The organism is Brasilonema octagenarum UFV-OR1, from assembly GCF_963888615.1.
Classification (GTDB): domain Bacteria; phylum Cyanobacteriota; class Cyanobacteriia; order Cyanobacteriales; family Nostocaceae; genus Brasilonema; species Brasilonema sennae.
Genome location: NZ_CAWPKW010000209.1, coordinates 1 through 57,671, shown reverse-complemented (window position 1 = coordinate 57,671; position 57,671 = coordinate 1). Strand labels below are relative to the sequence as shown.

Sequence of the window (57,671 nt, the reverse complement as noted above, 5' to 3'; positions counted from 1 at the left end):
GCGGCGCGTCTATCATCTAACTGAGACTGGTCGAACCGAGTTGGAGGCCCACGCGCAGGAAGTGAATGCTTTTTGGGCGCGATTTACTGAACCCGATACATCTGCCGCCATTCGAGCCGAAATCGGTTTTCTGGAGGACGAATTACAACACTTGATGCGGACAGTATGGGGCGGCTTACGAAATGCCCTTAACCGAGATGATCAAAACACAATCCGTCGTGTCCGCGAGGCGATTGAACACTCCCAAAATGAGGTGCGGCGCATCCTTACAGAACCCGACAGCTTAAGAGACAATCAGGAATAACCATATTTTGTTGGTTGTTTTTGGTTAACTGATATTGGGTTTGGTGAAAAGGAGAGTCAATTTTGGCATTTGTTAGAGTCCGTCAACACGTTAATCCGCTTGCGCAAAAGTATCAAACACTGATCGATCCCCTAGACTGGGAAAAAGTGTACGCCAAGCCAAAAGCGCCCTTACATCTGGATATTGGAGCTGCACGAGGACGCTTTTTGTTAAGTATGGCGAAAATTGAACCAGACTGGAATTTCTTGGGTTTAGAAATTCGGGAACCTCTGGTGGTGGAGGCGAACAAGTGGCGGGATGAGTTGGGACTAACAAATCTCCACTATGTGTTTTGCAATGTGAATAACTCATTGCGATCGCTTTTCTCTTCCCTACCTAAAGCAAGTCTACAACGCGTCACAATTCAATTTCCCGATCCCTGGTTTAAAAACCGCCATGCAAAACGGCGAGTCGTGCAACCAGAATTAGTTACAGAACTAGCAGAATTTCTCATACCTGGGGGTATTGTATTTTTGCAATCGGATATTGAGTTTGTGGCGTTGGAGATGTGCGATCGCTTTGCAAATCATCCCGCTTTTCAAAGACTTGGTACAGGCGAGTGGCTAGCCCAAAATCCGCTACCAGTTTCCACAGAACGGGAGATAGGAACAATCAACAAAGGTGAACCTGTTTATCGTGCTTTATTTGAAACACTCAGATGAACGGCGAGAATCCTCATCCATACTCGAAGAGTTGGATGGGGTGTGTTGAATGTAGAATTCTTTCCCAGGGGCTGACTAATCTGGAGAAAGACCTTTAGATTCTAACCATTCATGGTTGAAGATGCGCGACTGGTAACGGGAACCGCTGTCACATAAGATAGTAACAATGGTGTGTCCTGGTCGGATTTGTTTTGCTAAAGCAACAGCAGCAGCAACATTTATACCTGTAGAACCACCCATAAATAAGCCATCCTTCCGTAGTAACTGATAAACAACCTTTATGGCTTCCCTGTCATCAATCTGGACAGCATCATCACTAGGCGCGCCTTCCATATTGGCGGTAATACGACTATTACCAATGCCTTCAGTAATAGAATTACCTTCAATATTAATTTCGCCTGTTTTAATGTAGCTGTAAAGTCCGCTACCTTTTGGGTCAGCTACAACACATTTAATTGCTGGATTTTTTTCTTTCAAATACATTGCTACACCAGCAAAAGTTCCACCAGTCCCTGTTGAAGCGACCCAAGCGTCAACTTTACCATCTGTCTGTGCCCAAATTTCTGGTCCTGTTGTTTGGTAATGGGCCTGGCGGTTTGCTAAGTTATCAAACTGATTTGCCCAAATAGCATTTTCCATTTCGCCAGCTACTCTACCAGAGAGTTTGACGTAATTATTAGGGTCTTTATAGGGTACAGCAGGTACAGGGCGAACTTCTGCACCTAATGCCCTCAAAGCATCCATCTTCTCTTGGGATTGAGTGTCAGGAATTATAATCAGGCATTTATAACCTTTGGCGTTGCATATATGTGCCAATCCAATACCAGTATTACCAGCTGTTCCTTCTACGACTGTGCCACCAGGTTTTAGTAAACCTTTTTCTTCGGCATCTTGAATAATATAAAGTGCTGCCCGATCTTTAACAGAACCACCAGGGTTGAGAAATTCTGCTTTACCAAGAATTTCACACCCAGTTTCGTCACTAAAGCTGTTTAAACGAATAAGTGGTGTATGACCTACAGTATCTACAAAGCCGTTTCTAATATCCATGTTTGAACTTCTTGGTGGAGACTATGCTTTTGGTCATCAGGCGTGAGGCCTTGTTGACCCTATACTGATTTTAGAGAGGTCTTTGTTCTAAGATTCAGACTTTAGCCCTACACACTCAAAAATTTTCAAACGTCAACCAGTCAGTGCAGTCTAGTGTTAATCCTAAAGTGCAGCAGCAGTATAGTGCTGAAATTTTGATAAACATTGTTCTCACCAATTTGTCCCATTTGTCACCATTTAGAAAACAATAGTGCCATCTTTATACGTGTAATTACTGACAAAAAAATTGTTGATATCTTCAATATTAGCTGAGAGTTCTAGATATTTTACAGGAGATGATATAAAAGGTGTGAGACCTCACTAGTCAACTAAAATTTACACTTAATTTTCTAAGTTAAGTCTTATGGATAGCAAATATCATGCTTCGCATACTCCTAATCGATAACAACTTTGATGTGCACTTGTCGATAACACCGCAACTCAAGCAAGAGTTTTCTTCTATAGAAGTTACCTCAATTATTCATGCTAAGAGTTTTGAGGAAGCGCTAGCAGTAGGTGATTTTGATATTGCAATTACTGACTACTCTCTACAGTGGACTAATGGCTTAGAGGTTTTAAAAACCATTAAAATTAAATATCCAAACAGTCCTGTGATTATGTACACTGATAGCGGCAACGAAGAAATTGCTGTCTTAGGGATGAAGTCTGGGCTAAGTGATTATGTCTTAAAGGGAAGGCTAGAGCTGCTTGTCATTGCTGTTAAAGAAAGTTTAGAAAAGCAGACATCACTTGACGAGTATGCTGTTGCTGTTGAGCAATTACGAATCAGTGAAGAGCGTTTAGACCTGGCAATGGAAGCTGCTCATCTGGGCACTTGGGACTGGAACGTACCAAAAAATCAAGTAATTTGGTCTAAAAATCATGAACAATTATTTGGTTTACCACCAGGAAGCTTTCTAGGAAGTTATGAAGGATTTCTTTCCTGCGTTCATCCAGAAGACAGAGAACAAGTTTCTGAAGCTATTACTTCTGCCATAAATACAAAAACTGACTACAGCAATGAATTTCGCGTTCTTTGGTCTGATGGAAGCGTTCATTGGATCTTAGGTAAAGGTAATTTTTTTTATGATGATACAGGTCAGCTTGTGCGCATGATTGGAGTGGTGTTGGACATCACTGAGCGCAAGCAGCGGGAAGAAGAACTGGAGCGAGCAAATCGCTTAAAAGATGAATTTCTTGCGATTGTCTCCCACGAACTTCGCACTCCTTTAAACGCAATTTTGGGTTGGGCACAGTTACTGCGTAGCCGTAACTTTGATGAAGCAGCTAGAAATCATAGTTTAGAAATTATTGAACGCAGTGCCCTTCAACAGAACCAGTTAATAGATGATATTCTTGATACATCTCGCTTAATGCGAGGGCAAATGCAGCTATCTATATCTCCTATCAATTTAGTCAGTGTGATTGAGAACGCGCTCAATACAATAAAGTTATCAGCACAAGAAAAATCAATTACTTTGGAATCCGTACTAGAGTGCTCAGTCGCGGTAGTGATGGGAGATGAAAATCGCTTGTATCAAATTGCTTGGAATTTACTTTCCAATGCAATAAAGTTCACCCCAGTGGAAGGACGAGTGCAAGTGAGGCTGTCAATTAGCGCTGAGTCAAACTCTTGTGACTCACTACTCAAAACTCAACAACACGAATCCTATGCTACTTACGACAACCCAGAGCTTGGAGCTTCCTATGGAAGAGGCAGCCTGGATGAATTGCGCGACTTGAACCGACTAAAGTCGGAGTTAAAAGACTTGGGGCTTTCCATTCCCAAGGGTTGGGGGGAAACGGAAGAGTGCCTACTTCCAAGCTCCCTTGGGATTTCCTCCAAATACCCTACGCGAACACAGTCCCCAAGGGGGGGAAATCCACCTGCAGGGCTGCTTCACTCCAACGCATTGGCTCCTCAAGGCTCAGAACCTCCTGAATTTATAAACGGAGGAAACTTCGGTTCAGACAACTTTTGGCAACGCCCTGGGTTCTGGGCAGTCATTCAAGTCAGCGATACTGGTGAGGGCATCAATTCTGAGTTTCTACCTTATGTGTTTGAACACTTTCGTCAAGCTGATAGCACAATGACACGTTCCAATAATGGACTTGGTTTGGGATTAGCGATTGTTCGGCATCTCGTGGAATTGCAAGGTGGCACAGTGACAGCAGAAAGTCAAGGAAAAGGGAAAGGAGCAACCTTTACTGTCAAGCTGCCACTTATAGAAGTGAATACACAACAGCCAAAAGTTCGTCCCGAAAAAACTTATCATCACTCACAGCTAAATGACGTACAAATCCTTGTGGTCGATGATGATACTGATAATTTGGAACTACTGGAAGAAATTTTGCAAGGCGCAGGCGCAAAAGTGACCGCTGTTCAATCCACCAATGCAGCTTTACAAGTTTTGGAAGAATTCAAATGTGATGTACTCATTAGTGACATTGGAATGCCACAAGCGAGTGGTCATGCTTTGATTCGTCAAGTCAGGCTTAAGGAGGTGGGGCAAACCCAGAAGATTCCCGCAGTTGCACTCACTGCTTATAGCAGAGAAGAAGACAAACTTGAAGCACTGGAGGCAGGATTTCACATTTTCTTGCCCAAGCCAGTTAACCCTGTAGATTTAATGGGTGCAATATCTAGTCTTTTGGAATAAGAACAGAAAACTCAACAACTTCATAGCAATTTGCGTACATCAAGCGAACCCAACGCCTAATACCGTTTCACTTTAACGTTGATACATATGGGCAAGTAGGGGGAGTAGGGGGAGTACGGGGAATAGGTGAGACAGCGCTCTTGGTAGGGTTTCCCGACAGCCAGGCGACTGCGTAAGCGCAAGCGCACGAATCGAGCCTAAGCGCAAGCGTGTCCCTTTGGGACTTACAAAGCAGCGTCTGTGCAGGAGATACGCGTAAGCGTGTCCCTTTGGGACTTACAAAGTAGCGTAGGCGTGCAGGAGATACCCGAAGGGACTTTGTCTGTATAGCCGCGACTTCCAGTCGCCAGGATAAAAAGGGGGTTATAAAAGCTGATGTAGTATGAAGTGCTACAAACGTGCATTGACCGTGACTTGAATGCAGCCATAAATTTGAGCCACTGCGTTGGAGAGCCAGCGCTGCAGGAGGTGAGACCAGTGCTGCGGGAGGGTCTCCCGCAGCAGGCATCTGGCGAACCCGAAGGGGTCTCCCGACCTAGGCGTCTGGCGTCCGGGTTCCCCGGCTTGTTCGCATGATTGCGTCTCCCCTTGGGAGATAGCATGTGGCGTATCGCGTCTGGCTAAGACGTGAATGCTTTCTGAGGGATAGCCGCTCCCATGCTCCCGTTGAAGAAAGAAGTCATGTCTAGGTTTGTTTAGGATTTACATAGCAGATAGTACCCACCAACATACTCGCTACTGCACCATTGGTGGTGAAGCGTCGCCACAGCATTGATAAAAGCAAGGCGGGGAAGTTTGCACTGGCGGCGATCGCAAATGCTAAACCCACCATATAAGCAACGTTTTGCCCCTTAAACAAAATACCTAACAGTATCGCCAATGCTCCCAACATCATAGAGATACGCGGGATGTGGCATATGTTACAGAACTTCGCGCTGACTTTGCATCAGGCACTGTGTAGAACCGCATCAGGATGTGGGGTAATCCTGCTGTCCCGAACATCAACGACATTCCCAAAGAGATCGCATCGAAGGGATCACAAACTTGTTTGCCAGGAGCCAACACACCTGGATATTTAGCAGCTGCGCTACTAAAAAGTGCCATTGGGTTAAAGCCAAATTTTGCTAATACCAAAATTGCCAACAAGACAGTTCCACCCAGCAACAGAATAGTCCATGTCTTTTGAAATTGAAAAGAATAGGTTTGATTGTCTCACTCAATTCCTAAATTGCAAAACATTTTAAAGTTTATTAGTATTGTTATTGAGATTTTTCGTGATAAAACATACTAAAAAATATTAAGTTTTAATTTTTAACTACTCCCAACCCGCCAGAAGAATACCTATAGCGGTTCTCATTTGAATCACATACACCACTACGAATAATGTAGAGCACGTAAATGTAACGTCTCTACAGTTGTGTATTGCACGCAACCGAGAAGCGCTATATTTTTGAACCGCACAAGGCGCGAATTTGTGGTGTGGATGTTCCTGGGCACTCGTTCGCGGTGGGCGCAGAGGAGCCAGCGCCGGGGTGAGGCAGCGCGGACGCCACATGCCTCTGTCGGGAAACAAGGACTGCAGCAGTGGCTCGTCTTGGGGAGCATCTGCCGACAGCATGTGGCGTGGTTTCCACGCGCTTGTGCTACAACGGGACGGTAGGTGCTACAAGCGCGTGGCACAGAGACAGGAGTAAATTATTATAGGTAATCTTAGATCCCGAAGGGAGTAAGTGCGATTCGGTTTTCTAGCTTTTATCCCAAACTAATAGACAAGATTGCAAAAATGAGATTTTACGAGTTCTGTTTTCTGTTAAGCGTTCCCTACAACTGCCACTAAGTCTAATTTGCTAATATCAAAAACATTATAGGACTAAACTGATATGCGTTCCAGAGCAGAGCAAGTTGCCAGTATAATTGAACACCGTTCCCGTTATCTTCCCAATAAGATAGCAACAGTTGAAAAAGAGCTTCAGGCACGAGCATCTGCCTTATATAATCTGGAAACTCATCAACAAGTGTTACTACAAGAAAATGCCAATACCCAAGCGAGTGAGTATTTAAAAGCAATCAATTTTGCTGATATTCAAAAACGCATTACATCTGAACTGTTTGTATTGTCTAAACTCAAAAGCCGCTTTTCCAGAAATACGCTGAATATTGGCGTTGTTGGGTTGATGGGACAAGGAAAGAGTACCTTGCTCAAGAGTTTAAGTGGACTTAGCGATCAAGAAATTCCAGCTTATGAAGGAGCAGCTTGTACAGCTGTTCGTAGCCTGGTTTGTAACAAGGAGGGTTCTGTTGAAGTTAGAGTCATTCTGCATTCAGAAAAAACCTTTTTAGAGGAAGTGATTCTTCCTTACTACAAATCGCTGAAACTCAAGCCTGAACCGGGCACCCTGGATGAATTTGCACGAGCATCTTTACCTGCCCAAATGCCTGTTGGAGCAACCGATGAAGCAGTTTATAAGCACCTGCGGTATGACTATTTTCAGAACTTAGAATACTATCGGCATTTGATTGTTACTGGAGCAGAACCAGCAGAGGTGGCGATCGCCCCAGAGGAGGTGGCTGAATATGTCAGACAAAAGCGAAACCCTCAAGGAGAATTAATTTCGTACAAACACTTAGCTGTACGCGAAGTTAATATATTCTGTCCCTTTGAGAATCCTGATGTTGGTAGGATTGCTCTAGTTGATATTCCTGGTTTGGGAGACTCTAAGCTGGGCGATGAAAAAGTCATGCTGGATACTCTCGGTAGAGCAGTGGATGTAGTGCTTTTTATAACACGTCCAGACCCGCAACGTTACCAATGGCGCAAGGTTGACACCGATCTTTACGATATTGCGGCTCAAGAATTGAATAACCTTGCAGGCAGAGCGTTTATGGTTGTCAATCACAGCCAAAGAACACAAAATCTAAATGCATGTATTGCTCTCAAAGATACTTTGCAGATGCAAGTTGTTAGTTGCGAAATTGCTGACTGCTCAAACCCAGAGGATGCTAACCAAGTTTTTGATCGCATTCTCAACTACCTGGCAGAGCATATTCTGGAAATTGATCAAGAATATGCTCGGCAAAGTCAAGAGCGGCTAATGAAAATTCAGCAAGATATCGATCTGATTATACAGGCTGCCCAGAAAGTTTTTAGCGCAACTGATAGTGACTTGTCCACACTTATTGACGATCAGTATGACGATTTGTTTGGTACCGATCAGGATGGATGGTGGCGAGAGATTACCATCGCCTTCCAAGAATTGAGATTTGAATTTGCCAAAGGCTGTCAATTACCGTCTAAGAGTCTGGAATCGAGTGTTGAGAAAGTCTACAAAACTTGTAAGGCAAATGCTGGAATTTTAACTGCTAACAATCCAGAAGCCGAAATTGAGAAGCAGATTAAAGCCAGCAATCCAATGAAAGCCTATGCTGACTACCGTGATTTGTTGCGAACTTTATTGTCCGATCACTTTAGTCATTTAGATGAAGGACTAAAAGAATCAACTCAAGAAGTGAAAGCGCGAGTAGCAGAGATTTTAATCACAGTTGGACAATTAGGTGTCTTGGGTAATTCCCTTGAAGACTGGGAATTTATTCAAGCTTTTAGAGAATTGCTAGAGCGAGAACATTCAGATCTTAAAAGACTTCAGCAAGGCTTCCGAATTATTTCTAATTTTGAACTTTCATACAGTGGCTTAATTGAACCACAGATATATCAAAATTTGGTTGAACTTAGCAATATTCAACTTACTGATGAAGACTCGAAAGATGTTACCTTAAAAGTTGGACAAAGTACAACTGCTGACTTAATTCTTAACGCACTACAGATTGACTATGATCGCACAGTTGCTAGAATTAAGGCGGCTCTAGAAGAGCTACTTTATCAGCCCAGCATTGCTGCTTACGCGCTAATTGAGAAGTTTATTGACAATATAATCTACCACAAAGAGGCTCAAAAAGACTGGAAAAAATTTCTCAGGCGAGTCAGGGCTAAAGTCTGGGCTGAGGAAATTGGTAAACTTGAACAAGAACAACAGCGGCAACAGGACTGGTTAAATAGTGTTAAGCGATTAAAAGAGGTTAATCGTGTAGAAACCATTCAATTTTTGACTTGAATTTTCGACCTACTGATTGACTCAGAAAAATATCAGCACAGACTAAACTTGATTTTTAACCAGGATTTGTTTTGATGAATAACCTGCAAGAACTAAATATTATCATGCTTGCGCCTAGAGGAGTTGGCAAAACCAGTTTGTTAGCCGCCATGCACGAAGAATTTCACAAAACATTTGAGAATGCAGGGCTAACAACATGGGCAAGTGACACTAAAACATTGGATGCGATCGAAGATTGTAAACGCCTCCTACGAAATATGGACTACCGTTTACAAAAGCTAGTTGAACCAACTCCACCCCAACTTGATCCTTGGGAAGATCAAGGATTTATGTTTGAAGTGGGAAGTGGCGGCAAAAAGTTCATAAAAATTCGCTTTACCGATCCTTCTGGAGAATATTTCAAACCTACTGCGACTCCTGATCAAAAGGAGTATGTCAAACAACAGTTAAATCAATGTGATGCAGTGATTATTCCCATTGATTCAACTGCTTTAATGGAAAAGAAAACAGGCAGAACGAAAACTACAGAAATTGGACTTTGGCATGAACCCAAAAATGACCCTGCTCGTATTACCAAGCTTTTAAAAGACGCCTACGCAAGTATAACAAAACCTAGGCTGGTTGTTCTAGCACCATTAAAGTGTGAAAGTTACATGAAAACAAATAAAGATGCTAATGACTTGCTGGATCACATCAAAATTGGCTATCGACAATTACTGGATTTCTTCAAAGAAGACGAGATTTATCACAAATTGGCAGTAGTCGTAACACCTGTACAAACCATTGGACACATTGCTTTTTCTCATGCTGAAACTACTGATGGTTATACGCGGTTCTTTTACAACAAAGCACCGCTAGATGCGCCTTATGATCCTAAAGATGGAGATCAACCACTCCGCTATGTATTGCGATTTTTGTTGAATGTATACAATGAAAGCAGCCAGTTAGAATTGGAACGAGCTAAAGAAGACTTTTATAAACTTGAAAAAGAAGTTGGTGTCAAAGACGATCAATTGAATAGCGCCCAACGCAAGTTAAATCTAGCAGAACAGCGTGTGAATCAGCGTAATCAACTTTGGCTACCCTTCAGACTAATTGCTAACCTTTTCGATGACGTTAATACATCCTACGATGAAGCTAATAACAGTTATACGGAAAAAGCGTTTGATCTCAAGGAGACAGAAGCTCAAAAATTTGCGGTTCAAGACAAAGCAGACGCCACACAAGCTCAACTCCAAGCTTTTAACACAGCTATTTCCAAATTTGCAATTGATTGTAAGCAAGAGCGTGGCTTTGCCATTTTGCAAGGTAGAGCCAAATGGTTACCAGTTCCTAAATAATTAAGATGAGGCTTCTATGAGTTACAATCAAGTAGAAATTTACGTTAGAAGTTCTCCATTAGGCGAAGTTGGTATTCATTGGCGCAATATCAGCAAACCCGAACAGCCTAAGGAAGAGCCAGTTGTGCTTAAGCAACGAGTTATTGCTAGAGATGATGGTAAACAGGTAACAATTAATTCCTTAATTAACGATACTAAACCGTCCCTCATTTTAGCTCGATATGAAAATAAGGTGCTTGTAGAAGTCACAGGGCTAGATGCAGCAGAAGATCGATCAAAAAGAATGGGGCGGAGAATCTCTGAAGTTGTTTTGTGGGTTGGGGATGCAACGCCCGAAATAGAATCTCAACTAAGAAAACTCGCTGCTTGTATTTTGCTAAGTTTTTGGGAAAAAGAGTCAACTTTTCTAAGCAAGATTCGCAGTGCTATTGACTTTGATGGACTGAATGACTTTAAAGCTAATGCCCAACAAATTCAGCAGTTATATACTGATGCTGGCACACATTTAGATGACTTCCTGTCAAAAATATCTCCCAGCGTCGTTGAACTTGGTGAGTCAGTTTGGTTAACCCCGAAAACAATTGATATTGAGAGCCAGTTATATACTTTAGTAAAGCAAATCAGTCAAACTTCCTTTGGGGAAACTGAGCAACCTGTAGTGGTTGTTGCTGAGTTCAAAAAAGAGGGCGATACGCCTCCCTTGCGCGTGTCCGTTGGCGCAGCCTCTGGGATAGGAGAAGGACTCAGCGTCAAGCCTCCGGCTTATCCCCAACAGATTGTTTACAAGGGCAATGTTTGGAAAGCACCTGAAACTAAAACTGAAAAAAAAACACCAGTACCGTCACCAGAAGCAGTACCGTCAGCACAACCAATACTACCTCAAAAAGCAGTACCACGTCGAACAACTCGCATAGTAATCGTTGGGATGATCCTGCTGATTCTAATTCTGCTCACAACCTGGGTAATAGCTCAACCCAAAATATTACCACCAACCCCAACGCTAACTCCAACCCCAATACCCAAACACAAGCCATCCAGCAAGACAACCAACCCTCAAAGTTTTCTTCAGCCAGCCAACAGTCCGGTGTTACCCGACGACAATCAGCCCCAGTCTTCCCAAAGTCGATCGCCAGACGCTTAATTGGAAATGATCTGACTGATGTGCATAATGCAATCAGCTTTTTGTCTGAGAAAGATGTTTATAAATTTTCTCTTTTAATTGAAGCTTTGGAACGAATTAGCAAAAATCATAGCTCACGTATTACGACTAAAATACTCAACGAGGTCGAGAAATATCTTAACCGATGCTTGACAGATTTAAACACGGATGATTCAGAATATTTAGAAGAAGAACCTGTCGAATGGTTGCAAAAATCCTATAAGTGGTTGCAACGCCGATTTGACATTCATACAAAGATAAATTCTCTTAACTTGAACCGAAAAAAGGAACTGCTAGCACTAGGTTACTTTTTACAAGGGGAGTTATCAACACAAGAAGAGTTTGAGTATATAAGAAAGGTTTTACGTTCTTATTTAACAAGAATTGAGCAATTCCGAAATTCTCCACCTTCTGAGTAATGATGCCCGTCTTCCATCTTTAGTAACTGAGTGCTTATAACAACCTGCAAAGGTTAGTCTGGCAGTCCCGTCTTTCTTGCTGGTCAGGGGAGTAAATGAGCGTTTAAAAGTTTGTTCTGGTAGTATATGACAAAATTCACTTACTTTTAACTTGTTCCGAATCGGCAGTTCCCGTGTAAAGTTATAGTAGAAATAGTCCGAGAATCCGCCGTTGTCGGGGAGGACACTTTCAAGCCCTAGCAACAATCGTTGGCATCAGTGATTGAACGGCACAAATATAAAGATTAATTTTATAGAAAAAAGAAGGGAAATAGTTTTGAAATCTATCCATTTTCTGTTAAACCGTACAACTTTAATTGTAATTGCGCTGGCAGCCACGTTGGTTGTAGTGCTTGGGGGTACGTTTGAGGTAACTAGCGCAGCGCAACCTAATGCTGAATTAGAAATTCAAAAATTAACAGTCTGTCATGCGCTGGGAATTGACGCCATTGGTGGAGGAAACCTGCAAGAGGGAAAGAATATTTTACGGGATTGTTCTACTCAAGACGCAGAATTCACTAATAATTTAGCTGGAGGAATAACTAAAAAACAAACTGGGACAGATGCTTTGGCGGATTACATATATTCGGTATACCAAGCAAACGGATATCAAGCTACCCAACATTTAATCGGTTCGATAAACGTCTCAGTTCGTAATACTAATGAGGCAATAATGTCCTCATACGTCCACGGAACACACAAACGTTCGGAAACTAGCATTGATGTCGCTAATGGCACTTATGAAGATGAAGTCGTCAAAGTGAGTGGGCATTGGAAAATCCGTCGTCGTACGTTCAATCAGATCAATTTTTTAAACCTCAGATCCCCAACCGATTCAACCAGAGTAAATCTAGAATAAACAGATAATTTTTTTGCGCTACAGTAGCACCCTTTCCTGAAAAACACCGAGGATATCACCAATTTTTCTTTCAAAGAAACAATTTGTAAGTAGTAGGGCACGAAAGGTCAGTCAAATTTTATCCTTTGAAATAATCTAAAAGGCGATCGCCTGAATCAGCACGAATTAATGCGACAACGACGTCGGGTAAAGCGGTTAAACTGGGGAAAACCAGATAACGTGATTCCCAACGAGGGTGAAATTTGTCTTTGTATGCGTGCAAGCCTTGGAAATTGTAAAATCGCTCCAAATGCTTATAAAGATAGTACAAAACTTTCTCTAAACGAGCCGACTCTTGAGTTTTACCTACTCCAGCAAGGGCAGAAAGACCAATATTAAAACTATCGTAATTTCGCTCCTTGTAGTGCTGGAACATAGATAGAAACAAAAAGTCCATTGTTCCATTCTCAATCGACTTTCGGTGTCGCATCATGTCGTTAGTCACTTCGTTGAGCTGGTACTCTAATACAATATTGGTGAAGGCAATAATTTCACCCTGGGAGGACTGCACCGTTACGATCTCAGACTCTCGCAAATAAGCTTCATCAAACCAACCTAGAGAAAACTTTTTTTCGGAACCTTGCACCAATTGCAGCCATTCGTCACTAACAGGTTTGATTTGATGCAACAATGTATCAGCAATTGGTGGTTGGTAAAATTTGACTTCATACCCCAGCTTAGTCATGCGATTGATTGCTGTTCTGAGGTTTTTACCTGCTTTTCCTTGTAAGGTGAAGCTTTCGAGATCGACTATTGCTTCTTCACCAATTTGACTACCTGAAATCCCAGCGACTTGTAGAGATCAATATCATTAGGTAAAGTTTGGTAAAATGCTGGATACCAGTCGTTACGTTGGCAAAACAACTGAAAACTCACAATCACTTCTTTACGGTCTTCATCTGGTCCAATGGGATCACCTAAGGCGATCGCACCCCGTCCTTTAGGGACATAACCAATCACACTGCGACCAGAAGGACTAAAAAAGTAACTTTTATCACTTAACAATGTAAATGCTGCTAACGAAGAGCATCCATACTTTTCTACGATATCTTTTGCCTGCTGCCGTTCTTTAACAGTGGCGGTATCACGTAGAAAAACTGGTCTTAGTAGCATGAACAATGCATAAGCGATCGTACTTGCTGCAATAATATAAATAGAATTAGCAAAAAAGTCCCCAAATCGGGTTTTTGGTTTCAGTCCGTCATTATTATCTGTGAAGAACATAGCAAAAGTTTGGGCTATGGCATCACTCCAACTGAAATTTTCCGTAAATTTGCCATCTAACAAGTAAAACCCAATTGTTCCATATGCCAAAGTAAACAGCAAAGCTGCAATTAACACCCGCACTCCCTGCGCAACCGAAGGACGATCTGACTTTGCTGTAAAAACATGGCGCATCAAGAGTAATTGCATCAGCAAAACACCAGACAACAGACTTTCTTCATAGTCCAGTCCCTTAATCAAGTGGCTGACAACAGAAAGAATCAAGAATCCAATAGTGAGTAACCAAGCAATTCGTTTTCGACGCAACAAGTTGGTTGCAAGCGTCAGTAACACAAACCCAGTCAGTGCTGCAAATAAATGACCGCTAACGCGAATATCAAAAGGTAAAAAGTGCTTCAACCAGTGATTTCGCTCATTTAGGTTAGGCGTCACTGCTGACACCAAGTTTACCACTCCGACTAAACCAGTGAGGAAAGCTGCACTCCAAAGCCCAATCCGAGTTCTAAAATCAAGAGTCATTGGTCACTTTGTTCTTTTGCGAATTTTCAAACTGTTTTCCTACATAAGATAGCGAATCTTTGAGATGTTTGTGAAAGTAATTCCACCCAACATCTGGACCTGACAAACCATGTCCTCCAGGAAAGGCATAAAACACGTTTTCTATACCTAATTTGTCTAAGGTTTCATGGAATTTTTGGGTAGAGGCAAGTAAATTAGAGTCATGTTCTCCAGCATCAAGATATACCCGTAGTTCCTGTCTTTCCTGAGGTGACAATTGTTGGACAATTTGTTGGGGGCTATTTTGTGGGCCACTGTTATCGGTAAAATAGCCGCTATGGCTGAACAGAATATTAAAGTTTTTCAAATTGCGTAAGCCAATATTAAATGCACCCCATCCTCCAGAAGATAAACCTACCAACGCCCAAAACTTTGGATTTTCTAATGTACGATAGCGTGACTTGACAACTTGTACTAACTCCGAACCGATCAACGTTCCTACTTTACCATTAGGCCCATCATAATAATCAGGGTCGAATAAGGGACTTGAACCCCGGTTATCATTTCCATCTGGTGTAATCACAATCGAAGGCGGTAGTTTGTTATTTTTATAAAGTTCATGTAGAACTTTTAAGATTGCATATTTATCAACATAAGCACGGGCATCATCATGACCGCCATGTAGTAAAAATATGACAGGATAGCGTTTGAGAAAATTTTTATTGTAGTATGGGGGCAAAATAACACCATATTGTCGTTGTGTCCCCATTGCTTGACTGTTAAAAGTTTCTAGCTGAAACTTCAACCCACTATTCGTCACCTCTTGAGGCGGATCTAGCTGCGGCGCACCTAAGATAAAGACATACCAGTAACCAGCAGCACTCAGGATTGTAATTGCACCTGCAACGCCCATTAAAACTTTAGATAATTTCATGGCTTGTTGAAACCCAAATTATCACTAGCGTGTAGAATAGCCGAGATTTTAAATTGTCTTCCGACAAATGTTAGCGAATCTGCCAGATGTTCATGCCAGTAGTCCCAAGTGTGACCTCCGGGAAAAGCATTAAATATATTATAAATTTTCTCACTACTGAGTACTTGATTAAACTTTTTGGATTCGTCAACTCCGACTTCAGTATCTGCTATACCTGCATCAAGGTATATCCGTAAGCGTTTTTTAGTTTGAGGTGAAATGGTCTTGATATAGGTGATTGGGCTATTTTGCGATCCACTCTTGTCTTGAAAGTAACCGCTATGACTAAATAATATTGAAAAGTTATTTAAATTATGCAATCCCACATTCATTGCACCCCAACCTCCTGAAGATAATCCCCCCATTGCCCAAAAATCAGGACTGGCGAGTGTACGGTAGCGGTTTTGCACAACTTTCACCAGTTCATCCCCAATGGCTGTGGAAACTTTACCATTTGGACCATCAATATAATCAGGATCCCAGTAGCGGCTAGAACCACGTTTGTCATTTCCATCTGGTGTGATAATAATACTGGGCGGCAACTTGCCTGTTGCATAAAGCTGTTGCACAACTGTTAAGGCATCTCCTTTTGTAAACCAATGGTCAGCATTTCCATGTCCACCGTGAAGGAGAAAGATAACTGGATAGCGTTGATTTTGGTTTTGATCATAGCCCGGAGGTAAAGCAACGCAGTAAATGCGATTTCCTCCCATAACTTTGCTATTGTAAGTTTCGGTTTTATATCTTAATTGGGTAGTTAAATCCCTAGCAGTCGGTTGTGGTGGTAACACAGAAGTTAGAGTTGGCGGACGCATCTGTGCTTGTGCAGATTTTATATCACTACAGTTACAGAAGGCTAACACCGAAAGTAGCAGCACAATTTTAGATTTGAAGCAGTTCATCAAAAATATTGATTGATAGCAATTGAATCAAAACTATAAAAAATCATAAAATTTATAGAGATGAAATTTGTGAAGACAAAGGTGTTTGTGTATTAATCCCAATAAGATATTTCAATATAGTACTGTTGATTAACTCTGGACACTCTGCCATAACTAAATGTCCGGCATTAGTAACATGTAAATGAGTACCATTGACGAAATGTCTTGCTAAATCGTTCCCCATCTGGTGTGTAAACATGGGGTCAAGACTCGCAGTTATAATCAAAGCAGGAATATGCAAATTCTGCGGCAAAAGGTGACGCGTAAAAAAGTTATAACCCCAAAAGATTTCTAAAGCTTTGTAGGATTGGAAATCCGTTGGTGTTGGACATTCGGCAAAAAACCGTTCCATAACGCTGTGGCGGTAAGAAGTCGAGAAAAAGTTTGAGATTGCTTGTACACCAGGTAAAGAGTATAAATATCTGCCGCCCCAAGCCATCAACTTCATCAGCGGAATTTCCCACCAAGGTGCTAAGTTATGAGTTCCGCCGGCGATCGCAATAAAACCACTCACACAATTGTGCTGGGCAAACTCTAAACCAATAGGAACTCCGTAGCTATGACAACACAGCACTGGTGAGGAAATGCCCAATTTGTACAACAATCGCTGTAAATCCCGACAATGTCGCCCGATGGAGTAGCGAGGGTAGGGACTCGACTGTCCGTGTCCTGCCAAATCATACACCAGAACTTCCCAACCTTGACTTTGAGCAAACTCATACTGAGAACGAAAGTTAAAGCGGTTTCCCGTTCCTCCATGCAGAAAAACTATAGCTGGAGTTCTCCCCGAATTGTGGCAAACTTGTAAATTGACCCCTCGTCGCAGATGAATTGTTGAACCAGCTAAGGCATCTTGAAAAGAGTCATTAGTCATTAGTCATTAGTTAATGGTCATTAGTCATTAGTTAATGGTCAACTATAGGACTCCTGTGCAGATTTTTGTGAAACTAGTACACCTTTATCAGTTATCAGTTATCTATTGTTCACTGGTAACTGATAACTGTTCACTGTTAAGCGTTCCCTACAACTGCCACGAAGTCTAATAAATTAACTTGCTTTGTTGTCTGAATCCTATAGTCAAAAGCTTACGCTAGTGATGTGTCAATTTTATGTCAACATAATGAAACTTTTGTGAATGTCGAGTTATTAGTCGTTTTCTGCTTCTACTCTCTCCACCTCTGTAGTCTCCCCCCTTGCCTAGTTGTACTATGCTTCAAAAACTCCGACTCAACTTCAGTTCGTTGTTTGGCTTGCTACTTCTGGTACTTTCTTTTTGGGCAATTAGCCACGAACTACGTGAGTATCGTTACCAAGATATTTTGAACTCTTTAGGAACAATTCCTAAAAGGCACTTAAGTTTGTCAATTATATTGTCAAATATAGGCTATCTAGTGATGGCGTCGTATGATATGCTAGGCTTTAGCTATATTGGTCGTTCTCTGGCTCTGCGAAAAATTGCTTTCACTGGGTTTATTAGCTCTGTACTCGGTAATACCATCGGTTTTGCTTTGGTAACTGGTAGTGCTATTCGTTATCGTTATTATTCTGGTTGGGGAGTATCACCACTGGCGATCGCCCAAGTTATTGCTTTTGCCAATTTCACTTTTTGGTTAGGAGTGTTTGCCGCGTCAGGGGTAATATTTCTCTTTAACCCCTTGGAAATCCCCACCCAAATACATTTACCTTTTACAAACACACGTCCTCTGGGTGTTATTTTCCTAGTAATAGTTATTTGTTATTTATTAGGAAGTATTTTTATTAAAACACCGTTAGTCATTCGTCGCAAAGAGTTTCGTTTTCCTTCTTTCAAGATAGCTTTTGCTCAAGTCGTCATTTCTAGCATTGACTGGATAATAGCCGCAGCAGTTCTTTTTTTGCTGCTTCCTACCAATAGTGTATCTTTTCTAGACGTGTTGAGAACCTACTCACTAGCTATGTTTGCAGGTGTGGTGAGTAACGTCCCTGCTGGGTTAGGAGTGTTTGAGATTGTCATCTTGCATTTTCTGTCTGCGAAACTTTCTCCTGTCGTTGTTTTGGGTGCAACACTAGCTTACAGAGCAATTTACGACTTATTGGCTTTGCTAATAGCAACAAGTTTACTGGGACTCTATGAAATTAAACACGGTACAAGAAATATAATGAACAAATAGAATTCCTAGGGACAATTGACTACATAAAACTTATGGCGCTCATAGTTCAGAAATATGGTGGTACATCTGTCGGTTCAGTAGAGCGTATTCAAGCTGTTGCACAGCGCGTGTGCAAAACTGTGAAAGCAGGAAACTCTCTTGTTGTCGTGCTTTCCGCGATGGGGAAAACCACAGATGGACTCGTTAAGCTAGCATACGAAATCTCACAAAATCCCAACAGCCGGGAAATGGATATGTTGCTGTCCACAGGTGAGCAGATATCCATTGCTTTAGTCAGTATGGCTTTGCAAGAATTGGGACATCCAGCTATTTCTTTGACAGGAGCGCAAGTAGGAATTGTTACTGAAGCAGACCATACGCGAGCGCGGATTTTACATATTGAAACAGAACGCGTCAAGCGACATCTTAATCAAAACAAAGTTGTTGTTGTAGCAGGGTTTCAGGGGATTACCAGAACAGAGGAATTGGAAATTACGACCTTGGGACGTGGCGGTTCAGATACCTCAGCGGTGGCTTTGGCAGCTGCATTGCACGCAGATTATTGTGAAATTTATACTGATGTACCAGGGATTTTAACAACAGATCCCCGTTTGGTTCCAGAAGCACAACTGATAGATAAAATCACCTGCAATGAAATGCTGGAACTCGCAAGCTTGGGGGCAAAAGTCTTGCATCCTCGTGCAGTGGAAATTGCCCGGAACTATGGCGTTCCTTTAGTGGTACGCTCTAGTTGGACAGATGAACCTGGAACTTGGGTGATTTCACCAGCGCCACGTCCGCGAGCACTTGTGAATTTGGAAATTGCTCGTTCCGTTGATGATATTGAATTTGATACCAATCAGGCGAAAGTGTCGATGTTGCGTGTTCCAGATAAACCAGGTGTAGCAGCGCGGTTATTTGGGGAGATAGCACGTCAAAATGTGGATGTCGATTTGATAATTCAATCAATTCACGAAGGTAATACGAATGACATTGCCTTTACCGTGATGGCACCAATATTAAAAAAGGCGGAAGCCGTAGCACAAGCGATCGCCCCTGTTCTGCGTTCTCAAAAGGCAACAGAAAATGAAGAAGCGGAAGTGATGGTACTGCCCAATATTGCTAAAGTTAGTATTGCAGGTGCGGGGATGATTGGGCGTCCTGGTGTAGCAGCGAAGATGTTCGCGACTCTTGCAGAAGCTGGTGTTAATATCCAGATGATTTCTACGAGTGAAGTGAAAGTGAGTTGCGTAATTGATAGTGGAGATTGCGATCGCGCTGTTGCTTTTCTTCGCGCCGCCTTTGAAATTGAAGAAGACAAACAGACAACCCAACAAATCAATTCAAAATTCTCATCTGCCTCATCTGATCATCCTCCCGTCAGAGGTGTCGCCCTGGATATGAAGCAAGCGCGTCTGGCAATTCGTCAAGTACAGGATCGTCCAGGAACAGCCGCGAAGATATTTGGATTGTTGGCAGAACACAATATCAGCGTAGACATGATTATTCAGTCCCAGCGATGTCGTATGATGAATGGCATTCCTACGCGGGATATTGCCTTCACTGTTGCCAGAATAGATGCACAAGTAGCACAAAAAATGCTCCAACAATCAGCAGCAGAATATGGATGGGGTGAAGTCGTGTTGGATAATGATATTGCCAAAGTCAGTATTGTGGGAGCAGGCATGGTCGGACAACCAGGCATCGCGGCTACAATGTTTGAAGCACTATCCCAGCACCAAATTAATATCCAAATGATTGCGACTTCGGAAATTAAGATTAGCTGTGTTGTCGCGCAAGAAGAAGGTGTCAAGGCGTTGCAAGTCATTCATACAGCGTTTGGACTTGCGGGTAGTCAGAGTATTCAAGTGCCTGCTTGATAATTGCTGTTGAAATAGAGATTTTTAGTATGAGGCGATCACAAGCAATACAGCGGTTCTCGTTTGAATCACATACATCACCAGGACTTATGCAAAATAATGAAAAAATAAACCGCAAAGGACGCAAAGAGCACGAAGTTAAGAGGGTTTAAAAGGGTTTTTGCGTAAGTCCTAAAGATATTGCTCGTTTACGGGGCGGTTGCAGATTTCACATCTAACTTCCGCCTTCTGCCTCCAACTTCCGCTGTAAGTATTAAAATTAAGACAATCAAGTTTAAGATGATCACCGAAGCATCTTTGTTGTCAGACAAGAAAGATATTTTAGATAAATTCAAACATTGCTCCTTAAAAGCAGGTTATGCCAAACCTCAGCACATCACACACAACAGGACAAAATTTAGAGCTTTTTCATCTCCAAAGTAACACCTCTTTTGAATTGCCACCAAATCTTCCGATTTTTCGGATTGGTAAGCCAAACGAGCAAATTGCACCGGACATCAATGTTTTAGCTTTGCCAAATGCCGATGTTGTTTCTCGGCTTCATGCAGAAATTCAGGTAGAAGAAAATACTTATTATATTATTGATACGGGAAGCTCCAACGGCACATATCTTAATAGTGTCAAACTAGAGCCAAAAAAGCGCTATCCCCTTAATTTAGGAGACAAGATAGATCTAGGTCAACAAGGAAATATAACTTTCATTTTTCAACAGAAACAAAATTTTTCTTCGACTTCTTATTCCAGACTGACTCATCAACCCACAGTTCTTCAGGCTCAGATTGTACAGCCTGAAATGACTGGAAACAACAAACAACATCAAGTGGATCGTCCGAGTAAACTTGTCGGCTTAGTGCTGATGGTTTTAGGGATTTTGATCATATCTACAAATACTCGAATTGGCTTCTTTCTAGGTATCCCTAGTGTTCTATTATGCATCGCAGGAGTTATCGTCTTAAGCCGACGCCATCTAAATCGTAAAATAGGATGGATTTTGCTCGGATTGGGAATTGCAATCATGCTGTTCACAGGCAATCTTTTTGCATCAGTGAATCTTTTCGCTGTCTTGGCATCCTCTGCTTTATTATTCGCTGGATATCAATTGTTTAATACGGGTAAAGTCTTGAATTATAGTTTGCGATCTTTTAAGGGATTATTTAAGAGATAGTTATTATGGCGATCGCCCGCAAGGGCTCGGCTCCCTGCTGGAGCATCGCCAAGACAATCCTCGTCAACGTGATCCGATTCAACAGCTGATGTTTCTGTGCCAGTAGGCGACTTGTCTGGCTTTGTGGAGTTGATTGAAAAATGTTGAAAGAAAACCACGTACTTTGTAAAAAACTTGACAATCATAAGTGACATACTCTATTTTTAAGACAGCGTGTTGAGTTCATCTACACACTAAGCCCGATCCTTGAAAACCGCATAATCTCGTTGGAGTGTGTCGATGGCTTGCCCAGTAAGCTTTTCAGACGCCAAAATTGATTTCTTCTTGTGAGAGTTTAATCACTTTTTCGGAGTGTGTCGATTTGGGGGTCTGGAAGCCGTTTCCAGTAAGGGTTTCAGAAGTGAACTCTTTACAGAACCCTTTCCCTGCAAAGGGATGGAAACGTTAATCCCGCAGCGGGAATGGCATATTGGATCCACTTTACAGAACCCTTTCCCTGCAAAGGGATGGAAACAATCTTTGCTACTACTAATCTACTCAATTCTAGTCTATCCTTTACAGAACCCTTTCCCTGCAAAGGGATGGAAACTTCAACTGTAGTACAATTTTCTGGTAATCTAGATTAGCTTTACAGAACCCTTTCCCTGCAAAGGGATGGAAACAGCATCATTCCGCTCATCAAACAACCGCGCCACCTTTACAGAACCCTTTCCCTGCAAAGGGATGGAAACCATAATGTGTCCTTCTTGTCCTTTTTGCATCAAAGGCTTTACAAAACCCTTTCCCTGCAAAGGGATGGAAACGTGAGTTCTTGACACTTGACTATGCTTTGTTCACCTACTTTCCATTGCCTCTACCCCTAAAGGGGATGGAAACTTATTGATAAAACAGTTCAATACAGTCTTTAATATTACTTAAATACAGGCGGTTATCCCTCATAACATAACAGCCTCATTTAACACTCGTTCTCGAATGCACTCATGCAGAGTTTCAGATTCAGCCACATCTACTTTGCGTTTTAGCAATTTTTCCAGTGACTGTATCAAAGCAATCTGATCTAACAGAGTTCGTTTTGGCTCAATTTGTACCAGAAAATCCACATCACTATCTCGTCTTGCTTCTCCCCTAGCTACGGAACCAAAAACTCTGATATTGTAAGCTCCATGTTGAGCAGCAATTTGCAAGATTTGTTCACGATAAGGCAATAATAATTCATCAATTCCCATAACCGAATCCACACTGTATTTATCACTCATACTAACTCTTTATGAAATTGCACTTTGTTTACCTCCCGGCTACGCTGTGTTGAAATATAGCGCTTTTCATCCAGATGAAGTAGATTTTCATCTGCGTCGAGAGTGCGTTTATCTGCGGTTCTTTAACTCTTTAATATCTTCCACTCAATTGAAAAGCCCCATATTGTGCTAACTTTGAAGCATCCAGAGTCACAAGCTTGGTTATGGTTTCTCAACCCCTGGCAACAACTCCATCAGAAATTATTTACCCAGAAAGCGACGGCAAGCCAATGGCAGATAATACCAAGCAATTTCGCTGGATTGTGCAGATTCAGCAAAATCTTGATTGGCTGTACGCTGATGATCCAAATGTTTTTGTGGCTGGGGACTTGTTATGGTATCCAGTAAAAGGTCGAAATACGATTGTCACAGCGCCAGACGTGATGGTAGTGCTTGGGAGAACAAAGGGCGATCGCACTTCGTATAAACAATGGGAAGAAGACAACATCCCGCCCCAAGTCGTCTTTGAAATCCTCTCTCCCAGTAACAGTTCAACTGAGATGGACAAAAAGCTTTTATTTTACGATCGCTACGGAGTTCAAGAATATTACATCTACAATCCAGACAAGAATACTTTGAGAGGTTGGTTGAGAACAGAGGATGGACTAGATGTGATTGGAGAAATAGGAAACTGGGTTAGTCCCCGCTTGGGTATCCGGTTGACTCATCCGGCGAAGAGTTGCAAATCTATCGTCCCGATGGTAGCAAGTTTTTCTCTTATGCTGAAGTTAACGAGCAGCTAGAACAAGAAAAGCAACGCGCTGAACAAGAAAAACAACGCGCTGATCAAGAAAAGCAACGCGCTGAACAAGCACAACAGGAATTGGAAAAGGAACGTCAGCGATCGCAAGATCTAGAGGATGTGTTGAAAAAGTATCGCGATCGCTTTGGTGATGTCATCGAGTGATTTAAAAACCTCACCCCGCCCTCCGGGCACCCCTCTCCTTAGTAAGGAGAGGGGCAGGGGGTGAGGTTCCTCGTTTTTTATAAGTATTGATCCGGATATGATATGATTCTGACTCCTGAATTCTGACTCCTGACTTCTTTCTTAACAATTTTGCAGTTGAGCTAACAATACCACAATTTCATCAATAGCCTGCCGCACAACTCTTGCAGGCTGTTCGCTTTGATTTACCATAATACTAAAAACCATTGGACTGTATTTGGGCGTATTAATATATCCTGCCAAAGAAACAACACCGCCCATCGTGCCAGTTTTTGCTTGAACAATACCTTCAGCAGGTGTGTTTTGAAAGCGACTTTTTAGAGTCCCGCTTTTACCTGCAACAGGTAAAGATGCTCGATATACCAAAGCTGCTGGTGATTTTGCCATCGCCTGCAAAGTTTGTACCAAAGCTTCTGGACTCACTAAGTCTTTACGAGATAACCCCGAACCATCTACCAAAGAGTAACCTGTTGAATCAACTCCCATTTGGGTAAGCGTTGCTTTCATGACTTCCAAACCAGCATCAGCAGAAGTTTGATTTTCTGCAGGTGGTTTTTTAATAGCTAATGCCCTCAATAACGACTCAGCAAAAAGATTATTACTATTAATATTTGTTTGGGCGACAAGTTCAGAAAGTGGAGGAGATTCTACATTTGCTAATTCCTCTTGATTCTTGCCATTACTTGATGATACAAACGTCTGCACAACAGGAATTTTCTCTGCTATCAAAGTACTACGAAAACGACGTGAGAAATATTCCGCTGGAGAAACAACAGGTAAACTGACTAACTGAGGTTGAGAATTAAGCGCTAACTGTCCTTTAATTCGCAAAATTTTTCCTTTCAAGTCACGAGTAACATTGATAGAACTTGGTTGATTTTCTGCAGTTGTTACCGACTGATTAATAACTTGCCATTGTGCAGCCTCACTAATATCATTCCAGATAACTTTGAGAGGTTGTCCTACACTTTGCGGCGAAAGTCTAATATTAAAAACATTTTGATTTAAAATTAAGCTGTTAATAGGTGCGCCGTAATCTGACTGTATATCTTCCCATTGCCAAGAAGGGTGAACAATATCTCCTCGAATATAAGTATCATCAGCAATCAACTGATTGACTCTCTCAATACCCTTCTGTTTCAACTGCTTTGCCAAAACTGTTAATTGTGCATCACCTAAACTAGGATCTCCTCTACCCACAACATATAAAACCCCATTACCACCGCCATACACAGAAGTGCGAATACGAAAATTTGTCCCTAGTTGCTGTAGTGCAGCCGCTGTTGTCAGGAGTTTCGTTGTAGAAGCTGGGGTAAAGTATTTTTGGGCATCCCGACTGTAAAGAGTTTGGGTAGAAGACAAAGGTTGTACTAATATACCCCAACGCGATCGACTGAAGACAGGACGATTAATCACAGCATCTATCGATGCTCCCAGTTGGGCAGGACAAATTGATTTTGTGGTAGTTTGTGTTGGTACAACTTGTGTTTGTGCTGACAGAGGTTTAGTGGTGATACCTACTTGGGTTCCCAAGAATAGCAGCAGCAACCCAAGAGAGATTCTTTTTGGCATTATGTGAATAAATATTAAGTAATGGTTTTTGCTTCATGAATGTTTTATTGTATAGACTGTTCCAAAAAAAAATCCCCTAGTCTATCACCTAGAGGATACGAAAACCACGACACAATATGACTACTCATCATAATGCTGTCGTGGAGTACAAGACCCAGTAGCTAATCGGTAAGAGGAGGGATTGAGCCTCGTACTGTGTTAGATTTTGTGCAAGAACGTATTAACACCTACAATACTCCTGGCAAAATCGGCAAAGTTGCCAAAATGCCAACTCCACAAAGAAAACAAAAGTTATCAATTCCTGATTCAGCTTGGGATATCAGGTGCTCACTTCCCCTTACTCCCTTCCCCCTACTCCTTGCTCCCTGCTCCCTTCTCCCTTCTCCCTTCTCCCTTCTCCCTTCCCCCTTCCCCCTTCCCCCTGCACTCACTCATTACTGCAAGCTTGTCCTGGTATCCAGACGGTAAAAATTGAGCCAACACCAACGGTAGATTCCACTTCAATTCGCCCGCGATGAAGTTCTATAAGTTGTTTAGTTAAAGCCAAACCTAATCCAGTTCCTCCATAACGACGATGGTAAGGTGTATCAAGTTGATGAAATTTTTCAAACAGCTGTGATACCTGTTCTTCTGGAATTCCTATCCCGGTATCCTCTACCTGAAATACAGCAGTGTTGTCTTCTACCCAAAGACGTAAAATGACTTCGCCATCTTCTGGTGTGAATTTTATCCCATTAGTTAACAGATTCCACAAAATTTGTTGGACTCTCCTGATGTCAGCACTGAACATGTCGCGCGGCGCGTTGAGTTGCACATCAAGTTTGAGATTAACTCGCTGAGTATTTGCTTTTTCTTTAAGCGCGTTAAGTGCAGATTCTGCTATAGTTATTAATGAAAATTCTGTGATATCTAAAACTGCCTTACCTGCCTCAATTTGAGACAGATCAAGAATATCATTAATCATTTCTAATAAATGTTCTCCACTATCGTGGATAGTTTGCAGGTAATCTCTTTGGCGTTGAGTCAACTCGCCAAAAGACCAACGTAATAAAGTGGAAGACATGCCGATAACATAAGTTAAAGGTGTAAGCAGTTCATGGCTAACGGTAGCAAGAAATTCACTTTTTAGGCGGTTGGCGGCTTCAGCAGCAACAAGCGCGTCGTGTAATGCCATTGTACGCTCAACAACGCGTTGTTCTAGGGTTTGTTTTTCTTGAGTGAGCGATCGCATTAACTCTGTTTGGTGAATGGCGATCGCAAGTTGTTCGGCTACAGAACTGAGCAAATTTTTCTCACTTTCAGTCCACTGGCGTGGCGCGTTACACTGATGAGCAATCAACAGTCCCCAAAGTTTATCCTCATACATAATTGGAGAAGCCAACTTTGCGCGAACTCTAGCTTCTCTAAAAAAATTCAACAAATACTCTTGCAGAACATAAGTTTTCTCAACATCATCCACTGCTAAGGTTAAGCCTTTGCTGAACTTTTCCCAATATAGGGTTGTTCGCGCTTCTTTATTATTGAGAACTGACGGAATTTCATCATTAGCACAGACTTCATATATAATACTACCTGCCTGATTAAGTAAGTCTTGCTGCGAGGCAATGGAAGATGAAAAGCCTTGAGTTCCCTTATTTGGGTATACCTGTGGCGTGTTTGGCGCAAAGCCTGTCCAATGAACATAGTCAGGCTGAGGAGGAATAGGGAAGTGGGCAGATGAAATAGATGAAAGATTTGTTATCTCTTTACTATTGACTCTTGATGCCTCAAATTTGTAAACTACAAGCCTATCTAATTGTAAAAACTCTCGAACTTGTGCAACTGCCGTTGCTATAATGACATGCAAATCCAAAGTTTTACGGATTTTCGTTGTCACTTGATTCAACACTCGCTCCTGAGCAACCTGTTTTTTCAGGGCTTGTTCCATTGGTTGACAAACAGAAACATGAGGATAAATTTGAGGTGATAATTCTGTTACCTTGGAATTATCTTGTGGGAAAAAATACTTTAATAACAAAAGTGAAAATTGACTTTGAAGCTGGGCATCATTAGCAGTAGGAATTTGACGATATTGTTCAAGCTTTTGATAGATATGGGAATCTTGTTCAAACAAATCTCTTAAGTTCAAAATAAAGGAGGCGATCGCTTCTGAGTCCAAAGTCAACCTGAGATTCAGTGCGGAGTAACAACTGTGCCCCCCTTGCTCACCCATCTGTTGTGGTAAACCAATAAGCAGAGCACTAAACTGTTCAGAAACGACTACGATAAAGCGTTGTGTCTGCCATTCTTGAGGTATGTCAATTGGAATCAACACAGCTTCTGTGAGTACTAAAGCCCCCTTTCCTACTGCTTGAGCCATCTGTTGCAAAATTGCTCCAAGCTGATGAAACACATTACTAGGCAAGGTTCGAGAGAAACTCAAATCGGCAGAACTAGACATTGTTACAAACAGGAGTAAAAGGGGCTTTTTGCTATTGCTCAAAAAATTTTGTATTGTGTCCTAACCAACAGTTTAAGACGTTAAGACAAAATTATGCATCGTATCAATGCCACATCGGGAGGATGGAATCCTCAGTCGGAAAGTATCATTTTTCTGGAACAAACCCCTGCTCCCATAGTATTTCTGACGTCTGCTGATACGGATATTCAAACTTTGGCGGCTGCTGTACCCAAATTACCCACGACATTTCCTGCTTTAAGAGTTGCCAACTTGCTGCAATTGCAGCATCAAGTCAGTATTGATAACTATGCCGAAAAAGTTTTAGAGTTCTCAAGCGTGATTGTTCTCCGTTTATTAGGAGGACGCTCTTACTGGGCTTATGGCTTAGAAGTTGTGCAAGAAATTGTCCAACGTAATGGTACAACTCTCATTGTAATGCCAGGAGATGACGCCATAGACCCCGATTTCATCTGTGGGTCTACCCTACCTTTGAGTACTGTGAATCAGGTATGGCAATACTTTAACGAAGGTGGGGTCGAAAATTTTCTCCACGCTCTGGAGTTTATCTGTGATACTTGCTTTTCAACTTTTTTTAATCCTCCATCACCGCAAGTTGTTCCCCGCGTAGGGTTGTATGAGTGGAGGAGGGAACAGGGAATAGGGAACAGGGAACAGGGAGCAGAAAGCAGGGAGCAGCGAGCAGCGAGCAGCGAGCAGCGAGCAGCGAGCAAGGAGAAAAATAACTCCCTCACTTATATAGTAGGAATTCTTTTCTACCGTGCTCATTATCTGGCAGGAAATACTAAGGTAATTGATGCTTTATGCAACAGTTTGGCAAAGCGAAATCTACAGCCAGTTCCAATTTTTGTTTCTTCTTTGCGTGATGTTGATGTTCAAGAAGAATTGTGTCAGTTTTTTCAACCTAAAGACACTCAGCAAATTGCCCTGCTGCTGAATACGACGAGTTTTTCTTTAGCCCGGTTGGAAACAGAAACACCGCAAATTGATTTGTGGCAAAAATTAGATGTCCCAGTGTTGCAAGTTATCCTCAGTGGTGGTTCAATTGAGCAATGGGGGATACAATCTCAAGGACTCTCACCCCGTGATATGGCGATGAATGTGGCGCTTCCAGAGGTAGATGGGCGAATTATTACTCGTGCTGTGTCTTTTAAGACGATACAAAGTAGCAATTCTTCTTTGGAAACTGATGTCGTGGTTTATGAACCGGTGGGCGATCGCATTGAGTTTGTCACCTCTCTAGCCGCAAATTGGGTACGTTTGCGCTCAAAACCTCCTCAAGAACGTCGTGTGGCGTTGATTTTGGCAAATTACCCGAACCGTGATGGACGCCTTGCAAATGGTGTCGGGTTGGATACGCCCGCCAGTTGTGTAGAAATTCTTAAGGCTTTGCAGTTGGCTGGGTATCAGGTGGAAAATTTGCCTGACACTGGAGATGAGTTGATTTCATGTCTCACTGCTGGGGTGACGAATGACTCGGAAGGTAGGGAGTTGCGTACAGTTCTGCAGTCTGTTTGTTTGGGGGAGTATCAGGAGTTTTTTGCTTCGTTACCAGAAGCTGTGCAGAAGGGAGTTGGCGAAAGGTGGGGAAGTGTTTTTGAAACGAACCGCAGAGGCGCAGAGGGCGCAGAGAAAGAGAGAGAGGAGAGTTTTGCGGTTTCAGGGATTCAGTTGGGTAACATCTTTGTAGGAGTTCAACCAGCGCGGGGTTATGATGTTGATCCAAGTTTGAGTTATCATGCGCCTGATTTGGAGCCAACTCACGATTATTTGGCTTTTTATTATTGGGTGAGAACATGTTTTGGGGCAGATGCTGTTGTTCATGTTGGGAAACATGGAAATTTAGAATGGTTACCAGGTAAAAGTGTGGCTTTGTCGAGTTGCTGTTATCCAGAAGTGGCTTTGGGGGCGCTTCCACATTTGTATCCGTTTATTGTGAATGATCCTGGTGAGGGTTCCCAGGCGAAACGTCGTGCTCAAGCTGTGATTGTGGATCATCTGACGCCGCCTCTAACTCGTGCAGAACTTTATGGTTGTTTACATGAGTTGGAAAATTTGATTGATGAGTATTATGAGGCTCAGAGTTTGGATCCTTCTCGTTTACCAATGATTTGCGATCGCATACGCGAACTGGTTGTTCAAGAAAATCTTTTCTTGGATCTGGAATTGAAGGAAAAGGGAAAAGGGATTAAGGGAAAAGAAGAATCTTCTGTTTCAAGTTTTGATTTTTCAGTTTTACCTTCACTTGATGGTTACCTTTGTGAATTGAAGGAAGCTCAAATCCGTGATGGATTACATATTTTTGGGCAATGTCCTCAAGGACGACAGTTGCGAGATTTAATTGTTGCGATCGCACGTCATTCCAATCGTCATCATGTCGGGCTGACTCGTGCTTTGGCTCAAGATTTAGGTTTAGATTTTGATCCGCTCACGACTGATTTTAGTACTCAGCTATCAGTCCAAGATATTCAGAGTTTAGCTAACAAAACTCAACACTCCTGTCGCAGTGTCGGCGATGCTGTCGAATTTTTAGAAGAACAAGCCGCCGAATTAGTAGAAGAACTCAGAACTCAGAACGGGCTTCGCCCCGCTACGCTAACAGAACTCAGAATTCAGAACTCAAAACTCCCAACTGTTCTTGACTGGATACGTGCTACCCTTCTGCCTTCTTTACTACAAACCGATCAAGAAATTACCAATTTGTTACACGGACTTGATGGTGGATATGTCCCCAGTGCCCCGGCTGGCGCACCAACGCGAGGGCGTCCAGAAGTTCTGCCAACTGGTAAAAATTTTTATTCTGTTGACATCCGCGCAATACCAACGGAAACTGCTTGGGATGTAGGTAGAAAAGCTGCTGAGACAGTTGTTGAGCGTTATGTACAAGAGGAAGGGGAGTATCCGAAAACACTGGGATTATCTGTCTGGGGAACTGCCACGATGCGGACTGGAGGTGATGATATTGCACAGGCGTTAGCTTTACTTGGGGTGCAGCCTGTATGGGATGGTGCGGCACGACGGGTGGTAGATTTTGAAATTTTACCGCTTTCTGTTTTGGGACGTCCGCGTGTGGATGTGACGTTGCGAATCTCTGGTTTTTTTAGGGATGCTTTTCCTAACTTGATTGATTTGTTCGACTCGGCTGTGCAAGCAGTGGCGGCTTTAAACGAACCGTTAGAGGAAAATCCTCTAGCCGCGCAAGTGCGTCAAGAAACTGAGTATTGGACACAACTTGGTTTAAGTTTACCAGAGGCAAGAGTGCGATCGCGCTACCGCATCTTTGGTTCTAAGCCAGGAGCTTATGGTGCAGGACTTCAAGGTTTAATTGAAGGACAAAACTGGACAGATGATCAAGATCTAGCTCGTGCCTACATCAACTGGAGTTGCTATGCCTACTCTTCGTCAGCAAGAGAAGCGCAGGAAGCAACCGATGCAGGAGTACAAGACAATTCCAAATTAGAAGTCTCTCCCTCATCCCCGTCATCGCTTCAACAAGGACGTTCCGCGCCAGAAGCATTTGAAATGCGGTTGCGAGAAATGCAGATAGTGTTACACAACCAAGACAATCGCGAACACGATTTGCTCGATTCTGACGATTATTATCAATTCCAGGGTGGTTTAACAGCTGCAATACGTGCTGTACAGGGAAAGAATCCCCAAACTTATTTTGGTGATCATTCCATTCCAGCCAAGCCGCAAGTCCGTCAACTTAAAGAAGAAATCGCACGGGTGTATCGTTCTCGGGTTGTGAATCCTAAATGGATAGCAGGAATGATGCGCCACGGTTACAAAGGTGCTTTTGAAATGGCGGCAACTGTTGATTATTTATTTGCCTACGATGCCACGGCAAAATGTGTGGAAGACTATATGTATCAGGGGATAACTGAGGCGTATTTGTTCGATCCAGTTGTTTCGGAATTTGTCTATCAAAAGAACCCATACGCTTTGCGTGATATGGCTGAAAGATTGTTGGAAGCACATCAGCGCGGTTTATGGGACGATGTAAATACACAAACACTGGAACATTTACGAAACATAGTACATCAAGCTGAAGCAGCTATTGAAGGAAAACAAATGGTGTAATAAATTATGGAAAATCTTGCGTATTTACACGTATCATCCGTTTATGAGGACTTACCCTCCAGTGAATTAATATCGCTCAGCCGTTTGTTTAAGCAAACAGTAGCGCCGGATTGGAAACGTCTGTCTGGTAGGGCTTGGAAATATATGCTACCTTTAGCCCTGGGTTTATCTGTTCTCAGTGGTGTGAGCAGCGCCCTAGCACTTGAGAAAAACGATCGCGGTCCTTCTGTGAAAACTCTACAACAACAGTTGAAAGCAGCAGGCTTCTATCAAGCTTCCGTCACTCAAGTATACGACACTGAGACAGAAGCTGCTGTGCGCCGCTTCCAAAGAGCGGCTGGTTTAGACGTTAACGGTGTTGCTGGATCTGTGACTTTAGAAAAATTAGAGAATTGGCGTACCTCTAATCAAAGTTCCCAGGCGACAAAGATCAGCACTAGAAATGAGCAAATCAGAACAACCAGTTCTGAGAATCAATCAGTCACTAACAAGCGTCGCAGTTCTAACATTCTCCAAAAAGGAGATGAAGGTGAAGATGTCAGAGTTCTACAAGAACGATTGCGAATTGCAGGCTTTTATACAGGTAACGCCACAAAAGTATTTGGTCCAATTACTGAAGAAGCTGTCAAGCGATTCCAACAAGCTTATAACTTAGCCCCTGATGGAGTTGTCGGATCAGAAACCCAAGCAAAACTCCCAACACTTTCTATTGGTTATGGAGATGATTCACCCACTAACCAACCTACCACTGGAGATAAACTTCGGTTGGGCGATCGTGGTGAGGCTGTAAGAATTCTTCAAGAACAATTAATCAACGCAGGATACTTACAAGGAGAGCCAAACGGTTACTTTGGTCCTAATACAGCAGATGCTGTACGCCGGTTCCAGGAAGATAATTACCTAGCCGCAAGCGGTATTGCTGGTCCAACTACCCGCGCTAAATTGTATAGCATGGCGAATGATGCTCCTACAAGTGGTGATTTTAGTGTTTTGGAGATTCAAAGACGACTACGGGAGCAGGGTTTTTACAAAGGTGCTCTTAATGGTGTGATGGGAGATGAGACAAAAAAAGCTATTAGACAAGCACAACAATTCTACGGAATGAGTTTGAGTAACGTCAGAAGCGGACGCTTTTAGCATCCGCTTAGGTGTTGGTGGTGTTGATACCTAACAGTTTGCCAACCTCCTATAACAACAAGTTCAAAGCTGCTAATGAAATTTACCAAAATATTTCATCGCAGCCAGCGCTTTCTTGAATCGTAAAACCCAGGTGCTACAGTGGCATGAGTGCTCTTTGGCACTTGGGACAAACAGCATGAATTGTTAATTGGCAATCCAAGAGGTGAAAACCTTCTTTTTGTGCAGTTTTCGATCCAATTTTTAAAATCGAGTCGTTCTTGAACTCAATTGTCGTGTTGCATCTGACACAAATCAAGTGATGGTGGTGATGGGGATAGGGCTGATTAAGTTCGTAGTGTTTATGCCCTTCTCCTAGTTCTAACTCTCGTAAGATTCCCATTCGCGCCATCAACTTGAGAGTGCGATAAATCGTCGATAGGCTAATTCCCTCGTGTTCGGCTGATAGCCTTTCGTAAAGATCTTCAGCACTGAGGTGTTCTCCTTGCGGCAGTTCTTGAAAAATGTGTAGAATGACTTCGCGCTGGGGTGTTAAACGCCAACCACGTTCATTTAGTTCTGCCTTTAGCGAGGCTGCTGTATAAGCTGTCATCTAATTTTTCTCAACAAAGTCCATTAGTTGCGAATATAGCAAAAATTTGGACTAATTTGCAATAATCAAAGATTCTTGAGAAGAGTTATTAAATATTAAAGGTAAATTTTGAAACTTTAACCAGTAAGTAAAAAAATAAGCGCTCGCCCATCCTAGCCTGTATAAATGTTTTCAAAGGCGAATCGAAAGATTGTTATGCTATTAGATGAAAATAACTTCCCATAAGTTAGTGAAAAGTTTTGGGAACGAGGATAAAATCGGTCAATAGCCTAAACTCAAAAGTCTTTTAGAACAGGCATCTTGTCTTGTGTGTAGAATGTATAAGTTTTTTTACCGAAAAACTATTTAGAAGTGATAAGTTAGGGCGTATATTTATGTATAAGTGGTGAGCAAGTCCTGCACCAATGTCTCCGGACAAAGGTATCTGCTGTTTAAAACAGGCTCGTTATAAAGAAGATACCAATAAGTCCTATGTCCAGATAACACGCTACTTTGAACGCGCCTGTTCGTGACTTTACGGAGACGGCACAGCGGTGCCGTAAGAATACGGCGGATGAAAACGGAATCAGGAACTTACTCTCATCAAAGATTTAGTGCTCACTAAGACAGTGATCAGTTCAAGTTCTTACTAATTGGATTGAGAATTCGGAATTCGGAATTCCGAATTCTTCTTTTTGAGTAGTAATCATTGACTATTGACTATCGACTAACTAGCTCAAAGACTCCAAGTAGTCGCGGATAAGATTGCGCCGCTTTGGTTGGCGCAGCTTTTGCAACGCTTTGGACTCGATTTGTCGTACACGTTCCCGTGATAAATCTAGAGCACGTCCAATTTCTGCTAAGGAGTAAGGATGACCATCTGCCAAACCAAACCGCATTAAAATTACATCACGCTCCCGGCTTGTTAAATCTGACAGAAGATTTTGCAAGTCTTTTTGTAAAGACTCTCGCATTAATGTCTCTTCTGGAGTGATATTATCAGTTTCGAGTAGTTCTCCTAACTCTGTGTCTTTGTCCTTACCAACTTTTGTCTCTAGAGAAACAGAACGAGGAACTCGCAAAAGAACTTCCCGCACTTGTGTAGGAGTCATGTCTAGCTCTTGAGCAAGATCTTCCAAAGTTGGAGTGCGACCTTTTTCTTGTGCGATTTTACGCTGAGCTTTTTTAATTTTGTTCAGCTTTTCTGTAATGTGGACAGGTAGGCGGATGGTGCGGCTAGAAGTTGCGATCGCCCTTGTGATTCCTTGACGAATCCACCAATAAGCATAGGTGCTAAAACGATAACCCTTGGTTGGATCAAATTTCTCAACTGCTCGTTCTAAACCAAGAGTCCCTTCTTGGACTAAATCCAACAATTCCAAACCGCGATTTTGATATTTCTTAGCAACGGAGACAACAAGGCGAAGATTTGCCTTAATCATGTGTTCTTTTGCCTGGAGTCCACTGCTTTGAATTTTCTCCAGTTCTTCCACAGTCATTTTGGCTATTTCAGCCCAACGCCGTTTTCCTAGTCCTATAATCTGCTTAAGCTCCAACAGACTTACACCAGCAGCACCCGCCCAACGTTCAAGAGAAGGACGATGTCCTAATGCAGATGCCAAACGCTCTTGAGCTTCAATCAGTCGAAGATATGGTGCAATCACCTCATCTCCTTGTTCCGCAGCTTTAGACAGAAGTATTCGCATCCGCAAATAGCGCTGGACTTTTTGCGCTTCTGAAACTTCTTCATCCCGTCCTAGTAATCGAACTCGACCAATTTCTTGAAGATATAGACGTACTAGATCTGTGCTGCGGCGGTTAAGATTTGCACCTAGGCTCGCAGAGTCAACAGAAGTTATCTCCAAATCTTCAAGTTCATCAATCGGTAACTCAGTTTCGTCAACCGTGATATCTGGGTCAAAGACTGGATCAGATTGTTTGTTATTGAAAGCGGCATCTGCGTAAAAAGATGTTGCTGGCATAAAGATTTGTCTCAATGGCTCCAGGTAACAATAGATTACGGTCAGCTAATTAACTGTTGCTATTGTTCCCGTGATTCTTGAAGAACTAACACGGTTTCGGGTTCCATTTAGGGTTTTTTTTCAAAAACCCTTTACTGGTTTTTTTGACACAATGCCCCCGAAGGCTCGGTTGCAGTAGCTTTCCCATGAACCAATAGCTATTTAAATTTCCTACGGGGCGTTAAATTGCAAATGACCTGATGAAAATTTGAACCTTCACATAATTTTAACTGTAGTTTATGCTGTAAAGTATAAATACATACTCGTGAAAAATTCTCTTCTTTATATGCATAGTCCTATCTACATGAGTCCCTAGGTGCTTTCCTGATAATTTACGAATTTTCCTTCAAAAATGATTAGTTATATTATGTGAACAGTCAGGGAGTTATTTTTCCCTGTGCTCGTGTGTTTCCCCTCGTGTGTTTCCCCTGCATTCCTACTCTGGCTTTATATCTCGCAGCATCAGTTCTAAAAGTGCTTGTCGGGGTGTGACTTCACCTTGGAGTAAACGATGAACTTGCTCGGTAATTGGCATGGGAATATTTTGCTGCTTGGATAGCTGCACCAAAACCTGAGTGGTGTTGACTCCCTCAGCAGTTCCTTCTATATGAGCGAGAATTTCGGCTAGTGTTTGACCAACAGCCAACTGGTAGCCAACTTGATAGTTACGACTCAAGGGACTGTTACAGGTTGCTAACAGATCACCCAAGCCAGACAAACCGTAAAATGTTTCTAATTTTGCACCCCAATGGACACCAATACGAACCATTTCTGTTAATCCACGGGTGAGTAAAGCTGCTTTGGCGTTGGTTCCCAAGTGCAAGCCATCACAGACACCAGCGGCGATCGCCATCACATTTTTTAGTGTGCCACCCAGCTCTACTCCCAAGATATCATAATTGGTGTAAACGCGAAAACGATCTGAAGAAAACACTACTTGCACGAATTCTGCTGCAGCCATAACACTGCTTGCAACAACTGTTGCAGCTGGTAATTCCTGTTGTATTTCTTTAGATAAATTGGGACCTGAGAGAACAACTACTGCGTGGTTGGGGAAAGTTTCTTGCCAAATTTGTGATGGTGTACAAGTCGTTTGGGGGTCTAAGCCCTTTGTCGCTGTGACAAAAATTGTCTCTGGGGAAACAGGTAAAGACTGTAATTGAGAAGTTACAGATCTCACACCCTTCATAGAAACAGCAGAAAGGACAATATCAGCACCCTGTACAACCTCCGCCAGCGTTTGAGAACCCTGACGCGACCACATGCTCACTTTATGTGAATTCGTCTTTGCAAGAGTTGCAAGAGCCGTCCCCCAAGCACCTGCACCCAGAATTGCTACTGATTTTGGCATTAGTCATTAGTCATTAGTCATTGGTCATTGGTCATTAGTCATTAGTCATTGGTCATTAGTCATTAAATAACTACGAATGACAAAGGACAAAGACTCCTAATTTATCACTTTTTGCCGGGGGTAACGTTCCATCAATCCCCTCACTTCCTCAGCATGATATGAACTTCTTGTCAAGGGTGAGGAAACAACTTGTAAAAATCCGAGTTCTTCACCGAAAGCTTTCCAAGCAGCAAATTGCTCTGGGGTGATAAAATCATCAACTTTCAAATGCTTTTGGCTGGGTTGGAGGTATTGCCCAATAGTTAAAATGTCGCAATCTACAGCTCGTAAATCCCGCATGACTTGGCGAACTTCCTCATTCGTTTCACCAAGTCCCACCATAATACCGGATTTGGTGTAAATCCAAGGAGCAATTTGACGGGAACGTTGGAATAATTCCATTGTCCGCTCATACTTTCCTTGCGGGCGCACCCGTCGATATAAACGAGGAACAGTTTCTGTGTTGTGGTTGAGAACTTCTGGTTGTGCTTGGAGAATCAACTCCAGCGCCTCCCAATGACCACACAAATCGGGAATCAGTACCTCAATTGTTGTGTGGGGAGAAATAGTACGAACAGCTTCAACACATCTGACAAACTGCGAAGCCCCACCATCTGGCAAATCATCTCGGTTGACAGACGTGATGACCACATGATTGAGTTTCAGGCGGCGTACTGCTTCAGCCAGTCGTGCTGGTTCCGTGGGGTCTAGGGCTTTGGGTTTTTTTTCAAAGTCAATATCGCAGTAGGGACACGCTCGCGTGCAAGCTGGTCCCATAATGAGGAATGTAGCGGTTCCAGCTTTGAAGCACTCACCAATATTTGGACAGGACGCTTCCTCACAAACCGTATTGAGGGTTAAATCCCGCAAAATTTCTTTAACGTTACCAACACGCTCCCATTGAGGCGCTTTTACCCGCAACCAGTCTGGTTTAACAGTCACAATCCGTTTCTACCACTGAATTTGTACATTGTAAATCCTAGCAAGCTTCATCGACTGGTGGATGAATTTGCATACCACTTTCTCATTTATCAATATTTGTGATATTATATATATACTTTTGTGTTCATTAAATTTGCACACAGCTAAAGGCTAAAAGACTAGCTATAACTGGTCTTATTCATTTTTTGAACTTTGAATTTTGAATTTTGAATTTCTTCTTGTGTCGGGATGTAGCGCAGCTTGGTAGCGCACTTCGTTCGGGACGAAGGGGCCGCTGGTTCGAATCCAGTCATCCCGATTTGTTTTGTTGATTAACCAATTAAGTGTCGTCTTAACAAATTAATGTCGCCGACTTCTTTGTATGGAGCATGATTTTCAATACTGAGATGATCACTATTTCAAGTGTATGCTCGTTGGAATCATCCCGAACGAATGACATTGCCTGTGTGCGTCCATAAGTGACGCAAACTGTAGCTTTGGAAGAGGCGATTAGAGAGCAGAAAAGCACAAACATGAACTATCCCATCTCTATGAAGCCAAAATCAAGAATATGGGTAACGTGGGGCGCAATGGGGGTGAGTGTTACACGCCGCGTCCGTTGATTAGGGCGGTGATTCAGGTGGTGAAGCCGAAGATTGGCGATCGCATTTATGATGGTGCTTGTGGTTGTGCAGGATTTTTGTGGCAGAATTTCCCGATTAAGACTGGGGAAACAGCGTTTTTGTATTTCCTGTGGGTTTGCAACTCGTCCGCTATACGAGTGAGGAACGTCTCAACGAGATTATTCATTACCACGAAGAATGAGGTGTGTTTATTGGCAATCTCCACACGTATATTATTGAAGATAGCGGTAGAAAGGTGATTGATCCTGAGCAGTTGAAGTTTAAGGAAATGGTTGACCCCTATAAGTTGATGAATCCTGGTAAAAGTAAGGTGCTGAAATTTAAAATCGCTAATGATTCACATTGACGGTTCTTACGGTGAAGGCGGCGGACAAATTCTCCGAACCTCACTGAGTCTAGCTGCTATTACTGGCAACTCAATAGGGATAGAGAACATCCGAGCTGGACGTTCAAAACCCGGACTCGCAGCACAACATCTGACATCAGTTCGTGCGGCTGCAGCAATTTGTAACGCTAGAGTGCAAGGTGATGCTTTGGGTTCGATGACGCTGGAGTTTGTTCCTGGTAGTTCCGTACAAGCGGGAAGTTATACTTTTGATGTGAGTGAAGCGCGCCAAGGTGGTTCTGCTGGTGCAGTCACTCTGGTGTTACAAACTATTCTTTTACCTTTGGTGTTAGCAACTGGTGATTCTCAGGTGACACTCAAGGGGGGAACTCATGTCAGTTATAGTCCTTCCGTAAATTACATTCAACAAGTTTACCTGCCAACATTGCAACGCATGGGTGTGCAAGTTGAAGTGAAACTGAACGCTTGGGGGTGGTATCCCCAAGGCGGGGGAGAAGTGGAACTACTTGTGAGTGGTGGTAGCAAACTTGAAGGTATTCACTTGGTGGAACGCGGCGACTTGCAACAGGTGCGGGGGTTAGCAGTTGTCACGGAACTACCTTCCCACATTCCCCAAAGAATCGCGAGTCGTGCTGAAAATGTATTGCGTGAAGCCCAATTGAAACCCGGTGTACAAGCTTTGCGAGCAAAAGGTGTCGCACCAGGGGCGGGTTTGTTTCTCACCGCTGAGTACGAAAATAGTTTAGCTGGATTTGGTGCGTTAGGGCGTCTCGGTTTGCCTGCAGAAAAAGTAGCAAATATGGCTTGCGAGAAACTGCTGGAGTTTCATCAAACAGGCGCACCTGTGGATGAACATTTGGGAGATCAATTATTATTGCCAGCAGCTTTGGCGTCAACTGGGAGTGAGTACCGAGTGGCTGAGGTGAGTCAGCATTTGACGACGAATGCTTGGGTGATTGAGAAATTTGGATTGGCGCGGGTGATGGTGGATGAGGTGGAGAAGATGGTGGTGGTGGAGTGTTAACTATAGCGGTTCTCATTTGTATGAAGTACATTTTTTAACCTCACCACGCCAGGTGCCTCAAGTCGGGGGACCCGGACGCCAGATACCTACGGAGGGAGACCCTCCTGCAGTACTGGCTCCCCACGGCACTGGCTCCCCAACCCCTCTCCTTAGTAAGGAGAGGGGAGCGTTTGCGCCAGCAAATGCGGGGTGAGGTGACGACTGTATTACACTGAAGTGAGAACCGCTATAATTATTAACAGGACTTACGCAACGCAAAGAATTTCCGTAGCGTGCGCTTGCGCATACGATGTCGCTCCCAATGACAGAATTACGTTGAAATGCGTAAGTTATATTTATGTATTTTTTTACTTACGTAAAAGTGCTGAAAATTTTAAGAGCAATCTGTGCGAAAGCTAAACCTTATTCTGTGAAGTATTAAAAGACTATGTTTGAAATAATTAAGTACTGAAGTCAATGTCGTCTACCAAAGCTATTAAAGTCTTTTATTGTTGCTCTGATTCTGACAAAGACGAAAAACTACGGAATGAACTAGAAAAGCACCTGATGATTTTGGAGTGGCAGGGCATAATCACGACATGGGACAAGCGCATGATTCGTGCAGGAGAAGAATGGGAGAATGAAATATACACACAGTTAATGACAGCCGATATAATTCTGCCGCTGATTAGTTCGGACTTTATAGCTTCGCATGATAACTGGAACATTTTGGCAAAGCTGGCTATGGAAAGGCATAAAGCTCGACAAGCCTGTGTTATCCCTATTCGACTCCGTCCAGTTGATAATTATTGGAAGGTTGCATTCCCTAACGTCAAAGCCTTACCTAACGATGACAGATCTGTTACTGATTGGAAGCCTTATGATAGAGCTTTTAAGAGTATTGCAGAAGATATTCGGAAGGTAGTTGAGCAACGAACTGGTTCTCGGTTTCCTATTCAAAACTCTCTTCAGGAAATTGGAGCAGGTGTAATACCTATTGCAAGGATTTTTTTAAACTTGACAAGTGCGACTGTAAATCTGGCAACTGCAACTTTTTCTTCCTTCCCTAGGAAAGCCAAGTATCGTAGGCGGAATAGGGCAAAACTGATACTGATTGCTAAGCCTATTATCTTTATAGCAATTGCAAGCGTTTTTCTTCCTCAACTACCTAATTTATTAGGAATTTTTTCATTAGAATCTAATTCAACTCTAAACTCAACACAACAAGTTACTCCAATTGGCTGGACAGAGATTGGTCTAGTTAATAATACCTCAAAGGGTTTAATTTTTGGAGATGACCTGCTTCAAACTGCAGATAATCAGATAATTGATAACCTTTTGGTTCCAGCACCAGGAGGAGTAGTTACTATTAAACGCAAGGTGGATTTAAGAGAAAAAAAATCCTCGTCATCATCACTGCTATATGAGCTTCAGCCGGGAGAAAAGTTAAAGATCATCAAACTAGACCTTTTAGAGGAGACTAGTCCGAATTCACCTCACAGGCAAGTTTGGGCACAAGTTGGTAGGTGTAATCAAACTTGTCATTAGTAAAGATTCCAAATCGCCACCCACGCCCAAATCACGCAAGGTGAAAATCATTATTTGTAATTAATGATTCATAATTCGTAATTCTTTTCAAATGCAATTACGAATTATGAATTATTAAATTACGCCTCATCAACAGAGCGCGGCTTTTTCCCATCCAGTAAGGCACTCACAGTCATATCTCCCATAACATTGATCACAGTACGACAGCGATCCAAAAACCAATCCACTGTGATCAACAAAGCAATATACTGTGTGGGCAAGCCAACGGAAGTAAACACCAGTGTCATCGTGACTAACCCAGCTTCTGGGATACCCGCTGCACCCACTGACGCAAAAATCGACGTCAGAATGACAACAAACTGCTGCCCAATATTCAGATGTAGCCCAAGTACTTGGGAGATAAACAACGCAGATGTTGCCTCATAAAGCGCTGTGCCATCATTGTTGAAATTTGAGCCAACTAACGCCCCCAAAGAAGCAGAGGATTCTCGTAAACCAATTTTGTGCTGCAAAGCCTCAAAGGTAATAGGCATTGTCGCCACAGAGGAGTCAGTTGAGAAAGCTGTTAAAAAGGCATCAGAACCGCCACGCAAAAAGTTTATTGGGTTCACCCAAGAACCAAATTTCACTCTCGTCAGGTAGTAGCAAGCTTGCAACGTCAACCCCACCAGTACCGCTATCACAAACGCGCCCAGAGATTTAAACGGTTCAAAACCTTTTTCAGCAACAGTTTTACCTACAATTCCAAAAACTGCTAATGGCACCAAGGCAATCACCCAGTGGAGGATGCGGATGATAGACTCAAACAAAATGCCAACTATATCCTCTATCGCCTGGTATCCTCTCTTACCTTGGGCAAGTTGTTCTGATTTTATTGCCCGCAAAACGATCGCAAACGAAAGAGCAATAACAATAAGCTGGATAACATTATTATTAACCAAAGGCTGAAGGACTGCTTCTGGTACAGCATCTTTCAACAGTCCCCAGGGATCAAAATTTTTCGTGGCTGTTTGTCCACTTCCCGAAGCAGTCAAACTTCCCCATGTACCAGGACGCAGGACATTTGCCACAAAAAGCCCAATCACAATCGCGACTGTCGTGTTAGTAAACAGCAGCACCGCTAAACGCCGTCCCGCTGTGCCGGGAATATTGGTTGTCAAGAAGGTATGCAATACTGCCATCAAAATCAACGGCGTCGCAAGGGCGCGGAGAGCCTTTAATATCAATTCAGCCGGAATTGCTAAAGTTTCTATGAAGGTTTTATTTGCTGGGCTGGGGTTTCCTGCACCCAATCCAACACCCAACACAACTGCCACAATAAGCGCGATGACAATTTGTAAAGTCAGGGGAATACGTTTCCACCAGGGGCGAGGTTTAGCTTCAAGGTTGTCGATGCTGTCTGTTTCGTTCATGCAGGGCGCTCAGTAAGCAATGCAATGATTAAAACATCACTTTGAATATTAAAGATTCCGGATAAGATGATCATTCAGGCAACGAAAGACCATAAATTTCTGACGAGTGATAGGCAAATCTTACCCCCATCCCTTCTTTTTGGCAATGATAGCTTGGGGCGGACTTGCTATGCGGTGAGCAGCTCCGACACGAAGATATCCTCGATCTTGAAGAGGCGATTGGTGATGCCCTGCTCGAAGTGGTAGCGAAGCACAGCATCAATAGCTTTCCGGTTCGCCTCGATCCCGTATGGCCACCAGTCTTCACCGAGCACTCCACGATCTTCTGTGATGAGTTTGCTGAACCACGGGAACATCGTGCCCATGTTGTTGAAGATCATGCCGTGCTTGTACTCTTCCTCCGCAGCCTTCTTGGCCTCCCAGAAGCCCCTATACACTGACTGCGCCAATCCGGGATGCTGCGCGAGAATGTCCTTGCGGATGACAACGGTGTGCATGATCGGGAAAATGCCCGTGCGCTTGTAATACTCGCGCTCCACCGTTGGGTAGTCAGGAAAGAGGTGCGTCACTTTGGGTGAGTTCTCAAGGATGCACTTCGGCACATCCGCTGAAATCAGCGCATCGAGTTCGCCGGCTTCAAGCATGGCACCCAACTCTTTGCCCTTTGGAATGTCTGTCACCTGAACATTTACCGGATGCGTATGCGGAACGAAGTCGATTGGCTTCAACGGCCAGTCGAGTCCGCCGATAACCCAGCGGCACGTCTCGGGTTTGAACCCGTGCTCATCCGACAGCATTCCCTTCGGCATGATGCCTGCATCGTGGCTGTAGAGAGCGAGTTCGCCGATGGTTTTACCGTTAAGGTCTTCAGGCCTCTCGATACCGCTCGCCTTGTTGATGTAAATCGCGGAATGCCGAAACGCTCGATTGGGAAAGACGGGAATCGCAACGAATGGCGACTCTGGGCCCTCAAATGTGCGCAGGAAGTACGTCATGCCCAATTCGGAGACATCGAATTTCCGTTCCCCAATCATGCCTTGGAAGATTTCTGTCACGATCGGGGCGCTGTGATACGTGGCATCGACACCCTCGATTTTCACCGTGCCATCTGCCAGAGCACGGGTGCGGTCATAGTTCCAAAATGCAATGTCAAGCTTTAGATCTGCCATACAGTTCTCCTCTCGTCTGTTGGTTGTGTTGCAGTGACTTCGCTTCAAAGAGAACGACTGCACCACGATTGAAAGCAAATGACCGATTTTTTACGAATCAATAACCCCTAAGCGCCAAAAGGTGTAGCTTTGTAGTCGATCGCTTGATCTACGCCCAGAGATTTAACAAATTCTATATTCGCAGCTGAGGTCGTTCCAATCACGTGTGCCCCTTTCCATTTGGCAAACTGCACCGCGAACATGCCCACTCCGCCCGATGCCGCATGAATCAGAATCGTTCGTAGTACATGAAACCGAGGTTTTGAACAAATTCAAACGCGAATGAATCATCTTTGAATACAACCTTCATATGCCCTCCTTACGTGTGCGATAGCCCGGTCAGGCCATGGTTGGGTTGATGACACTCCTTGGAAGTGCCATAACCCCCTCGACTCCACCCATTTTCATGAAGCAACGGTGGCGACTCCGTCGATTAGGTCGCAGACAAACTGTTTTATGGTGCGTGGCTCCCGACCTAATATACTTCGCAGGACAAATGAATTTCCCGGAGATCCATACTTTCCGTAGTACGCGTACATTTCGCTTTCCGGTTCTATGTCGTCGGGCTTTGGTTTGGTCAACTCAACCCATTCCTCAAATGTTACAGTGTCAGCCTTGATCTGACGCCCAAGACAATCGCTCATTATCGATGCCACATCTTGTCGGTTGTAATATCCTTCCGCACAAAGTTCAAATGTCCCGTTTGTAAGACGGTCCTCGGTCAAGGCGATTGCGACGACATCCGCTACGTCTCGATAGTCAACCCGCGCGAGCTTTGCAGTAGGGGAGAACGGCTCGGCAAAAATGCCAGATTGTATAATACTAGGCCATGATAGGCTGATGTCTTGATAGAACATAGCTAGTTGCAAAATTACAAATTCTAGACCGGACTCAATAATTGCAGCCTCAACAGGACCTTTTGCGGAGTGTATCTGCAATGAGGTAATTGTTGGGTGCAGAATTGACGAAAAAACGATGCGGTGCACGCCAGCCTCTTTGCATAATTTTACAAAATTTACTCCGATGTCAGCTTCATTTCGACTAAACTGGGGTGCAATGTAGAAAACCGCTTCCGTTCCACGCAACGCGGTCTGCACGCTTTGGCTGTCTTGGAGATCTCCTAATGCGATTTCGGAAGCTCCATTGCGAAGTGCCACCTCTCCTTGGTCTGTTGTCCGGACAAAACCGCGAACACGGATACCTCGTTTATGCAGTGCAGGAACGGTAAGCCCAGCAAAATGCCCTGCAGCTCCCACCACAAGGGCGATCTTGTCTGTATTAAAATTCATTGTCTTGCCTCATAAAAGCGAACAGTGGTACCACGGCATTTTACAAGCAGTGTTTGAGCGACGACTTGCCCTATAGCTCAGACACCTTCTAATGGGTCTAGCTGCAAAGCGATCGCTTTGGTTGTCACTTTCGGGTTGAGAAATATCAATAGTCCCCTAAATCACAAATCAGTGCGGCTCAATATGTAGTCGAGGGGCTATTCCTGGATTGACCAATTCTGCCACCTCTTCTTTTGATAATTTGCTCAACTCAGCCTGCAATTCTTCAGCCGTGAAGAGATAGCCTTGTGCTTCTGCAAGGTTGACGCAGGTTTGTATATCGCCTGCAGCTTGACACTGTGTCTTTAACGCTTGATTTTGTCTAATAGCTGCAAAAAATTGGTTGATCGGTGCTTGAGCCATGTTAATTTATCTCCTTGTGAATTGATGCAGTAGCTTTATGGCATGTTGTTCGCTTCGTTGTTTTTCATGATTGGTTTGTATAAGTGTTTGCTTAGCAAGTTTCTGCTCAACGGAACGTATTACGGATTAGTCTTGCTCTTTAGGAAGGTAGCTATCATGCCCAAAGCCGCCTCCGCTGCGTTCAGTGTTCCGACGTTCCCCGGAAAGACGTGCGTCATTCCCTCCCACACGTGAGCCGTCACATCGACCTCCTCGGCATGGGCACGCTTGGCATAGCGGCGCGTGTCATCGAGAAGCACCTCACTCGTTCCGACGTGAATTTGAATCGAAGGCAGGTCAGTGAAACTGCCGTAAAGCGGCGAGACCAGAGGATCGTTTGGCTCGTGCCCGTTCAGGTAGCTCGCGCTAGCCATTGACAGCACCTCTCTCGTCAACAGTGGATCGTCGTCTGCGTGATCCTGTAAACTCAGTCCTGTCAAAGCCAGGTCTGTCCAGGGCGACATCACAACGGCAGCGGAAGGAGCGACGCTACCGCGTGCAAGAGCATCGGATTGTGCGATCGCCAGCAGGACGAGAGCCAAACCACCACCCGCTGAGTCACCGACGATCGCGATCTTCTGGGTGCCCTGTTTGACGAGTCCGCGATAAGCCGCCTTCGCATCGTCCAAGGCGGCTGGGAAGGGGTGTTCTGGCGCGAGTCTGTAGTCCGCGACGAACGTGGATACGCTCGTGCGCACAGCGACCTGACCGGCGAGATGCCGATAGGCGTGTGCCGAACCTTGCACATAGGCTCCTCCGTGAAGATAGAGGATGGCGACGCCCGGACGTGGGTTCTGCGGGTGGCACCAAACGCCTGGCACACCCCCGACTGTACCCTGCTCGTAGCTGACACCCGACGCGTCCGGGGTTTTCTCCTGGATCTCGTCGAAGGCACCGCGAGCATCCGATCCCCTCAACTTGCCTTTGGAGGAAGCAGCCTCCGTCCGCATCACGGCGACGGTCTCGCCATCCTTTTCGGTGAGCGGATGGCGGATCTCGACTGCATCAGCATTGTTGTGTTTAAGCTTCTTACTGTCGGACTGCATCGTTTCTCTCCATTGCTTGGCAACAATTGCTTCATGGCGTTGCTGATTTGGTAATGATCTAGCTATCTCAAAGGCAGATTCCTTCGTGGAAAAAGCATTACTTTTCAGCAACAACTTGCTTCATAAGTATCCATAACGACCAGATTGTCAGTTCAAAGCATTTGCACACCACCACTGACAGGCAAATAAGCCCCGGTGATAAAGTTTGCTTGCTCAGAGGCTAATAACAGGATTGCGCTGGCAATATCTTCCGGCAGTCCGTTGCGTCGGAGGGGAACCTGTTGGGCAGAAGCGTCTTTCTGCTCCTGCGGTAGCCATTGCGTGGCATCCGTTAGGGTCAAGCCAGGAGAGACGATATTAGCCCGAATACCATAGGGACCGAGTTCTAACGCCAAGCTTTTGACAAACGCATCAAGTCCAGATTTTGCTGTGCTGTGGGCAGACAGCCCTTCACTGGGGGTTCGAGATGCGCCACTGCTAACGACAACAATGCAACCGCGTTTTTGTTCAATCATTGATGGAACAACTGCTTTGCAAGGAAAAAAAGTACCTTTGAGTTCACCGAGCAATTTGGCTTCAAAATCTTCCCAGGGAGTATCGATAAACGAGGATGCAAAAAAGGCAGCATTGGCGTTAGCTACGAGGGTATCAATCGAACCAAATGCCTCTACAACCTGTTGCACCATTGCTTCAACCTGCTGGTGATCTCTGACATCCGCTTTGACTGGCAGTGCTTTGCCCCCGCTTGATGTAATTTCATCCACGACTTCCTGAGCGGCTACTTCGTTGGTGTAGTAGTTAACTCCAACAGCAGCCCCGTGACGACCGAGCAGCTTAGCGGTTGCAGCACCAATCCCACGACTGGCACCTGTAACGAGAACGACGCGATCGCGCATTAGTTGGTTGGTTTGAGGTTGTGTTGTAGCCATCAGGTTTTAACTCTTCTATGTGACACTTAGTGAGTTTTCAGTCAGATAAATGTAACCTTGATCAGGACTTCTTCGCAAATGCTGGATACGGCGCGAGCGGTAAGATCTGGTAGTCAGCGTAATCAACCTTAATCAGTGGAAAACTATCGATCATCTTTTGCAGATGCTCCGGTGACTCCGCTTCAAAGAGAACGGCTGCGCCGCGGTTTTTCGTGTCCAGCGCCCACACTTGACGGAGACCTCCCTCCGCGTAAAGGACTTGCGCTTGCGCCTGCTCTTCGAGTTCCCGTTTCTGGAAGTCAGAGGGCATTCCATCAGTCTCGAATTTCTGTTTGGGCGTGAAGATAACAAGATATTGCATAGGACACTTCTGTTTAGCTTAGTTGGTTGTGAAAACCGGACAAAAAAGGAGGCATACCGCAAATTTTATTAGCGGGATAGTTTCAGACATCAACTCATGCGAAAATACAGTCCTAGGATGCTTTGTGGGCTCAGCGCGTTAGTTTTCGTTCCGCTACTACCACATCCCCTAAGAGCAGTTGCTTAAAGCAAACTTTTTGTTACGCTTCAGTCAGAAAGTGGCACAGTCCCTGTGTTGTGGAAAGCGGTAATCTGCCAGGTGTTCTCCTTGCGGGTTGTTACGGCTGTCCAGACACCTATATTTTCTATTCGATGTACTTCATCAGGACTCTTCTGTCCAGTAGTTTCCCAAGTGGTATGTGCGACTGCCACATCCGGGGTCAGGAATTTAATTTGGGTGTCAGTAATAGTCATCTGGTTATCGCTTAAGAACGACGCCAGCGCCTGCGCGTGTCCTTGTTTCGCCTCGGTTCGCCCTTTATACCAACGACCTAGGACGTCCACGAAATCGATATCCTCGGCAAACAACGTCGCCAAGTGCTCCGCATCTTTAGCGTTCCACGCCTCGGCAAACGTTGTCATCACTGCTTTGATTGCCGCTTCATCCTTTGCACTGGTTTCTGTTGTAGACATAATGATTCTCCTAACTAACTTAGCTATTTGCGATCGTCACGGCTTGATGGAGGTATTCGTTACTGGAAAGCTGGGCAAGCATGAAGTCAGCCAGATCGGCACGGGTAATCTTATGCGCCTTCTCGCCCGTTTCGGGATCGAAGACTCGAACGTTCCCCTTGGCGGGGTCGTCGGTGAGGATGGCTGGGCGAAGAATCACCCAGTCCAGACCGCTCGATTCGACAGCAGACTCCATTGCCGCTTTGTCCTTGTCCGCACCGCGCAAAAAGGTGGAAACAAGTAAGCGCTCATAAAAGGTGGTATTCGCCTCACTATCCCCTTCGCTAATCATGGAAGTTACCACCAGACGGCGTACATCGTTTCGCTGCATGGCAGTGATGATTGTGTTGGCGGCACTCGATTCGAGCGTGGTTTCCTTGTAAGGTGTTTTGCCGCCGATCGTGTCAAGCACCGCGTCTTGACCGAGAACTGCTGCGTCCATTGTGGCACTGTCGGTAGCATCCCCTTCGATGACGCGAACATCCGAGACTTCGTATTCGTCAGCTTTGTGAACGAAGGCCGTGACCTGGTGTCCAGCGGACACAGCCTGTTCGACTACAGCTCTACCGGTCTTGCCGGCGGCTCCTATGACGAGGACTTTCATAGTTCAATGCTCCTATGTAATGCTGAGTGGGTTTTCCGGTCAGAGAAATGCGACCTTGATCAGGACTTCTCTGCGAATGCTGGATCTGGCGCGAGCGGGAAGACCTGGGTGTTAGAGTAGTCAGCTTTGATCAGTGGAAAGCTGGCGATGATCTCTTGCAGATGCTCTGGTGACTCCGCTTCAAAGAGAACGGCTGCACCGTGGTCTCTCTCGCCCAGCACCCACGATTGACGCAGAAGTCCTTCCATGTAGAGATCTTTCGCTCGCGCCTCTTCCCCGCGTAACAATTGCGGGAAGTCAGAGGGCATTTCAGCGCTTCCAATTTTTTGTTTCGGTGTGAAGATCACAAGATATTGCATATGAGACCTCTATTTAGCTTACTTAAAGACTCTGATCCAATCGGAAGTCAAAAGGGTAACACGAACGGTGTTTTTCAAACGGGCTTTCATTTCGGTGGCAACTGAGTGTGCGCTGGGATGCTCAAAACAATGTGAACCCACCGTAGTATTTTTCGTTCAAGGCTTGATTTCACAAAGTACGATTGCTTCAATTTAAAGTTTCCTCTGTATTTAACATCTCCCAGTATGATTAATCAACTTATACAGATAAAGGTAGTTTTTATGAATTGATTGTTTGTAATATTGAACAATGGCAGAGTGCAGATACTCTCATCGGAGTTAGTGCAGGTTATGGACGATTTAAATGCTGTTTTAGTATTTCTCAAAGTCGCGGAACTGGGAGGATTTGTCGCAGCCGCGCGATCGCTAGACTTGCCTAAATCTACCGTCAGTCTGAAAGTCAATAAGCTAGAGCAACGGCTAGGAGTCCGATTATTTCATCGCACGACGCGGCGGGTTTCTTTAACTGAAGAAGGACGACTGTATTACAAAAACTGTTTACCTATTCTCGATGCGTTACATGATGGTGATGATGCGATCGCGAGCCTCCAGGGGCATCCGCAAGGCACTGTGCGAGTGACAGCCACCATGTTGTTTGTGCAGTCTGTTCTCGCACCCAATTTGCCGGAGTTTCTGCTGATCTACCCTGATATTCGAGTGATTCTCAATGCCACGACTGAATACAAGGATATTGTGAAGGAAGGGTATGATCTAGCGATTCGGATTGGGGAATTGGACGATTCAACCCTGATCATGCGACGGATTAGCACAGGTCGTCAGAAACTCTTTGCCAGCGCAACCTATCTCAAAACCGCTGGCGAACCAAGAGCAATTGCTGATTTGACCAGTCATACGCTGCTTTATATGGCTCATCATCAGAACGAAGTCACCTGGACATTGCATAATAAACAGCACGAAACAGTAACGCTCTCCTTTCATCCACGACTACTCAGCAATGACGTTGCCCCCATTTATCAAGCAATCGTTGCTGGAGTAGGGATTGGGCTGCTACCGGAATTTCTGTTTCAGCAGCAGTTACACGGTGGGGATATAGTAAACGTCTTACCCCAGTGGTCATCAGCTCCGGTCCCGATTAACGGACTTTACCCCAGTCGAAAATATCTCCCAATGAAAGTCAAAGTCTTTCTAGAGTTTCTTGAGCAAAAGATGCGCTAAAACTTACATATCGAGAGCGGGTGACGCTGCACAAAGCAGCGCTGGGAGAGAAGGTTCCCCCGATTTGTAACGTGGACGTCCCTGATTCTGTCGAATCTTGTGGGCGGGAGCTTACGATTTAGCTAGAGTTGGATTGGGATTGCTCAAGCATCATCAAGCTGGTTGATTCTGGCAGCTAGAGTTAGTAAATATACTGACCAATTCATTGAAGAATTGATAGTCAACACAGAAGGGAAAACCAAATTAAGAAAAAGCTCCTGCTTTGATACAGGAGCTTTTCAAGTAAGTGATTGTCAGTGATAAAACAAATCTGTTAGTCGAGTTCGTTCATGAACAATACTGGCTCAGTTTCGCGGTTAATTCCCTTCTCAAAACCACCAGCTGCTGCACGAGCACGACCAGCGTGCCACCAGTGACCGATGAGGAAGAAGAAAGCTAACACGAAGTGAGAAGTCGCCAACCAAGCACGGGGATTCACGTAGTTGAAGGAGTTAGGCTCCGTGATCACGCCACCCACAGAGTTGATTGAACCGTTGGGAGCATGGGTCATGTACTCAGACGCACGACGAATTTGCCAAGGCTGAACGTCGTTCTTTACTTTATCCAAGTCAAGACCATTGGGACCGCGCAGCGGCTCCAGCCAAGGACCACGGAAATCCCAGAAGCGCATGGTTTCACCACCAAAGATGATTTCACCACTGGGGGAGCGCATGAGGTATTTACCTAGACCAGTTGGACCTTGAGCAGAAGCGACGTTAGCTCCCAGTTTTTGGTCACGCACTAAGAAGATGAAAGACTGAGCTTGAGATGCTTCAGCGTTTGTTGGTCCGTAAAATTCACTGGGGTAAACAGTGTTGTTGAACCAGACGAAGCAAGAAGCAATGAAAGCCATCAGAGATACAGCAGCTATGCTGTAGGAGAGGTAAGCCTCACCTGACCAGATTAAAGCGCGGCGTGCCCAACCAAAAGGCTTGGTAAGGATGTGGAAAATACCGCCAGAAATACAGATCAGAGCAACCCAAATGTGACCGCCAATAACATCTTCCATGTTATCGACGCCGACGAGCCAGCCTTCTCCGCCGAATGGAGAAGTCACCAAATACCCGAAGATGACCGCCGGGTTCAGTGTTGGGTTGCTGATGACGCGAACATCACCACCGCCAGGTGCCCAAGTATCGTAGACACCACCAAAGAACATTGCCTTCAGCACCAACAGTAAGGCACCGCATCCCAAAATGATGAGGTGGAAACCGATGATGGTGGTCATTTTGTTCTTATCTTTCCAGTCGTAACCAAAGAATGAGGAATACTCTTCTAAGGTTTCTGGACCGCGGATGGCGTGATAAATACCGCCGAAACCGAGTACAGCTGAGGAGATAAGGTGGAGTACACCGATCACAAAGTAGGGATAGGTGTTAATAATTTCACCACCAGGACCTACACCCCATCCCAAGGTAGCAAGGTGAGGTATCAGGATGCTGCCTTGCTCATATATGGGTTTTTCGGGAATGAAGTGAGCGACTTCAAACAAAGTCATCGCTCCGGCCCAAAATACAATCAAGCCAGCATGAGCAACGTGAGCACCCAGTAGTTTACCGGATAGGTTAATCAGACGGGCATTACCAGCCCACCAAGCAAACCCGGTGGAATCTTGGTCACGACCACCACCGAAAGCGATTGATCTATTATTAGAGAGCGTTACCACGTGGTAGTACCTCTTCAGGGAATACAAATTTTTCGTGAGGTTGATCAGCAGGAGCCATCCAAGCGCGGATACCCTCGTTGAGCAAAATGTTCTTGGTATAGAAAGTTTCAAACTCTGGGTCTTCTGCCGCGCGCAATTCTTGCGACACGAAGTCATAAGCCCGCAGGTTGAGTGCTAAACCTACAATTCCTACTGCGCTCATCCACAAGCCTGTGACGGGCACAAACAGCATGAAGAAGTGCAACCAACGCTTGTTGGAGAAAGCAATTCCAAATATCTGTGACCAGAATCTGTTTGCTGTCACCATCGAGTAAGTTTCTTCAGATTGCGTAGGAGTAAACGCGGGGAACGTGTTTGATCCTTCACCGTCTTCAAACAAGGTGTTTTCTACTGTTGCACCGTGGATCGCACAAAGCAGCGCTCCACCTAGTACTCCAGCTACTCCCATCATGTGGAAGGGGTTAAGTGTCCAGTTATGGAATCCTTGCAAGAACAGCAGGAAGCGGAAGATTGCTGCCACACCGAAGCTGGGTGCAAAGAACCAACTTGATTGTCCCAAGGGGTACATCAAAAACACACTCACGAACACTGCGATTGGAGCAGAGAATGCGATCGCATTGTAAGGACGAATTCCCACCAACCGAGCGATTTCAAATTGCCGCAGCATGAAACCAATCAGCGCAAATGCTCCGTGCAGTGCTACGAATGGCCACAGCCCTCCCAGTTGGAACCAACGGGTCAGGTCGCCTTGTGCTTCTGGTCCCCACAGCAGTAGTAACGAGTGTCCCATTGCGTCTGCTGGGGTCGATACTGCTACTGTCAGGAAGTTACATCCTTCTAAGTAGGATGATGCTATCCCGTGGGTGTACCAAGAGGTGACAAAAGTTGTACCGGTTAGCCAGCCGCCTAATGCTAGGAAGGCGCAGGGGAACAGTAGTATTCCTGACCAACCTACGAATACGAAACGGTCTCGCTTTAACCAGTCGTCGAGAACGTCAAACCACCCTCGTTTTGACGGGGCGCGTCCTACTGCGATGGTCATCGGACTAAAATCCTCTTTTTACTAAAATTGCAACTTTTTTTGAGCAATTAACTTTTTTGTGACACTGACAGCAGCCATAGAGCTACTGACATTATGAGAGTATGTGGTATTAAGTCAGCATTTCTCACTTTTATATGTGTCACAAGAGTTTCCACCAGTTGGTTGTCCAGCTTGCGCAAACTTAATGATTCTTAATTTATCATATCAGCCCGCCTTTGTGCCTGATTTGCATGAAGAAATCTGGTATAAAGCACGAACCTACTTATTAATATCAATATCAGAAATTTTACAATCTGACACAACTTTTCTCAGAAAAGTTACAAATTTAAAGTTCTCAGCAATGAGTAGTCAGACCCTCGTGCCGGCTAGAAGCGCTCTATGGCGCTCTGCCGGCATAGGTCTTCCCCGGAGGATCTCAGGGGGATAGGCAACAATCTAGTTAAGAGTCTAATAAACAGGAATTAGGGTGGAAATGTAAGGCTAAAGCCTACATTGGAACATCCTTTAAGAATCCCCGTGCATTTGTGCGCGGGAGTACGTCAAAGGCATAGGACATACCCGAAGGTGAGTAATCCGCTAAACTTGCAATACACCTGCTCTAATGGCAGACTTTGTAATGAGAAGATCTCACGCACCAAGGTAGTTCTAATGACGGCATCAACAACCACCACACGAGGTGAATCGCCTAACGGCGATAAATCTACTTCAAATGTCCTACATCAGAAGGTTCTCGGTTCTCGTCGGTTCAGTAACTACTGGTGGGCAACTGTCGTTTCCTTAGGAGCCACGGGCTTCCTGCTCGCTGGTATTTCCAGCTATCTCAAAATTAATTTACTTATAGTTTCCGACCCGACTCAGTTGGCATTCGTTCCACAAGGGTTGGTTATGGGATTGTATGGTGCTGCTGGCTCACTCCTAGCCTTATACTTATGGCTGACGGTTTTATGGAACGTGGGAGGCGGATACAACGAGTTTAACCGAGAAAATGGCACCATTACAATTTTCCGCTTGGGATATCCAGGAAAAAACCGTCGTATTCAAATTGACTGCAGTACAGAAGATGTGCAATCTGTGCGAATTCAGGTCAAAGAAGGTCTTAACCCTCGTCGCGAACTTTACCTGCGCGTTAAAGGTCGGCGAGACATTCCTTTAACACGGGTAGGTCAACCTTTGTCTTTGCAACAGTTGGAAATTCAAGGTGCTCAGTTGGCTCGCTTTTTGAGTGTGCCCCTAGAAGGACTTTAGAGGCTAAGATACAGTGGTTGTGTCTGTAACTGGCAATGCGGTTAAAAATTCCCCAATTTTTAGTGGTTCTCATTATTATCGGTACGTTGATATTGGGGAGCTGTTCCACACAGCAAAGTGTTTCTAATTCCTCCCCAACATCCGCAGCTACTGAAGCAAGCAACAACTCAAGCGCTGAGACAACCACCAATACGGCAACCACAGAGGCAATTTCTGTATCTGAAAATACAAACGAGAGTATTCCTGGAATGAAAGATTTACCACGACTCGAAGGAAAAGCAACGGTGGTTATGACCGTCAAAGGTTCACCTATTACCATTGAAGTAGACGGAACTGATGCCCCAATCACCGCAGGTAACTTTGTTGATTTAGTCCAGAGGGGCGTGTACGATGGCTTAGTTTTCCATAGAGTTGTACGCCAACCCCAACCCTTTGTGGTTCAAGGAGGCGATCCTCAAAGTAAAGATCCAAAAGTACCAGCAAGTCGGTTGGGAACAGGAAGTTTTACTGACCCAAAAACTGGAAAAATTCGCTACATACCCCTAGAAATTAAGCCCAAAGGCTCTGATCAGCCAATTTACAGCAAAACACTCAAAACGGCTGGTATAGATAAGCCGCCAGTATTACAGCACAAGCAAGGTGCAGTCGCAATGGCGCGATCGCAAATGCCAGATTCTGCTTCCTCACAGTTTTACTTCGCTTTGGCTGATTTAGGTTTCCTAGATGGTGACTATGCTGTTTTTGGCAATGTGACCAATGGTATGGATGTTGTTAACAAGATTCAGCAGGGCGATCGCATTGACTCTGCCAAAGTCACCAAAGGTGCAGAGAATCTGAAAAACGCTGGACAGTAGAAAGTAGAAATAAGGGAGTGAGGGAATAAAGGAGTGAGGAAAGAAACTCTGTTGTTAGGAGAAATAAGAACTAATAAACATTAGCTCTTGTTCTTCCTTTCTCCTTAACCCCCTACTCCTCTGCCTTTTTCCCTTCTCTGGGACTTCCAAAAATGGTCGCAGTTGTTGTCACTGGTATTGGTTTAGTCTCCGCTTTAGGCAAGAATTTAGAGGACAATTGGCAAAAGCTAATCGCAGGTGAATCTGGAATAAGATCGCATCAACCATTTCCAGAATTGGAACCGCGTCCCTTAGCAATGATTTTCGAACAACCAGCACAGATAAAAGTCCTGACTCAGTTGGTTGTAACATCTGCTTTGAAAGATGCAGGACTATGCTCACCTTTGCCAGATTGTGGAGTTGTGATTGGTTCGAGTCGCAGCTATCAGGGATTATGGGAGCAGATGGCGCGACAAATGCTCAAAAGCCGGGGAGCAGGTGAGACAGCACTGCGGGAGGGTTTCCAACGCTCTTATCCTCTGTCGGGAGACCCTCATCAAGTACTGGCTCCTCCGCAGGCGACTGCGTTAGCGCAGCGTGACCGGAGGTCATCCCCGAAGGGGAGAAAAACAGAGCAAGAGCTAATCTCGATTAGTTCTTCTTCCCCCCAGCACCCCGCTCCCTGCTCCCCCTCTTTTTTAGAGGCTTGGTTGGATACTTTGCCTCATATGAATGCTATTGCAGCAGCACGGCAAATCGGTGCTTGCGGAGTTGTTTTGGCACCAATGGCGGCTTGTGCTACTGGAATTTGGGCGATCGCACAAGCCGCTGATCTGATCCAAACTGGGCAATGTCAGCGAGTGATTGCTGGTGCAGTTGATTCCCCGATTACACCCCTTACTATAGCTGGGTTTGAGCAAATGGGAGCCTTGGCGAAAACAGGAGCTTATCCTTTCGATGTTCGTCGGGAAGGCTTAGTTTTGGCGGAAGGAGGTGCAGTCTTTGTTTTAGAATCAGCAGAATTAGCACAGCAGCGTCAAGCAAAAGTGTATGGACAAATTCTTGGTTTTGGCTTGACAGCAGACGCATATCATGCAAACGTACCAGAACCAGAAGCTAGGAGTGCGATCGCTGCAGTCAAACAATGTCTAAATCGCAGTTACCTGAGTGCAAATGATATTGATTATATTCATGCTCATGGTACAGCTACGCAATTAAATGACTCTTTAGAAAGCTTGTTGATACAAAAATTATTTTCTCAAGGCGTGGCAGTCAGTTCTACAAAAGGAGCTACAGGTCATACATTAGGAGCATCTGGAGCTTTGGGGATCGCTTTTTCACTAATGGCGTTGAAGCAACAGATATTACCACCATGTGTTGGTTTGAAATACCCGGAATTTGATTTTAATTTGGTGAGGGAGTCGCGTAAAAGTAAAATTCAGCGCGTATTATGTTTTAGCTTTGGGTTTGGAGGACAGAATGCAGTCATAGCTTTGAGTAAGTATCCTTAAAACTCAAAATTCGCCTAGTCGTTACACAGAAAAACTTTCTTTATCATACATTTTTCTTATTTATACGTTTATTTATTGTTAACTTATATTTTATATAGTATCTGTCAAAAGATAGATTCTATATAATTTTCTCTAGTGAGAGTATAATTTTAGAATTTGTTAAGCTAAAACGTATTTAAACTGCACAATCACTTGTTGATTGTTGTTGAACGCCAGTCGCCTCAAGTCGCAAAGCTCGCCGGACGGAATCTTCCGCCCGGCAACGCCAGACGCCTCAACGGGGGGAACCCCCGCACGGTGAGACAGCGCTGCAGGAGGGTCTCCCTCCGTAGGCGAC

General features: G+C 44.1%; 45 protein-coding genes, 1 tRNA gene, 4 pseudogenes and 1 CRISPR repeat array (1 of these 51 running past the window's edge). Of the genes and pseudogenes, 23 read left to right on the top strand and 27 right to left on the bottom strand.

All coding sequences use genetic code 11. The annotated features are described in order from the left end of the window. Positions 1-304, top strand: partial view of a PadR family transcriptional regulator gene (locus tag AC5590_RS15880; RefSeq protein ID WP_169264544.1) — the final stretch only. 410 nt of this gene lie to the left of the window's left edge; 304 of the gene's 714 nt are visible here — the last part of the coding sequence; its start codon lies off the left edge, out of view; its stop codon occupies positions 302-304. 62 nt (positions 305-366) lie between these two features. Then, complete coding sequence (gene trmB / locus AC5590_RS15875; RefSeq protein ID WP_169264543.1) at positions 367-1,005, top strand: tRNA (guanosine(46)-N7)-methyltransferase TrmB; 639 nt, start codon at positions 367-369, stop codon at positions 1,003-1,005. A 75-nt stretch (positions 1,006-1,080) separates the two neighbouring features. On the opposite strand, the gene AC5590_RS15870 is transcribed toward trmB, so the two are convergent. Beyond that, positions 1,081-2,055, bottom strand: coding sequence for a cysteine synthase A (locus AC5590_RS15870; protein WP_169264542.1), 975 nt, complete (start codon positions 2,053-2,055; stop codon positions 1,081-1,083). Positions 2,056-2,474: 419 nt separating this feature from the next. Here AC5590_RS15870 and AC5590_RS15865 point away from each other — a divergent pair, with 419 nt between their 5' ends. Further along, positions 2,475-4,754 carry a hybrid sensor histidine kinase/response regulator gene (locus AC5590_RS15865; RefSeq protein WP_169264541.1) on the top strand — a complete coding sequence of 760 codons (2,280 nt, stop codon included), beginning with the start codon at positions 2,475-2,477 and terminating at the stop codon, positions 4,752-4,754. A gap of 685 nt (positions 4,755-5,439) precedes the next feature. Here the strand turns inward: AC5590_RS15865 and AC5590_RS15860 are convergent. Both AC5590_RS15860 and AC5590_RS15855 read right to left on the bottom strand, forming a co-directional pair. After that, on the bottom strand, positions 5,440-5,634 hold the full coding sequence (locus AC5590_RS15860) for a sodium:solute symporter family transporter (RefSeq protein WP_246162774.1): 195 nt from the start codon (positions 5,632-5,634) through the stop codon (positions 5,440-5,442). A gap of 11 nt (positions 5,635-5,645) precedes the next feature. Next, positions 5,646-5,918 (bottom strand): sodium:solute symporter family transporter, encoded by a 273-nt coding sequence (locus tag AC5590_RS15855; RefSeq protein WP_246162776.1) that lies wholly within the window; start codon positions 5,916-5,918, stop codon positions 5,646-5,648. 716 nt (positions 5,919-6,634) lie between these two features. On the opposite strand from AC5590_RS15855, the gene AC5590_RS15850 reads away from it, so the two are divergent. The 5 genes from AC5590_RS15850 (at position 6,635) to AC5590_RS15830 (ending at position 12,679) form a co-directional block, all read left to right on the top strand. Continuing rightward, the gene (locus AC5590_RS15850) at positions 6,635-8,863 is read left to right on the top strand and encodes a hypothetical protein (protein WP_169264540.1); all 2,229 of its coding nucleotides are present in this window, start codon (positions 6,635-6,637) and stop codon (positions 8,861-8,863) included. 74 nt (positions 8,864-8,937) lie between these two features. Next, on the top strand, positions 8,938-10,203 hold the full coding sequence (locus AC5590_RS15845; protein ID WP_169264539.1) for a TRAFAC clade GTPase domain-containing protein: 1,266 nt from the start codon (positions 8,938-8,940) through the stop codon (positions 10,201-10,203). A gap of 16 nt (positions 10,204-10,219) precedes the next feature. Beyond that, the gene (locus AC5590_RS15840) at positions 10,220-11,344 is read left to right on the top strand and encodes a hypothetical protein (RefSeq protein ID WP_169264538.1); all 1,125 of its coding nucleotides are present in this window, start codon (positions 10,220-10,222) and stop codon (positions 11,342-11,344) included. 20 nt (positions 11,345-11,364) lie between these two features. Beyond that, a complete protein-coding gene (locus AC5590_RS15835) occupies positions 11,365-11,781 on the top strand; it encodes a hypothetical protein (RefSeq protein WP_169264537.1) in 417 nt (138 codons plus the stop codon). Between the two features lie 316 nt (positions 11,782-12,097). Beyond that, the gene (locus AC5590_RS15830) at positions 12,098-12,679 is read left to right on the top strand and encodes a nuclear transport factor 2 family protein (RefSeq protein WP_248277201.1); all 582 of its coding nucleotides are present in this window, start codon (positions 12,098-12,100) and stop codon (positions 12,677-12,679) included. A gap of 118 nt (positions 12,680-12,797) precedes the next feature. Here the strand turns inward: AC5590_RS15830 and AC5590_RS15825 are convergent. From AC5590_RS15825 to AC5590_RS15810, 4 genes and pseudogenes are all read right to left on the bottom strand, one after another. Next, positions 12,798-14,461: pseudogene (locus tag AC5590_RS15825) on the bottom strand (phosphatidylglycerol lysyltransferase domain-containing protein). Continuing rightward, on the bottom strand, positions 14,451-15,374 hold the full coding sequence (locus AC5590_RS15820; RefSeq protein WP_169264536.1) for an alpha/beta hydrolase: 924 nt from the start codon (positions 15,372-15,374) through the stop codon (positions 14,451-14,453). The pseudogene AC5590_RS15825 and the gene AC5590_RS15820 overlap by 11 nt, the downstream one beginning before the upstream one ends. Continuing rightward, positions 15,371-16,315, bottom strand: coding sequence for an alpha/beta hydrolase (locus tag AC5590_RS15815; protein WP_169264535.1), 945 nt, complete (start codon positions 16,313-16,315; stop codon positions 15,371-15,373). The genes AC5590_RS15820 and AC5590_RS15815 overlap by 4 nt, the downstream gene beginning before the upstream one ends. A 52-nt stretch (positions 16,316-16,367) precedes the next feature. Next, positions 16,368-17,228 (bottom strand): alpha/beta fold hydrolase, encoded by an 861-nt coding sequence (locus tag AC5590_RS15810; RefSeq protein WP_169264534.1) that lies wholly within the window; start codon positions 17,226-17,228, stop codon positions 16,368-16,370. Positions 17,229-17,562: 334 nt separating this feature from the next. On the opposite strand from AC5590_RS15810, the gene AC5590_RS15805 reads away from it, so the two are divergent. From AC5590_RS15805 to AC5590_RS15795, 3 genes are all read left to right on the top strand, one after another. After that, positions 17,563-18,504 carry a putative bifunctional lysylphosphatidylglycerol flippase/synthetase gene (locus AC5590_RS15805; RefSeq protein WP_169264533.1) on the top strand — a complete coding sequence of 314 codons (942 nt, stop codon included), beginning with the start codon at positions 17,563-17,565 and terminating at the stop codon, positions 18,502-18,504. 32 nt (positions 18,505-18,536) lie between these two features. Further along, a complete protein-coding gene (locus AC5590_RS15800) occupies positions 18,537-20,363 on the top strand; it encodes an aspartate kinase (protein WP_169264532.1) in 1,827 nt (608 codons plus the stop codon). 358 nt (positions 20,364-20,721) lie between these two features. Then, positions 20,722-21,528: an FHA domain-containing protein gene (locus AC5590_RS15795; protein ID WP_169264531.1), complete on the top strand. Its 807-nt coding sequence runs from the start codon at positions 20,722-20,724 to the stop codon at positions 21,526-21,528. 407 nt (positions 21,529-21,935) lie between these two features. Continuing rightward, positions 21,936-22,331: a CRISPR direct-repeat array (repeat unit 36 nt; unit sequence CTTTACAGAACCCTTTCCCTGCAAAGGGATGGAAAC). Between the two features lie 132 nt (positions 22,332-22,463). On the opposite strand, the gene AC5590_RS15790 is transcribed toward AC5590_RS15795, so the two are convergent. After that, positions 22,464-22,754 carry a nucleotidyltransferase family protein gene (locus AC5590_RS15790; RefSeq protein WP_169264552.1) on the bottom strand — a complete coding sequence of 97 codons (291 nt, stop codon included), beginning with the start codon at positions 22,752-22,754 and terminating at the stop codon, positions 22,464-22,466. A gap of 233 nt (positions 22,755-22,987) precedes the next feature. On the opposite strand from AC5590_RS15790, the pseudogene AC5590_RS15785 reads away from it, so the two are divergent. Beyond that, positions 22,988-23,730 (top strand): annotated as a pseudogene (locus tag AC5590_RS15785) (Uma2 family endonuclease). A gap of 141 nt (positions 23,731-23,871) precedes the next feature. Here AC5590_RS15785 and dacB read toward each other — a convergent pair. Both dacB and AC5590_RS15775 read right to left on the bottom strand, forming a co-directional pair. After that, on the bottom strand, positions 23,872-25,341 hold the full coding sequence (gene dacB, locus AC5590_RS15780; RefSeq protein ID WP_169264530.1) for a D-alanyl-D-alanine carboxypeptidase/D-alanyl-D-alanine endopeptidase: 1,470 nt from the start codon (positions 25,339-25,341) through the stop codon (positions 23,872-23,874). 427 nt (positions 25,342-25,768) lie between these two features. After that, on the bottom strand, positions 25,769-27,781 hold the full coding sequence (locus AC5590_RS15775; protein WP_169264529.1) for a GAF domain-containing sensor histidine kinase: 2,013 nt from the start codon (positions 27,779-27,781) through the stop codon (positions 25,769-25,771). 93 nt (positions 27,782-27,874) lie between these two features. On the opposite strand from AC5590_RS15775, the gene cobN reads away from it, so the two are divergent. After that, entirely contained in the window at positions 27,875-31,882 is a 4,008-nt protein-coding gene (gene cobN, locus AC5590_RS15770; RefSeq protein WP_169264528.1) for a cobaltochelatase subunit CobN, read from the top strand. A gap of 6 nt (positions 31,883-31,888) precedes the next feature. Then, positions 31,889-33,019, top strand: a complete 1,131-nt coding sequence (locus AC5590_RS15765) for a peptidoglycan-binding domain-containing protein (protein WP_169264527.1) — start codon at positions 31,889-31,891, stop codon at positions 33,017-33,019. Between the two features lie 136 nt (positions 33,020-33,155). Here the strand turns inward: AC5590_RS15765 and AC5590_RS15760 are convergent, their stop codons facing one another. The 4 genes from AC5590_RS15760 to lipA form a co-directional block, all read right to left on the bottom strand. Further along, positions 33,156-33,611 carry a Fur family transcriptional regulator gene (locus AC5590_RS15760; protein ID WP_169264526.1) on the bottom strand — a complete coding sequence of 152 codons (456 nt, stop codon included), beginning with the start codon at positions 33,609-33,611 and terminating at the stop codon, positions 33,156-33,158. A 710-nt stretch (positions 33,612-34,321) separates the two neighbouring features. After that, complete coding sequence (gene sigC / locus AC5590_RS15755) at positions 34,322-35,572, bottom strand: RNA polymerase sigma factor SigC (RefSeq protein ID WP_169264525.1); 1,251 nt, start codon at positions 35,570-35,572, stop codon at positions 34,322-34,324. A 475-nt stretch (positions 35,573-36,047) separates the two neighbouring features. Next, complete coding sequence (locus tag AC5590_RS15750; RefSeq protein WP_169264524.1) at positions 36,048-36,962, bottom strand: NAD(P)H-dependent glycerol-3-phosphate dehydrogenase; 915 nt, start codon at positions 36,960-36,962, stop codon at positions 36,048-36,050. 96 nt (positions 36,963-37,058) lie between these two features. Further along, positions 37,059-37,943: a lipoyl synthase gene (gene lipA, locus AC5590_RS15745; RefSeq protein WP_169264523.1), complete on the bottom strand. Its 885-nt coding sequence runs from the start codon at positions 37,941-37,943 to the stop codon at positions 37,059-37,061. 224 nt (positions 37,944-38,167) lie between these two features. On the opposite strand from lipA, the gene AC5590_RS15740 reads away from it, so the two are divergent. The 5 genes and pseudogenes from AC5590_RS15740 to AC5590_RS15720 all read left to right on the top strand — a co-directional run bounded on the left by AC5590_RS15740 (position 38,168) and on the right by AC5590_RS15720 (position 41,463). Beyond that, positions 38,168-38,241 (top strand) — tRNA-Pro (locus tag AC5590_RS15740). 219 nt (positions 38,242-38,460) lie between these two features. Continuing rightward, positions 38,461-38,625: pseudogene (locus tag AC5590_RS15735) on the top strand (N-6 DNA methylase); the annotation flags it as partial. Positions 38,626-38,672: 47 nt separating this feature from the next. Further along, positions 38,673-38,912 (top strand): annotated as a pseudogene (locus AC5590_RS15730) (FAD-binding protein); the annotation flags it as partial. Further along, positions 38,899-39,936: an RNA 3'-terminal phosphate cyclase gene (rtcA, locus tag AC5590_RS15725; RefSeq protein ID WP_169264522.1), complete on the top strand. Its 1,038-nt coding sequence runs from the start codon at positions 38,899-38,901 to the stop codon at positions 39,934-39,936. The pseudogene AC5590_RS15730 and the gene rtcA, both read left to right, overlap by 14 nt. A 456-nt stretch (positions 39,937-40,392) precedes the next feature. After that, positions 40,393-41,463: a toll/interleukin-1 receptor domain-containing protein gene (locus AC5590_RS15720; RefSeq protein ID WP_169264521.1), complete on the top strand. Its 1,071-nt coding sequence runs from the start codon at positions 40,393-40,395 to the stop codon at positions 41,461-41,463. A gap of 119 nt (positions 41,464-41,582) precedes the next feature. Here the strand turns inward: AC5590_RS15720 and AC5590_RS15715 are convergent, their stop codons facing one another. The 11 genes from AC5590_RS15715 to AC5590_RS15665 all read right to left on the bottom strand — a co-directional run bounded on the left by AC5590_RS15715 (position 41,583) and on the right by AC5590_RS15665 (position 49,783). Further along, positions 41,583-42,875: a dicarboxylate/amino acid:cation symporter gene (locus tag AC5590_RS15715; protein ID WP_169264520.1), complete on the bottom strand. Its 1,293-nt coding sequence runs from the start codon at positions 42,873-42,875 to the stop codon at positions 41,583-41,585. A gap of 167 nt (positions 42,876-43,042) precedes the next feature. Then, positions 43,043-44,044, bottom strand: coding sequence for a substrate-binding domain-containing protein (locus tag AC5590_RS15710; RefSeq protein WP_169264519.1), 1,002 nt, complete (start codon positions 44,042-44,044; stop codon positions 43,043-43,045). Between the two features lie 107 nt (positions 44,045-44,151). Then, positions 44,152-44,286 carry a zinc-binding dehydrogenase gene (locus AC5590_RS15705; RefSeq protein ID WP_169264518.1) on the bottom strand — a complete coding sequence of 45 codons (135 nt, stop codon included), beginning with the start codon at positions 44,284-44,286 and terminating at the stop codon, positions 44,152-44,154. A gap of 201 nt (positions 44,287-44,487) precedes the next feature. Beyond that, positions 44,488-45,372 (bottom strand): NmrA family NAD(P)-binding protein, encoded by an 885-nt coding sequence (locus AC5590_RS15700; RefSeq protein WP_169264517.1) that lies wholly within the window; start codon positions 45,370-45,372, stop codon positions 44,488-44,490. A gap of 168 nt (positions 45,373-45,540) precedes the next feature. After that, positions 45,541-45,774: a Nif11-like leader peptide family natural product precursor gene (locus AC5590_RS15695; protein ID WP_169264516.1), complete on the bottom strand. Its 234-nt coding sequence runs from the start codon at positions 45,772-45,774 to the stop codon at positions 45,541-45,543. Positions 45,775-45,893: 119 nt separating this feature from the next. Next, a complete protein-coding gene (locus AC5590_RS15690; protein WP_211178387.1) occupies positions 45,894-46,970 on the bottom strand; it encodes an alpha/beta hydrolase in 1,077 nt (358 codons plus the stop codon). 41 nt (positions 46,971-47,011) lie between these two features. Beyond that, positions 47,012-47,788: an SDR family NAD(P)-dependent oxidoreductase gene (locus AC5590_RS15685; RefSeq protein ID WP_169264515.1), complete on the bottom strand. Its 777-nt coding sequence runs from the start codon at positions 47,786-47,788 to the stop codon at positions 47,012-47,014. Positions 47,789-47,849: 61 nt separating this feature from the next. Beyond that, entirely contained in the window at positions 47,850-48,149 is a 300-nt protein-coding gene (locus tag AC5590_RS15680; RefSeq protein ID WP_169264514.1) for a muconolactone Delta-isomerase family protein, read from the bottom strand. A 206-nt stretch (positions 48,150-48,355) separates the two neighbouring features. Then, positions 48,356-48,781, bottom strand: coding sequence for an SgcJ/EcaC family oxidoreductase (locus AC5590_RS15675; protein ID WP_169264513.1), 426 nt, complete (start codon positions 48,779-48,781; stop codon positions 48,356-48,358). Between the two features lie 19 nt (positions 48,782-48,800). Beyond that, positions 48,801-49,424, bottom strand: a complete 624-nt coding sequence (locus tag AC5590_RS15670) for an NAD(P)-dependent oxidoreductase (RefSeq protein WP_169264512.1) — start codon at positions 49,422-49,424, stop codon at positions 48,801-48,803. Between the two features lie 59 nt (positions 49,425-49,483). Continuing rightward, the gene (locus AC5590_RS15665; RefSeq protein ID WP_169264511.1) at positions 49,484-49,783 is read right to left on the bottom strand and encodes a muconolactone Delta-isomerase family protein; all 300 of its coding nucleotides are present in this window, start codon (positions 49,781-49,783) and stop codon (positions 49,484-49,486) included. A gap of 282 nt (positions 49,784-50,065) precedes the next feature. On the opposite strand from AC5590_RS15665, the gene AC5590_RS15660 reads away from it, so the two are divergent. Beyond that, entirely contained in the window at positions 50,066-50,998 is a 933-nt protein-coding gene (locus AC5590_RS15660) for a LysR family transcriptional regulator (protein ID WP_169264510.1), read from the top strand. A gap of 313 nt (positions 50,999-51,311) precedes the next feature. Here AC5590_RS15660 and psbC read toward each other — a convergent pair whose 3' ends face one another. Both psbC and psbD read right to left on the bottom strand, forming a co-directional pair. Beyond that, positions 51,312-52,703 (bottom strand): photosystem II reaction center protein CP43, encoded by a 1,392-nt coding sequence (gene psbC / locus AC5590_RS15655; RefSeq protein WP_169264509.1) that lies wholly within the window; start codon positions 52,701-52,703, stop codon positions 51,312-51,314. Beyond that, complete coding sequence (gene psbD, locus AC5590_RS15650; RefSeq protein ID WP_169264508.1) at positions 52,687-53,745, bottom strand: photosystem II D2 protein (photosystem q(a) protein); 1,059 nt, start codon at positions 53,743-53,745, stop codon at positions 52,687-52,689. The genes psbC and psbD overlap by 17 nt, the downstream gene beginning before the upstream one ends. Positions 53,746-54,393: 648 nt before the next feature. Here psbD and AC5590_RS15645 point away from each other — a divergent pair. The 3 genes from AC5590_RS15645 to AC5590_RS15635 all read left to right on the top strand — a co-directional run bounded on the left by AC5590_RS15645 (position 54,394) and on the right by AC5590_RS15635 (position 57,334). Beyond that, positions 54,394-54,990, top strand: coding sequence for a photosystem I assembly protein Ycf4 (locus tag AC5590_RS15645; RefSeq protein ID WP_169264507.1), 597 nt, complete (start codon positions 54,394-54,396; stop codon positions 54,988-54,990). 35 nt (positions 54,991-55,025) lie between these two features. Next, complete coding sequence (locus AC5590_RS15640; protein ID WP_169264506.1) at positions 55,026-55,844, top strand: peptidylprolyl isomerase; 819 nt, start codon at positions 55,026-55,028, stop codon at positions 55,842-55,844. A gap of 152 nt (positions 55,845-55,996) precedes the next feature. Further along, positions 55,997-57,334 (top strand): beta-ketoacyl-ACP synthase, encoded by a 1,338-nt coding sequence (locus AC5590_RS15635; RefSeq protein WP_169264505.1) that lies wholly within the window; start codon positions 55,997-55,999, stop codon positions 57,332-57,334. The last annotated feature ends 337 nt before the right edge of the window (positions 57,335-57,671 follow it).

Coding starts and splice junctions, on each gene's coding strand:
- AC5590_RS15865 (WP_169264541.1), top strand. CDS start 2,475: ATGCTTCGCATACTCCTAATCGATAACAACTTTGATGTGCACTTGTCG.
- AC5590_RS15685 (WP_169264515.1), bottom strand. CDS start 47,788: ATGGCTACAACACAACCTCAAACCAACCAACTAATGCGCGATCGCGTC.
- AC5590_RS15705 (WP_169264518.1), bottom strand. CDS start 44,286: ATGTTCGCGGTGCAGTTTGCCAAATGGAAAGGGGCACACGTGATTGGA.
- AC5590_RS15640 (WP_169264506.1), top strand. CDS start 55,026: ATGCGGTTAAAAATTCCCCAATTTTTAGTGGTTCTCATTATTATCGGT.
- AC5590_RS15815 (WP_169264535.1), bottom strand. CDS start 16,315: ATGAACTGCTTCAAATCTAAAATTGTGCTGCTACTTTCGGTGTTAGCC.
- AC5590_RS15635 (WP_169264505.1), top strand. CDS start 55,997: ATGGTCGCAGTTGTTGTCACTGGTATTGGTTTAGTCTCCGCTTTAGGC.
- AC5590_RS15695 (WP_169264516.1), bottom strand. CDS start 45,774: ATGGCTCAAGCACCGATCAACCAATTTTTTGCAGCTATTAGACAAAAT.
- AC5590_RS15850 (WP_169264540.1), top strand. CDS start 6,635: ATGCGTTCCAGAGCAGAGCAAGTTGCCAGTATAATTGAACACCGTTCC.
- AC5590_RS15800 (WP_169264532.1), top strand. CDS start 18,537: ATGGCGCTCATAGTTCAGAAATATGGTGGTACATCTGTCGGTTCAGTA.
- AC5590_RS15720 (WP_169264521.1), top strand. CDS start 40,393: ATGTCGTCTACCAAAGCTATTAAAGTCTTTTATTGTTGCTCTGATTCT.
- psbD (WP_169264508.1), bottom strand. CDS start 53,745: ATGACCATCGCAGTAGGACGCGCCCCGTCAAAACGAGGGTGGTTTGAC.
- AC5590_RS15765 (WP_169264527.1), top strand. CDS start 31,889: ATGGAAAATCTTGCGTATTTACACGTATCATCCGTTTATGAGGACTTA.
- AC5590_RS15810 (WP_169264534.1), bottom strand. CDS start 17,228: ATGACTAATGACTCTTTTCAAGATGCCTTAGCTGGTTCAACAATTCAT.
- AC5590_RS15750 (WP_169264524.1), bottom strand. CDS start 36,962: ATGCCAAAATCAGTAGCAATTCTGGGTGCAGGTGCTTGGGGGACGGCT.
- AC5590_RS15665 (WP_169264511.1), bottom strand. CDS start 49,783: ATGCAATATCTTGTGATCTTCACACCGAAACAAAAAATTGGAAGCGCT.
- AC5590_RS15715 (WP_169264520.1), bottom strand. CDS start 42,875: ATGAACGAAACAGACAGCATCGACAACCTTGAAGCTAAACCTCGCCCC.
- AC5590_RS15680 (WP_169264514.1), bottom strand. CDS start 48,149: ATGCAATATCTTGTTATCTTCACGCCCAAACAGAAATTCGAGACTGAT.
- AC5590_RS15845 (WP_169264539.1), top strand. CDS start 8,938: ATGAATAACCTGCAAGAACTAAATATTATCATGCTTGCGCCTAGAGGA.
- AC5590_RS15645 (WP_169264507.1), top strand. CDS start 54,394: ATGACGGCATCAACAACCACCACACGAGGTGAATCGCCTAACGGCGAT.
- AC5590_RS15840 (WP_169264538.1), top strand. CDS start 10,220: ATGAGTTACAATCAAGTAGAAATTTACGTTAGAAGTTCTCCATTAGGC.
- AC5590_RS15675 (WP_169264513.1), bottom strand. CDS start 48,781: ATGTCTACAACAGAAACCAGTGCAAAGGATGAAGCGGCAATCAAAGCA.
- dacB (WP_169264530.1), bottom strand. CDS start 25,341: ATGCCAAAAAGAATCTCTCTTGGGTTGCTGCTGCTATTCTTGGGAACC.
- AC5590_RS15710 (WP_169264519.1), bottom strand. CDS start 44,044: ATGGCAGATCTAAAGCTTGACATTGCATTTTGGAACTATGACCGCACC.
- AC5590_RS15820 (WP_169264536.1), bottom strand. CDS start 15,374: ATGAAATTATCTAAAGTTTTAATGGGCGTTGCAGGTGCAATTACAATC.
- rtcA (WP_169264522.1), top strand. CDS start 38,899: ATGATTCACATTGACGGTTCTTACGGTGAAGGCGGCGGACAAATTCTC.
- AC5590_RS15790 (WP_169264552.1), bottom strand. CDS start 22,754: ATGGGAATTGATGAATTATTATTGCCTTATCGTGAACAAATCTTGCAA.
- AC5590_RS15775 (WP_169264529.1), bottom strand. CDS start 27,781: ATGTCTAGTTCTGCCGATTTGAGTTTCTCTCGAACCTTGCCTAGTAAT.
- AC5590_RS15670 (WP_169264512.1), bottom strand. CDS start 49,424: ATGAAAGTCCTCGTCATAGGAGCCGCCGGCAAGACCGGTAGAGCTGTA.
- AC5590_RS15870 (WP_169264542.1), bottom strand. CDS start 2,055: ATGGATATTAGAAACGGCTTTGTAGATACTGTAGGTCATACACCACTT.
- cobN (WP_169264528.1), top strand. CDS start 27,875: ATGCATCGTATCAATGCCACATCGGGAGGATGGAATCCTCAGTCGGAA.
- AC5590_RS15795 (WP_169264531.1), top strand. CDS start 20,722: ATGCCAAACCTCAGCACATCACACACAACAGGACAAAATTTAGAGCTT.
- sigC (WP_169264525.1), bottom strand. CDS start 35,572: ATGCCAGCAACATCTTTTTACGCAGATGCCGCTTTCAATAACAAACAA.
- AC5590_RS15760 (WP_169264526.1), bottom strand. CDS start 33,611: ATGACAGCTTATACAGCAGCCTCGCTAAAGGCAGAACTAAATGAACGT.
- AC5590_RS15700 (WP_169264517.1), bottom strand. CDS start 45,372: ATGAATTTTAATACAGACAAGATCGCCCTTGTGGTGGGAGCTGCAGGG.
- AC5590_RS15805 (WP_169264533.1), top strand. CDS start 17,563: ATGCTTCAAAAACTCCGACTCAACTTCAGTTCGTTGTTTGGCTTGCTA.